The sequence below is a fragment of the Pseudomonas sp. W5-01 genome, from assembly GCF_046540435.1.
Classification (GTDB): Bacteria; Pseudomonadota; Gammaproteobacteria; order Pseudomonadales; family Pseudomonadaceae; genus Aquipseudomonas; species Aquipseudomonas graminis_B.
Window position 1 is genome coordinate 173,015 of sequence record NZ_JAXCIP010000006.1, and the last position, 57,671, is coordinate 230,685.

Sequence of the window (57,671 nt, forward strand, 5' to 3'; positions counted from 1 at the left end):
TGCCCGTACAACGCCCAACAAAGCACCTTCACTTGGTACGCTTGACGTAGACTATTTCATTGAGTCAAGAGATATGCTGCTCATCCACAGGATGCCACTCAAATCAGATGAAAGTGAGGCGTTGGCAAAGGTTCTCTATAAATCCTACAGTGACATCAGAAAGATTCAACACCCCTACGACGGAGACCAGCTTTTAATCTCCAGAAAAAAGGAAATCCACACTTCCTTTCGAGATGGCATGCGACCATTCGTCAAAGAAGCAATCGCGTCTCCACACTTTATAAAAGAACATGACAAGGCGGTAAAATACATCTCTCTTGAGAGAGAATCGAGTTCTAGGAACTGGGACATTCGTCACAACAGAGACCGAGTTGACCTAAAAAGTTTTCGGTTTCTATACATGAAGACCAGCAAGGATGACTTCACCCTCCAGGACAACCTAAGAGACCTTAAAAATGGCACCCCAAATCGAAGAAATTCCTATTTCTCTGACTTAGAGGTCCGTAAAGGTCTCCAGCCAGACTTGGCAGCAAACCTAAAAGACCTTAACAAGGCATTAGGATCCAACATTGAGCTTTGCTATTATTCGGAAAACGACAAATACGGATACAATGAGTATTCTGAGAAATACTTTTTTACAACACTGGAATCAAACGGCTTCGTGACCGCGACCGCAGACGTTGAAAATCAAAAGATTTTAACCATCGAGGCTTCCTATCCAAAATCAATCATCAAACTTGAAGGCGACAAAAAGCTACAGGTAAAAGCGTTCAAGAAAGAGATACGCATAGGTGACCTGACCTACACCGTAAGCGGTTCCCTGCCTGAAACCGATTGTACAATAAATAAAAGCATCACGATTCCATTGGAGATTTCGGGCGAAGGTTTGGAAGCGCCCCACATAGGATATGTCGTCTATGTCGCTGACAATGTTGTCTACTCGCCTGAAAGACCCGTTTCTATTACACCCAGCAGCAGCGGCACATGGACTTACGACCTTGTAGTCGAAAAATCCCAATACCTCTTCGAAAAAAGTTTTTCGATTATTTTTTTGTCCCCTGGTAACTTCACAAGGGAGACGTTCCCTGTCGAAGCGCTTATTAAGCCAGAGTATTGTGGTGAAATTCAGCTAATACTGTACGCCCAAGGACCAAAAGACAGTGAATTCAAAGTATTAAGCGATCAGAAGCTGAACGCCAATGGTCAGGCATCCTTTACGACTCAATACACGTGGAGCAACCCTGGCTTACACTTCTTCATCCTGTGTGAAGCGGGCAATCCCGAGAATAACGCAGGCGCGGCGTATGACGTCAGGTATACAGGCAAGGACGAGAGCTGGGAGATATCCATCGCAGAAAGCGTTGGACAGGCTCAGTATCTCGACTTACGCGCTGCGGCCAATGAAGGGATAACTCTGAAGTCCAACACCATCCGCCTCAATACGTTGTTTGGGAAGCAATTGCTGTCCAGAGCGGCACGCAACATCGAGCGGGCGCTCGGGTGGGAGGCGCAGCTCATCAAGGAGCCGGCTATTGATTCAGAATCTGAGAGGCCTCCGGTAGATTTTCACGGCGCAAACGGTGCCTACTTTCGCGAACTGTTCCTGCACCTTCCGTATTTGGTAGCAACGCGACTCAGCGAACAGCAGCAGTTCGACGAGGCCGAGGAATGGTATACCCGGTATCTGTTTGACCCCTATGGAACAGAGGGTGATCAAAACAATTCCCTGTCGTTCTGGAAAACTCGTCCTCTGGTGGAAGTCGGTAGTGGGCGCTCTGAACTGCAAAAAACAGTCGATCCAATAGCGCGGGCATTCACGTTGTCACGGTATTACCGGCAGGCTGTGTTCCTGTCGCTCGTCGACAACTGGCAGCGTCAAGGTGACCACTTTTATCGTCAGCTCACGCCCAGCAGTCTCAATCATGCATGGCTGAGTTATCAAAAAGCACTCAAGCTCATCGGTCCGCTGCCAGAGCGGGCGTCAGTATCGCGTTGGGTTGCTGATGCACTCAAGGATATACAGCGCTCTGCCTTTCGGACGCCCATTAACGAGCGGATCATCAATGCACGAAAAATGGTGGAGCAAAGACTCTTCAATCTTCGCCATGGGCTCACCATAGATGGCAAGATCTTGCCCGTCATGGACTGGCGAACCGAAGGTGCAGATGCTCTAGGCATCGCCCAGCGCAATGTCGACCATATGATGAGCACCTACAATAGCGATCGAGCTCCAGTCCCTGCGTTCCGTTTCAGGCAATTGGCGCCCATGGCCCGCGCGGCAGCACAGCAATTACAGAACATGGGCCGGTATTACATGAAGCTGGTAGAGGATGAGTCAAACACTGGCTTGGCTGTGCTGCTTAAAGAACAAGAAATCAAATTTTCCGAGTTCAGTGTCAAGCTTCAGCAGGAAGCGATCAATTCGGTTAAAGCCCAGAGTGCTGCACTGCTGCACTGCAGTACAGCAGGCAAATGGCGGAATATCGAAAAGGCTATTACACGAATTTAATTGATGTTGGTCGTTCGCAGATGGAAGAAGCAGCAACAGCACTTATGTGGACTGGCTCAATTCTCCAAGCCCAAATTGCCCCCTTCTCGGTGGGTGAAGGCATCGCCGATTCAGTGCCCTGTATATTTGGAATGGCAGTGGGCGGTCAAAAATACTCTGGGATGATAAGTGCAGTTATCTCCCTTTTTGATCACGCGAGCACCACTTGCTCATTCACTGGGGAGCAGCTGCTCACAGAAAGTGGCTACGAGCGCAGAGCCGCCGAATGGGCATTTGAGCAAAAGTTGGCGGAAATGGATACCCAACTGCTCGACTTGCAAATTAAAGAGGCCGACATCGAGCTAAAAGCGGCTGTTATCAGCCTTGACATGGCACAAGCTGACCGCGCAAATCTTATAGAGGCGCACGCTTACATGACCAGCGGGCTCGCGATCCTCCCCGTCTACAACTGGCTCGTCGCTCGCCAGGAACTGCTGTATGCCCCGGCCTACGACGCGGTGCTTTCGCTCTGCCTCAGCGCAGAGGCAGCCTGGCGTTACGAAATCGGCGACTACAAAAGTGCTTCTTTTATCAAGACAAGCGGCTGGAACGATACTTACAAGGGCTTGCTGGCCGGGGAATCATTGCTTGTCGACCTGCAGGAAATGGAGAATGCCTATCTGCAAAACAAGGAACGCCGCCTGACAATCAAGAAGACTATTGACATAAAGGGCGAGCAAAACGATATCGCATGGCTTGCAGCCATCAAAAATTTGGCCACCAGCCCACTTACTTTCGACTTGAAGCCGGCGGCCTTCGACAAAAACTATCCAGGCCACTACCTACGTCAGCTCCAGCACGTTTCAGTTTCGTTCGTCATGGCGCCGGGCAGCGGAGCGAATCTGGAAAACATCAGCGCCATTCTTACCCAAACCGACAGTACCACGCTGGTCGAACCCACAGACGAAGGCCTGGAGTACCTGTACAACGCTACTAAAGCACCCCCAAGCATTAAGCGGAATCTCCGCGCCCAGCAACAGATAGCACTGTCTACCGGCATGGCCGATGATGGTCTGGGGCTCGGTAAAGACGACTGGGTATATGAAATGATTTTCCACGATGGCCGTTACTTGCCATTTGAAGGAACAGGCGCGATCTCTCGATGGGAATTGAGTTTCCCTGATCCTGAATTCGCGAAATTATTGATAACGGCAGATCAAAAAACCGTGCTGGTAAAAAATATCCAGATTCATCTCGTTTATACAGCGCTGGATGGAGGCAAGGCATTCGCTGACAAAGTTAAAAAACGCATAGCGAATTAGTGTTCGCCTCTAGGCTAATTAAAGAATCGCCAACCGCAGAGTCAAAAAGCCCCCACTTTAATAGGTCTGGGGGCTTTTTTTAACGGATTCATTTGCACAGAGCGAAAGTTTAGCCATCCGCTCTTGAACGAAAACCACACGCAGCGCGTCTTTGATCAAGCGTCACAACGGGTCACACTTAAACTCATTCGCAATGACCTATATTCCAAATAGCAATAACACCTGGCAACCCATTGAAATACCACGACTTTAATCCACTGACACTTCGTCTGGGCTTAGTGTGGATGACCCCTCTTGCCTCTACGCTTGTTAATAACTGCGAACCCAGCAGCACCGCCAACGAAAACAGGAATTTGATCATGGATGACTACACCACCACCTCTGCGGTCTACGGAAAAATGTTCCCTGAACAAGTTGCCGATAGATGCTCATCCGATGCACTGGAAGCCAATAACGGTCCGTTCTCATATCTCCACACGCTATATCAGCAAGCGCTTAGCCTGGAAGCGAAAGGCGATGCTGCTACTCAGATTACACTCGGCGAACGACGTCCTGATATCGGGGAGCGAGTGCTTGATGAGGCCAGTCTGGAAACCCAGGTACCTTTACTTACCCTCGTAATTGAGGCCATGACTCGGCAAGCAAAGATCTACGTGGGAGACAAGAAAAATCTGGCGGAGCAAATCGCCGCTGCGCAGTACCCTGTCCAGCTACCTTTTCATCACCCGCTTGAGCAAATCAAGGCAGTACTGGGCGTTAAAAGATGCTCTCTATTCAATCTTTTGCAACAGACTGATTATGGCTATCCCAATTTTGCTTACGGGAACTTGAGAACCGCTCAATTGCGTAACATTATGCGCAAAGCCACTGGATTCAGTCCCACCCTACAAGCATTGTTGCTAGACGAAAGCGCGAGCAACGGCGCCGACTTCTTGCTCCAACGTTACGGTGTAAAAGGCGCCGCACAGGAAGCGCTGGAACAACTGAGCAGTGTCGAATTTCTTGCCCGGCAAACGGGGTTGAAACCCGAGGATGTGCTCGATTTGCTGGCCACATCTGGCGTTGCAGACGACGGCCAAGAAGCATTTACTACGGTCAAACAGTCGAATTCCTACTCGCCCGGCGGAAAAATCAACATTCCCATTGCGGGCCATATATTTGGCGCAACATTCATCAATAACGCAACAGCCCCTGCTCTTTCGCTACAGGACACATTGAGCGGAGCAGGCATCGCGTTGCGCGTCAAAGGTGCCAATGCAGATCACTTCGGGCGCATCCACAAAATCATCCACCTGCAACACGCGCTGAAAATACCCTTCGCTGAGGTCGATCTTCTGGTCATGGCCGCGTTGCGCTCAGAAGGCCAGAAAAAAGATTTTCACCTCACAGAAAACACGCTTAGAGCATTGGGTGTATTTCTACACCTTCGTGACGAATACCAGATTACTGCAGAACAGTTCGCAGCGCTGATTAACGAAGTGACGCCATACGCCGTGGGTGAAACCGAGCCATTCCTCGACCGGGTTCTCGATGGTCCTGGGGCGGGCAGGCTGGCGGACATCGACGCACCACTGGTGCTCAACGAAACCGAGTTTGAGCTGCCGGTGGAAGTAAGCGTGGAGAGAGGCGCCCCTAACGCAGTGATTGCAGAACTCTGTCGTGCGTTCTCAGTTGAAGAAAATATAGCCAACGCCTACCTGAGCCAGATAACCCGGACCTTGCGATTAAAGAAACCAGCACTGACGTTGGGATTCTTCTCGTCATTGTATCGACTTACCCGCTTGCCCCGGCTCCTGCGGTTGGACATGAATGAAGGGGCGAGCCTCATCGCATTGCTCAATACCGCCAATCCCCATGTGATGGCCCAATTGGCGGGTAAACCTATCATTGCAACCAATGACGACCAGCTCGACATTCTTGATGTCTTGGTGGGCTTGGCCAATCTGGAGACTTGGTTGCGTGAAAAACGCATATCCGCCGCCTCGCTCCTGACATGGCTCACTCCACACCCTGCAGATATACCCGCGAGCCTTAAAGCGTTTTACGGTCTTGATGCGCGGATCGAACGTTCCGCTCTGGATGCCATTCCCAAGATCAAATCGTCATTGGTGAATGAGTCGCAACTCTCACACGCGGCGGGCCCAGGAGTAACCGTTGCGTCCGGATCTTGGCTGGAAATGTTTTCCACGTACATCGATCGCCGAGGTCTGATTACTCCGTTCGTCCTTGATGCATCCGAGACCCTCGTCAGCAAGTTAACTGAATTGCTCGACGGCAAGATCACAAGCACAACCGGTCTTCTCATCCCCAAAGCCGACCAGCTCGATATTGCTGCCAATTTGGAATCGTTGATTCAAAACGCGGTTATCGCCCAAGACGATGTTGTTAAGCACATCCTCGGCACAGCATTTGGCAAATCTAACGAAGGCCTGACGCTCAAGCCTGAGCATGCTCTGCCATTGTTAAGCTGGGTCAACGTTTCACGTCATGATTTACTCGCTGGGATTCTGGAAGCTGAACCCAGTACAGCTGAAGGCAGCGCTGCCCCCAAGAAAGGTTTGGACGTCACTGTCTGGAGCAATCTCGCTCACCACGCTCAGGTGATCAAGCATCTCAAATTAAGCCCAGCAGGCTTGACTGCGCTCTTGGACAAACCCCAATGGTTTGCGCTGGAAAGCGCGACGCTCAACAGCAAAAAGGGCTCGAAGCCGCTCCCCGTCTTGAATCTCGACTTGTGCTACCAGCTGGGGCATTACCACGACTGGGTATTGAAGTGCGAAGAGAACGGCTTCGAAGAAAAGGATGCACTGAGCTTTTTTACCGACATCCCCAAACCCGACGATCCTAAAGCGGTGCTTGCCTCCGCCCGGCAATTGGGAAAACTGATGGGATGGCTACAAGGCGAAACATTTTCATTCATGTCTTCATTGAAAGACGTGAAACAGAATTTCGCACAAGAACAATCGATCAAGCCTGTCGTCACCTTCGATGACTTTATAAAGTTGCTCACCCCCGCTGAGAAAAAACTCTACGACCGCTGGGAAATAAGGGAGAAAGGGTCACTGGGCACGTTGCTCTTGATGTACATGCTGGAGAACAGGACGAGCGACGTAGGTTCGGAGGGCGACACTCAACGCGGAATATACGACAAATTCAAGCAGTTCATGGTCGACAACCCTGCGCCGCTCAAAGTGTTCGCGAGCCAATACCTGCCAGACGTAAAGCCTAATATGTGGGAAGAACTGGTGAAATACCAAACTAATCCTACACGCCTGACGCTCAAGTTACATTACCCCGAAACACTGGCGTCTGAAGAAGCCAAGGCCACCCCTGAATCAGCCGACTACAGCACAAGCTCCATAAGCGATATTGACTACGCACTCAGAACGCAACGACTGTGCAAACTTACAAACTTATCGTGCCGATCGGTGTTAGCGCTGTACTGGCTCGACAGCACCTCAACATTTGATGACTACCGAAGCAGCGCGAACCAACTCCTCGGGGTATGTGCGGAAGACGAGTTGATCCCGGTTCAGTCGCGTTTGCAAGAAACCTGGCGTGATGCGCTGGCCGGTTACCTGATAGGCCATTGGGCAAAGTCCAACGCAGCTGCCAAAACCAACATTCATTCGATGGATGACCTGTCCAGTTATTTCCTCACTGATATTTTAGTGAGCTCCGTCGTCCGCTCCAGTATTGCCATACAACACACTGCGAGCCTGCAGCATTACCTGCATAAGTTGTACGCACGGCTGGAACCAGGGTACCTGAACAGCACTATTCCGGAAGACCTATCGACCGCGTGGAGGCAGTTCGCTTCTGAATATGGGCTATGGAAAATCTGGCGAACCCAGATCAACCATCCAGAAAACTTGATTTACTACGCTAACAGACCAAATAAAACGGCGGCCTTTCAATCACTGGAGGTGGAGCTAAATCAAGGCAAGCTTGATCCTGCATTATTGCAAACAGCAATTACCAGCTATCTCACAAAGTTTGAGCAGACCAGCAATTTACAAATTGTTAGCGGCTACCTGGACGGTGTTGATCCTAAAAATGATACCTATCACTTTATCGGCAAAACCAACGCCTCCCCTCCTGAGTATTACTGGCGGTCCGTAGACATGGCGCTGCGCGATGACAAAGAACGTCTTAGCCCCTTGGCCTGGACGGAATGGGAGAAGATCGCGGTGACGCCCACAGGTCAGATCACTCAAAACCGCTATACCGTAGATAATGAAAAATACGCGTGTGACACGATCCGGCCGGTTATGATCGAAGGGCGCCCTTATGTCTTTTGGGTTGAGCGCGGGACGGTAGGGCTTCCCAGCTCCGATGAGAAAAACCAGACGCCCACCAAATTCAAGAAATTGAGCGTTCAATACATTTATAAGCAAAGCGATGGTTTTTGGTCGACACCCAATGAATGGATGAGTCTGGACGGTGCGAAAGATGGCAAACGGCTTGATGACCTGATTGACGACGAATCGAGCACAGCGAAAATCAAACCAAAAATCCCGAACCCATACCTTAAGGATGATACGTACCAACCTGGGCTTATTGCGCTGGTTAACATTGAAGGAGAGCGGGCTCGTGACCCATGGTTAACAGTAATGCTGTACAACTGCGCTCCGGACTCAAAATCTGATGCACCATACGGAGTAGCTGGCAGAGACTACTTTACTCAATCGCGGGATCTTTTACTTATAAATACAAAGATTCTAGACGACAGCAGCGCAGGCAAACTTAGCAAAACGATATACAACTCCTACAATGACATCACAAAAATTCAGCATCCCTACAACGGTGACGAAATTACGGTGACTTTTAAGGAGGCCATCCACGATACGTTAGCATATGACTTGGATAAATACGACGAATCGGTAGTCTCGTCGCCCCATAGACTTAACACGTACGACAAGGAAAGCATGACAGATGACGTCAAAAAAATTCTCAGCAAAGTGGATCAGCCAGCAAACAAAAAGCCCCCTAGCGACGTACCTCCGCTGCTGGTAAAAATTCCTTTCTGGTACTATGCGGCGACTGACCAGATCAATGCACCTTGGTATAAAAAAGCGGCTGAGACATTCAATTCATCCTACGGGTCGAAGGTAAAGTTTGTCGCCTATACCGATGATTCATATACGAGCACAGCCGCTAAAAATAGTTATGCATACAGCAACCTCAACGCTGTAGCGTCAATTGAGGCAACACTAATTGCGGACAAACTTAAAACATTAAACCTTAAAAATAGATACCTAAGAGTCATCGCAAACAGATCAGGTCTAATTATCAAGTCTGTCAAAATAAGAGTGAGAGTCATCACAAAACAGGAAGAAATCGAAGTAAACATGTGGGGCGACAATATAACAGCCGATAAAGGTGGAGCCTGCACCTTGAATTCTAGTGGTGCAGTTCCTTTCTACAAACTGGGTTTGAGCATGGGTTATTCAGTCAACATAGACGGGCAGAATCACGAGTTCATGTTTGTCGACACCATATTTACTATTAATAAACCCTCACTCTTACTTGAAGAAAGCTTCAGGATTACGGTATATGAAGATACACAGCATAGCAAAAAGTTCCTAGACTCCTTCCCAATACGTGATATCCAGTTCGATCCAGACTCGATCATGAATATCAGACTAAGACTCTACGCCAAAGCTCCCAACGCAACGTCGTTCACCAAATTATCCGAAGAAAACGTGATTGCTGATGGCAAATCTTCTATAAGCCATGATTATTCCTGGACAGAAGAGGGAGACTACGTATTCGCACTGTGTGAGGCAGGCAATCCCGGGAATAATGTTTTCGTCACCTACAAGGTGAGCGCTATCAGTAAAGATGAAACATGGGACATCTCAATCAAGCGCAACGAGCAACAGGCCCAATATCTCAACCTGAATAAAGTTGCCAATCATCCCCCCATATTTCCAACCAACGTCATTCGCCTCAACACGCTGTTCGGCAAGCAACTTGTTTCCAGAGCATCGCGTAGTGTAGAGCGGGCGTTGGAGTGGGACGCGCAGTTACTCAAAGAACCCACCATTGATCCCGACATTCGCAACCCTTCTGTTGATTTTCACGGCGCCAACGGCATCTATTTCCGGGAATTGTTCCTCCACTTGCCGAATCTTGTTGCGACACGCTTGAGCGAGCAGCAGCAATTTGACGAAGCAGAGCGCTGGTTCACCGAATATCTATTTGACCCGTTCCGCACGATCGTGGACGAAAAACAGCGTCCCCCTTTTTGGAACACCCGCCCACTGGCTGAGGTGGGATCGGGTACTTCAGAGTTGCAAAAGGTGGTGACCCCCACGACCAGAGCCTTCATTCTGTCGCGGTATAACCGGCAGGCGGTGTTTCTTTCGATGGTGGAAAACTGGCAGCGCCAGGGCGACCATTTTTACCGTCAACTTACCCCCAGCACGCTCAATCACGCCTGGCTCAGCTATCAAAAAGCGCTGAAGCTGGTCGGGCCGTTACCAGAGCGCACGGCCGTGTCGCGTTGGGAGCCTACCGCGCTGAGCACATTGAAGGGCTCGGCCTTCCGTACGCCTATCAATGAGCGTGTCATTGAAGCACGGAAAGTAATCGAGCATCGCCTGTTCAACTTGCGTCACGGCCTCACTATCGATGGAAAACTGCTGCCGGTGATGGATTGGCGCGCAGAAGGCGCAGATCCATCCGGGTTCGGGCAACGCGGAATTGGGCATCTCATCAGCACCTACAACAGCGACCGCATGCAGGTTCCGGCCTACCGGTTCAGGCAGTTGATTCCCATGGCCCGCGCCGCGGTGCAGCAACTTCAGGACATGGGCCGGCATTACATGAAACTGATGGAGGATGAGTTCAACACTACGCTTTCCGTATTGCTGAAACAGCAGGAAATCAGAATTTCCGATTTCACCCTCAAGCTCAAGCAGGAGTCGATCAGCTCGGTCAAAGCGAAAAAAAACACGTTGCTTTTGAGCAAGCAGGCGGCGGTGTTCAGAAGAGATCATTATGGCAAGCTTATCGATGTCGGGCGCTCCCCTATGGAGGAAGCTGCCACCGCACTGCAGTGGACGGCTGCCGCGCTTCAGAACTGTTCGATCCCCCCAAAGATTCTTGCAAGTCTTATCAAAGCAGCAGTACCGACCATCTACGGGATGGCGGTGGGGGGAAACGAGCCTTCCAAAACTATCGACACAGTATCCGACGCCGCCCAGATTGCCGGTAAGGCGACGCTATATGTTGCTGATAAATTGCTTGTTGAATCTGGCTACGAGCGCCGCGCGACCGGATGGCAGTTTGAACGCAAACAAGCCGAACTGGAAATCCAATCCATCGACCTCCAGCTTAAAGAAACCAACATTGAGCTCAACGCGGCAACTATCTCCCTCGATGAAGCCCGCGCCAACCGCATAAACCTCGAAGAAGCTTACGTCGCCATGACCACCGGCTTCACCATCATCCCTATCTACAACTGGCTCGTCGCTCGCCAGGAGTTGCTCTACGCCCCTGCCTATGACGCAGTTTTGTCGCTGTGCCTGAGCGCAGAAGCTGCCTGGCGTTATGAAATCGGGGATTACAAACGACCTGCTTTCGTTAAAACCACCGCTTGGATTGATTCGTACAAAGGCATGCTGGCGGGCGAATCGCTGCTGGTCGATTTGCAGGAGATGGAAAATGCCTACCTGCAGAGCAATGAGCGGCGGCTGACCATCAAGAAAACGATCAATATATGGGAGGCCAAGGGCCCAGATGAGATCAACAAGCTCAAGGCTGTACACAACACGCCTCTTACATGCCAGATAAAGTCCGCTGCCTTCGACAGTAATTACCCTGGCCACTATCTGCGCCAAATCAAACACGTGTCAGTTTCCTTTGTGATGGCTTCCGACGCGAGCGAGGCGATGAAGGAGGTCAGCGCGATTCTTACGCAAATTGACAGCACGACGTTGATCGACCCTACCGAGGAAGGAGCAAGCTACCTCTACGAAAAGGTCCTCAAGCCCCCCATCAGCGTGAAGCGGAATCTGCGGGCCCAGCAGCAGATTGCCCTGTCGTCAGGCGTCGCAGATGACGGATTGGGTTTTGGGCCAGGGGATTGGGTATATGAACTGATGTTCCACGATGGCCGGTATTTGCCATTCGAGGGCACCGGTGCGATATCGCGCTGGCAGCTGAGCTTTCCTGACGAGCAATTCGTCAAGTCATTGGTCAACGGGGATAAAGCGCTGGTTAAGAGCATCCAGCTTCATATGGTCTACACCGCAGTAGACGGCGGTAAAGACTTCACTGACAAGGTGAAAGCGCTGCGAGACAAGCCGTAACCGCAACAAGCGCCACGTCGGGGGTCATGATCATTTCATGGCCTTTGACGATTACCTGGATTCAGCCCATTTCCGTGGGCTGAATACGTATTAACCCCGCCGCGCCACCAATAAAAACGACGCCGCACTCGCCAACAACCCCGCACACCCCCGATTGAACAGCCGCTTGCCACTTGGCTTCGCAAACAGCCGACGCGCATGCACACCCATCCAGCAGTACAGCGCGATGGCGATACATTCCAGCACCAGAAACATCCCCCCCAGTTGTGCGAATTGAGTGGTGACCACGCCGGAACGATCCACAAACTGCGGCAGGAACGCCGTAAACAACAAAATGGCTTTGGGGTTGCCAATAGCGACCAGAAATTCCTGGCGCGCCAGCCTCGTCACTCCGGCCTGCGCGCCGGCTTCTACATCGTGCGCCTCGCATGGCGCTCGCCACAGTTGTAACGCCAGATAGAAGAGATACGCCGCCCCCACAATCTTGATCGTATGAAACAGCCACTCGGATGTATGCAGCACCGCTGTAAGCCCAACCGCTGCCAGCGCAATCATGATCGCGAATGCCAGCAACCGACCCAGCCCGCCAGTGCAGGCGCGGCCAAATCCATAACGTGAGGCATTGCTGATGGAGAGCAGGTTATTCGGGCCGGGCGCCATGTTCAGGGCGAAACAGGCGGGGATGAATACAGCAAGGGTCGACAGGTCCATGGCAGTGTCTCTTCCGGGTGCCGGGATGAAACATCATTTTGCACTCGTGACGAGCCAGCTCAAGACACAGCCGGGCGTGGAAATACGCCCTGGCTGTATCGGTGCGAGACAAACGCGGTAACCAAGGCGCGATGAAACGCCCATCGGGAAAACCTAGCCTTGCAGTCCCTCCCCCGGCAAGGACGCTCCGATGCTGCTCTCCCTTCGCGCACTGGTCCTCTGCGCACTGCCTCTTCTGGCCATCCATGCAAACGCGCAAACATGCCCCGACTGGCCACCGGCCAAAGCCCGAAGCGAGATCCTTTCGCTGCAAACCCAGATCACCCAATGGGACGACAGCTATCACCGCCAAGGTGTGTCTCTGGTGGCCGATGAGTTGTACGACCAATCCGTTCAGCGACTCGCCGATCTGCGCAGTTGTTTCGCCGCCACTTCGGCGTCGCCCTCCAATCCGCTGAAAACCGCGCGCGGTCCCGCTGCACATCCCATCCCGCACACCGGCCTGACCAAATTGCCGGGCGAGGCCGCCGTTCAGGCGTGGCTCAAAGACCGAAGCGATCTGTGGATTCAGCCAAAAGTGGACGGCGTGGCGGTCACGCTGGTGTATGTCGACGGGAAACTGGTGAGCGCTATCAGCCGGGGCGACGGGGTTTTCGGTCAGGACTGGACCGGACATGCCCACCAGATCGAGGCGATCCCTCGCCATCTCGCGTGGGAAAAGACCGTGATCCTTCAGGGCGAGTTGTATTGGAAGCTGACAGATCACGTTCAGGCGGACGCCGGCAGTCTGAACGCTCGCAGCAAAGTGGCCGGGCTGCTGGCGCGTCACGCGATCAGCGAACAGGAAGGCGCGAATATCGGGCTGTTCGTCTGGGACTGGCCAGAAGGTCCGTCGGACATGATCGAGCGATTGGCAGGGCTCAGGGCCATGGGTTTCGAGGACAGCGCGCGCTTCAGTGAGCCGTTGGAGGGTTTCACTCAGGCAAAGAACTGGCGAGAACACTGGTACCGTTCGCCGCTGCCGTTTGCCACCGATGGCGTGGTTATGCGGCAGGGCGAGCGCCCGTCAGCCGAGCGCTGGCAGGCGAAAGCGCCTTACTGGATCGCGGCGTGGAAGTACCCGTTTGCGCAGGCGCTGGCCGAGGTGCGCAAGGTTCATTTCAACGTTGGGCGCAGCGGCAAGATCACGCCCGTTCTGGATGTCGAACCGGTGCGCCTGGATGACCGCATGATCAATCGCATCAGCGTCGGTTCGTTGAAACGTTGGCAAGGCATGGACATCCGGCCTGGGGATCAGGTCGCCATCAGCCTGGCCGGGCTGACGATTCCGCGCCTGGATGAGGTGGTGTCGCGCAGCGTCGAGCGGGCGCCGCTGAGCGTTCCGCGCGCCGAGGATTATCATTCGCTGAGTTGCTGGCAGCCGATCGAGGGCTGCGAAAGCCAGTTCCGCGAACGGTTGAAATGGCTGGGCGGGAAGAAGGGGTTGGCGCTCAGCGGCGTAGGGCCGGGCACGTGGGATAAGTTGATTCAGGCAGGGCAATTAAAGGGTTTGTTGGGCTGGATGACCCTCGATGGTGCACAGCTTGCTAACATTCCCGGCATGGGCGAGCGCAGCAGCGCTAAACTGCTGGCAAGTTTTCAGGCTGCACGCGATAAGCCCTTTGTCGTGTGGCTCAAAGCCATCGGTTTACCGCCGGCCACGGGCGTTGATCTGGGTGATTCGTGGGCAGCGCTGGCCTCGCGAAGCGTCGTGGAATGGCAGGCTGAACCCGGCATTGGCTCGGGACGTGCGAAGCAGTTACATGCATTTTTTCAAGACCCGCAGGTGCAGGCCCTAAGCAGGCAGCTGAAGGACGAAGGCATCAACGGTTTTTAGTATTTTCAGGGCCGCATGATGGTGTAGAGCGTGCGGCTACGTGTATTCAAGGAGTATTCATGAAATTCCTGTCATCCCTTTTTGCATTCACCGCGTGCGGGTTTCTGGCCGCGCCCGTGTTTGCAGCCGAGCAGGCGCCGGAACCGTCCGGATGCGCCGCGAAGCGCCAGGACATCGCCACTCAGATTGAGAGCGCCAAAGCCGCCGGCAACACCGATCAACAGGCCGGGCTGCAAAAAGCCCTGAGCGAATTGAACGCCAACTGCACCGACATCGACCTGGTCAAGCAGCAGGAACAGAAGGTGCTGGATGCCAAGCGTGAAGTCAGCCGTCGCCAGGCGGACCTGAACAAGGCCATGAGCAAGGGCGATCCGGAGAAAATCGACAAGCGTAAAGACAAGCTGGCCGAGTCCCGCAAGGAACTGCAGGACGAGCAGGAAAAACTGGAGAAGGTGCAGCCCGACGAGGATGACGAGTAAGGTCGTCTGCGGGCCTGTGTCTTTTTGTGTGGGAGTGACCGAGGTGGCGCTCCACCTGGCTCGCGAGGCGGTATCAGACCCATCGGATATGCAGCGACGACACTGGCCTCTTCGGGAGCAAGCTCCCTCCCACAGTAGCGAGGTGCGCCAACTGACCGCGCAGCGTCAAAAGCGCTGAGCGATCAGACTGAGACGCCAAACAACGCAATCACCAGCCCAAGCCCGGCGATCCAGGCCAGCGAGCGCAACGTCGCGAGATCCGCCAGATAGAAGATGATGTAGAGCAGGCGGCTGGTCACGAACAGCACGGCGAGTACGTCGATCGTCACCAACTGCGCCACGCCGGCGACGTGGGCGATGATTACGCCAGCGGCAAACCCGGGAATCGCTTCAAAACTATTGAGCTGCGCATTGTGGGCGCGGCGCGGGAGACCTTCGAGGCGGTCGAGAAAGTCCCGGGGATCATGATTGTGCCGTGCACTGAATTTGCCGCTGCTGAACTTGGCAATGCCAGCGCACCCTATCGGCAACAGAATCACGATCAACACACACCAAAACGCGACGGTCATACCTGCATCCTTTTTTAGAATTTGAGCTTCATTAGAAAACGCCCATCTACAGCCTAAGAGCCACGGCCCGTCGAAAGGTTCTTACAGGCAACGAATGCAATCGTAGGACCGGCTTTAGCCGGGAAGGCGTCACCCATCACACCGCAAATTTGATGGCGCACACACCGGCCCCTTCCCGGCTGAAGCCAGTCCTACAGAGAACAACCCGCGTGCAGTTTGCTCGTCGTTACTGCCACCGCCATCCCGATTGGCTAAGATGCCAGCCACCCAGCCGACCGCGGCTGTATCTCGTTGCCCAGGAGCCTGCATGTCCAGCGAAGAAGACGCCACCCTCAGTGGCGCAGCGCCGATGATTCCCGATCAGCGCCGGGAGTTGATGCTGCGTCAGCTGCGCAAGCATCAAGTGCTGAGCGTGCATCAGCTCATGGACATGTTCGACTGCTCGCACATGACCGTCCGCCGTGACATCGCACTGCTTGAGCAAAGTGGCCGTGCCTATTCGGTGACCGGCGGGGTGCGCATCGCCAGCCAGGTTCACAGCGAGCCGAGTCATCAGTCCAAGGCAGTGGTCGAGCTGCCGCACAAACAGGCGATGGCCAAACTGGCGGCCAGCCTGCTGCACCCGGAGATGACCGTGTACCTGGACGCCGGCACCAGCACGCTGGAAATCGTCCCGTACATCGTCGCGCTGGCGGGCATGACCGTGGTCACCAACGACTTCGGCGTGGTCAATGCACTCGCTGACGCAGCCCACGTAGATGTGATTCATACCGGCGGCTTGCTGGACCACCCGAACCGATCCTGTGTCGGCGGGCTGGCAGCGGCGACGTTGCGGCAACTGGCAACCGATGTCGCGTTCATGTCCACCAGCTCATGGGATCTGCAGCGAGGCACGACCACGCCCTCCGCGCTCAAGGTTGAGGTCAAGCAAGCGGCGATGCAGTCGGCGTCGCGCACAGTGTTGCTGACGACCAGCACGAAATACGGCACGTTCGGCATGTACAAGGTCGCCGGTCTGGAGCAGTTCGACACGATCATCAGCGACGACCGCCTCGCCCACGGCGCAGCGGACAGCATTCGAGGGCTGGGGGTTGAATTGATGTTGGCGTCGGTGGACCAGCCACGCTAATTCAGCGCGCTTCTACAGTCGATGGTTGCCAGGCCTCAGTCTCGACTGGGGCTTTTTTGTGCCCGACAGCAGCAATGTTAATTTTTGTTAATTCAAAAAAGCTCTTCACATTATCCGATCATAGGTTCACTATCTTTAACAGATCAGAACAAACACCGTTCGAGTGCTGATGAACTTCGGCGCTCACCCGAGGAGAGATTCATGAATAACAAGAATGTCGGCGTCATTGGTCTGGGTGCGATGGGCCTGGGCATTGCGCGCTCCCTGCTGCGCAGCGGCTTCAACGTTCATGCCTGTGACGTGCGCGCGGCCGTGACCGAGCAATTCGCCAGCGAAGGCGGCGTTGCCTGTGAATCTCCTGCGAGCATAGCCGCTGCCTGCGACGTGATCATCACCGTCGTGGTCAATGCCGAGCAGACCGAAACCGTATTGTTCGGCGACAACGGCGCAGTCGCCGCCCTGCGCCCGGGCAGCCTGATCATCGGTTGCGCCACGGTCGCACCGACCTTCGCCATCGAACTGGGTCAGCGCCTCACCGAAAAAGGCCTGCTCTACCTCGACGCGCCGATCTCCGGCGGCGCGGCCAAGGCAGCTGCTGGCGAGATGACCATGATGACCTCCGGCCCGGCTGATTCCTACGCCAAGGCCGACGCGATCCTCAACGGCATGGCGGGCAAGGTGTATCGCCTGGGCGACGTTCATGGCCTGGGTTCGAAAGTCAAAATCATCAATCAGCTGCTGGCCGGCGTCCACATCGCCGCCAGCGCCGAAGCCATGGCCCTGGGCCTGCGCGAAGGCGTAGACGCGGACGCGCTGTACGAAGTGATCACCAACAGCGCCGGTAACTCGTGGATGTTTGAGAACCGCGTGCCGCACATCCTCAAGGCGGACTACACGCCGCTGTCGGCCGTGGACATCTTCGTCAAAGACCTGGGCCTGGTGCTGGATACCGCCCGCGCCAGCAAATTCCCGCTGCCGTTGTCGTCCACCGCCCACCAGATGTTCATGCAGGCCTCCACCGCTGGCTTTGGCCGCGAGGATGACTCTGCCGTGATCAAGATTTTCCCGGGCATCGAACTGCCGACCGCCAAGCCTGAAAACAACTGAGATGACGCAGATGAGCACCACGACTCCGCGCCCTCTGTTGGGCTGCATCGCCGATGACTTCACCGGCGCCACCGACCTGGCCAACATGCTGGTGCGGGGTGGAATGCGCACCGTGCAGAGCATTGGCATCCCGAGCGCCGAAAGCCTGGCTGAACTGGATGCCGACGCCATCGTCATCGCGCTGAAATCCCGCACCACGCCGGCTGCAGAAGCGGTTGAAGAATCCCTCGCCGCGCTGCAGTGGCTGCGTGATCGTGGCTGTGAGCAGATCTTCTTCAAGTACTGCTCGACGTTCGATTCCACCGCCAAAGGCAACATTGGCCAGGTCAGCGAAGCGCTGCTCAAGGCGCTGAACAGCGACTTCACCCTTGCCTGCCCGGCGTTCCCGGAGAACGGTCGCACGATTTTCCGCGGCCACCTGTTCGTGCAGGACCAACTGCTCAGCGAATGCGGCATGCAAAACCATCCGCTGACGCCGATGACCGACGCCAATCTGGTGCGCGTGCTGCAATCCCAGACCACGCAGAAAGTCGGCTTGCTGCGTTACGACAGCATCGCCAAAGGCGTCGACGGCGTGCGTGCGCGCATCAAAGAGCTGCGTGCAGAGGGCGTGGTCATGGCAGTTGCCGACGCGCTGTCGGACGCTGATTTGTACACGCTGGGCGAAGCCTGCGCCGACTTGCCGCTGCTCACCGGTGGCTCGGGTCTGGCGCTCGGTCTGCCGGGTAATTTCCGCAAAGCGGGCAAGCTGCGCGACATTGATGCGGCGAAGCTTGAGCACGTCGACGGCGGCGAAGTCGTATTGGCGGGCAGCGCATCGGTCGCCACCAACGGTCAGGTTGCCGCCTGGCTTGAGGCCAAACGGCCTGCCCTGCGCATCGATCCGTTGGCACTGGCTGACGGCAAACCGGTGGTGGCAGATTCTTTGGCGTTCGCCCGCGATGCCGGGCAAACCGTGTTGATCTACGCGACCAGCAGCCCGGAAGAAGTCAAAGCCGTGCAGCAAAAACTCGGCGTTGAACGTGCCGGCGCGCTGGTCGAAGACGCGCTGGGGCAGATCGCTCGCGGCCTGCTCGACGCGGGCGTGAAACGCTTTGTCGTCGCCGGTGGCGAAACCTCCGGTGCCGTGGTTCAGGCGCTGGGCGTGAGCTTGCTGAAGATCGGCGCGCAGATCGACCCGGGTGTTCCAGCGACCATCAGCAGCGGCGCGACGCCTCTGGCCCTGGCGCTGAAGTCAGGGAATTTCGGTGGCCGTGACTTTTTCGACAAAGCCCTCAAGCAGCTGGCAGGGAGTGCCCAATGAGCAACGTAACCAGCAGTTCAGTGAGCGCCGAAAACAAGCAGCGTGAAGAAATCTGCGCCATCGGCCGTCTGCTGTTCGGACGCGGCTACACCGTCGGCAGCGCGGGCAACATCAGCGCCCGCCTCGACGATGGCTGGCTGATCACGCCAACCGACGCATGCCTGGGGCGTCTCGATCCTGATGCCATCGCCAAGGTCAATCTGGCCGGCGAATGGGTTTCCGGGGACAAGCCGTCAAAGACTTTAGCCCTGCATCGTCAGGTCTACGACCGCAATCCCGGCGTCGGCGGCGTGGTGCACACCCACTCGACGCATCTGGTTGCGCTGACCCTGGCCGGCGTCTGGAAACCGGACGACATCCTCCCGCCCATCACGCCGTATCAGGTGATGAAGGTCGGGCACATTCCCTTGATTGCCTACGAGCGCCCCGGCTCGCCGAACGTCGCTGAACAAGTGGCGAAACTGGCGAACAGCGTGCGTGGCGTGATGCTCGAGCGACTCGGCCCGGTGATCTGGGAAAGCTCGGTCGCCAAGGCTTCTTATGCGCTGGAAGAGCTGGAGGAGACCGCACGCCTCTGGCTGATGAGCAACCCCAAACCTGAACCGCTGGACGCAGCCGCTTTGGAAGAACTGCGCCAGACGTTCGGCGTGAACTGGTAACCCCAACGGCGTTTTGATCGAAAACCGGCCCTCCGGTTTTCGGCGGACCGGCCTCGCCGGAAAACAATAACAACGGGACACAACATGACTCCTCTATTCCTCATGATCGTCGCCGGAGCGGGCATTGCGCTGTTGCTGCTTCTGGTCCTGAAATACAAATTCCAACCGTTCGTGGCGCTGATGCTGGTCAGCATTATCGTGGCGCTGGTGGCCGGGGTTAAACCCAGCGATCTGGTGGCGACCATCGAAGGCGGCATGGGCAAAACCCTCGGTCACATCGCGATCATCATTGCCCTTGGCGCCATGATCGGCCGCATCATCGAACTGTCCGGCGGCGCCGAGGCGCTGGCCAAGACGCTGATCAACCGCTTCGGCAACCGGCGCACGCCGCTGGCGCTGACTGTCGCGGGGTTCATGGTCGGTATTCCGGTGTTCTTCGAAGTGGGCGTGATCATCCTCATGCCGCTGGCCTACGGGGTTGCCCGTGCCGCACGTAAACCGCTGCTGGTTTACGCGCTGCCGATGTGCGCAGCGCTGCTGTCGGTGCACGCCTTCCTGCCGCCGCACCCGGGCGCCGTCGCAGCAGCCGGCCAGCTGGGTGCGGACCTGGGTCGCGTGTTGATGTTCGGGCTGCCGATGGTGGGCATTCTGTGCCTGATCGGTTACCTGATTGCCGGGCGCATGACCCGCAAGGTCTACCCGATGACCGACGATATTCGCAGCGAAGTGTATGGCTCTCACGTCACCAACGAAGACTTGGTGGCATGGGCGAACAACGATTATTCGCGGGTGTCTGAAGCGACCCACACCAAAGAACTGGGCCTTGAAGAAAACGCCAGCAGCCTGGCGGCACGCCTGCCAAAGGCGCCGGCGCCGGGTGCAGGCATCATCATCGCGCTGATTCTGCTGCCGATCATTCTGATCCTGCTCGGCACGCTGGCGACCACGATGTTGCCGGCCGACTCAATGCTGCGCAGCGTGCTCACCGTCCTGGGCGCGCCGCTGGTGGCATTGCTGATCGACACACTCCTGTGCGCCTGGCTGCTGGGTTCGCGCCGTGGCTGGAGCCGCAGTCAGGTGTCCGATGTCGTGGGTTCGGCATTGCCCGGCGTGGCGATGGTGATCCTGATTGCGGGCGCTGGCGGCGTGTTCGGCAAGGTGCTGGTGGATACCGGTATCGGCGCAGTGGTGTCCGAAGCGCTGCGCAACACCGGGCTGCCGGTTCTCGCGCTGGGCTTCCTGCTGACGCTGCTGTTGCGCGCCGTGCAGGGCTCGACCACAGTGGCGCTGGTCACCACGGCCGGCATTCTCAGCCCGCTGATCGCCACGCTGAACCTGAGCGCCAACCACATGGCCCTGCTCTGTCTGGCCATGGGCGGTGGCGGTCTGGCGATGTCGCACATCAACGACGCCGGTTACTGGATGTTCACCAAACTGGCGGGCCTGAACGTTGCCGACGGCCTGCGCACCTGGACCTTCCTGGTGACCATTCTGGGCACCCTCGGGTTCTTGATGACGCTGCTGCTCTGGCCTTTCGTCTAACGGCTTCAACTAGGAGATAACCATGCCTCGCTTCGCTGCCAACCTCAGCATGATGTATCCGCAACACGACTTTCTGGCGCGTTTCTCGGCTGCAGCGAGTGACGGCTTCAAGGGCGTCGAATACCTGTTTCCGTACGACTTCAAAGCCGAGGAGATCAAGCTGCGCCTGGACGACTTCGGCCTGACCCAGGCGCTGTTCAACGCCCCGCCCGGCGACTTCTCCAAAGGCGAGCGCGGCATTGCTTCCTTGCCTGGCCGGGAGGGTGAATTCCGCGACGGCTTCCAGAAAGCGCTGGATTACGCAGCGGTTCTGGGTAACGACCGCATTCACGTCATGGCCGGCCTGCTGCCCAGTGAAGACTTGCGCCAGAAGCATCACGCGGTGTACCTGGAAAACCTGAGCTTCGCCGCACAACAAGCGGCCAAGGTCGGGCTGACGGTGTTGATCGAGCCGATCAACACCCGCGACATTCCGGGCTTCTTCCTGAACCGTCAGGATCAAGGCCAGGCTGTGCTTAAAGAAGTCGGCGCCGACAATCTGCGGGTGCAGTTCGACTGCTATCACTGCCAGATCGTCGAGGGCGACGTCACCAGCAAGCTGCGCCGCGACTTCGCCGGTATCGGCCACATCCAGATCGCCGGCGTGCCGGACCGCCATGAGCCGAGCGTGGGGGAAGTGAATTACCCGTGGCTGTTCGAAGAAATCGACCGCCTGGGCTACACCGGCTGGGTCGGCTGCGAATACCGTCCGAAAGGCGATACCAGCGAAGGACTGCAGTGGCTGCGGGATTGGCAGGCGCGTCATCCGGAGTGAGCCGAGATCCGACAAACACCGCCACCTGCGTCCACCCTCTGCCCCATCACTCGTTGATCACATCTTCCTTGAACTGATCCTTCACGTAGGTGATTTCGGTCTTGCCGTGTGGCGCCGGCAGGCCGTCTTCGCCCAGATTCACGAAGACCATTTTCTCAACCGTGAGAATGCTCTTGCGGGTGATCTTGTTGCGGACCTGGCACGTTAGCGTGATGGATGTGCGGCCGAATTCGGTCGCGGTAATCCCCAGCTCGATGATGTCGCCCTGACGCGAGGCGCTGACGAAGTTGATCTCGGAAATGTACTTGGTCACAACGCGCTGATTACCCAACTGCACAATGGCGTAGATGGCCGCCTCTTCGTCGATCCAGCGCAGGAGACTGCCGCCGAACAACGTGCCATTGGGGTTGAGGTCTTCAGGTTTTACCCATTTGCGGGTGTGAAAGTTCATGGAGGCTCCGGGGTGTTTGCGAGACGGTGGGGGATGTGCCCCAGCTTCAAGCTTCAAGCCTGAAGCTGCAAGTTAAAAGCAGGCCCGCTGTTGTTTACCGCTTGCCGCTTGCAGCTTGCCACTTGCAGCTCAAAGAAAGATAATCGCCACCGCTTCAAAAAACGGTCATCACACCTTGTTACCGTTTTCCCGCCACCTGTCCGAGGGGCGCTGCAGCAGGTCAGACCTGTCAGGCTCGGAGAGGGCGTTGTTTGATCAGGCCTCCCGCCGGTCAAGCTTTAAACGCACAACGGCGCCCATTCGCACCCTACGAATGGAGACTCTTTATGAGTGCTGTACTGACGCCCAACGATTTCAACGACTACAAAGTCGCCGACATGTCCCTGGCTGCCTGGGGCCGTCGCGAAACCATTATCGCCGAATCCGAAATGCCAGCCCTGATGGGCCTGCGTCGCAAGTACGCTGGCGATCAACCGCTCAAGGGCGCGAAGATTCTCGGCTGCATCCACATGACCATTCAGACTGCCGTGCTGATCGAAACCCTGGTTGCCCTGGGTGCCGAAGTACGCTGGTCGTCCTGCAACATCTTCTCGACTCAGGATCAGGCCGCTGCCGCTATCGCTGCTGCCGGCATTCCGGTCTTCGCATGGAAAGGCGAAACCGAAGCCGAGTACGAGTGGTGCCTGGAGCAGACCATCCTCAAGGACGGTCAGCCATGGGATGCCAACATGATCCTCGACGACGGCGGCGACCTCACCGAGCTGCTGCACAAGAAATACCCGGCCATCCTCGACCGCGTCCATGGCGTGACCGAAGAGACCACCACGGGCGTTCACCGCCTGCTGGACATGCTGGCCAAGGGCGAACTGAAGATCCCTGCGATCAACGTCAACGACTCGGTCACCAAGAGCAAGAACGACAACAAGTACGGCTGCCGTCACAGCCTGAACGACGCCATCAAGCGCGGCACCGACCACCTGCTGTCCGGCAAGCAAGCGCTGGTCATCGGCTACGGTGACGTGGGCAAGGGTTCGGCTCAGTCGCTGCGTCAGGAAGGCATGATCGTCAAGGTCACCGAAGTCGACCCGATCTGCGCCATGCAAGCGTGCATGGACGGTTTCGAACTGGTTTCGCCTTTCATCGACGGCGAGAACGACGGCACCGAAGCGAGCATCGACAAAGCACTGCTGGGCAAGATCGACCTGATCGTCACCACCACCGGTAACGTCAACGTCTGCGACGCCAACATGCTCAAGGCGCTGAAAAAACGCGCAGTGGTCTGCAACATCGGTCACTTCGACAACGAAATCGACACCGCTTTCATGCGCAAGAACTGGGCATGGGAAGAAGTGAAGCCGCAAGTGCACAAGATTCACCGCACCGGCACTGGCGCGTTCGATCCTCAGAACGACGACTACCTGATCCTGCTGGCCGAAGGCCGTCTGGTGAACCTGGGCAACGCCACCGGTCACCCGAGCCGCATCATGGACGGCTCGTTTGCCAACCAGGTGCTGGCGCAGATCTTCCTGTTCGGCCAGAAGTACGCTGACCTGAGCCCTGCCCAGAAAGCCGAGCGTCTGACCGTTGAAGTGTTGCCGAAGAAGCTGGACGAAGAAGTGGCCCTGGAAATGGTCCGTGGCTTCGGCGGCGTCGTGACCAAGCTGACCAAGACCCAGGCCGACTACATCGGCGTGACCGTCGAAGGTCCGTTCAAGCCGCACGCTTATCGCTACTAAGCAATAAGCGGCAAGCTTCAAGCGGCAAGTAAAGGCATCACCATTGTCATGACTTGCCGCGTCAGGCTTTAAATCGTCCAAGCATTTAGCAGCACCAGGTGACAAGCCTTGATCTGCAGGATACGGCGCACGGCCACTCTTGCAGCTTATGGCTTGTAGCTTGCCGCTGGAGACTCGCTCCATGAGCCAAGACCGTAGCTACAGCTTCGAATTCTTCCCGACGAAGACCGACGCTGGTCATGAAAAACTGCTTGCCACGGCGCGTACGCTGGCCAGCTACAACCCCAGTTTCTTCTCCTGCACTTACGGTGCCGGGGGTTCCACGCGTGACCGCACGATCAACACCGTGCTGCAGCTGGAAAAAGAAGTGCACATTCCCGCCGCTCCGCACTTGTCGTGCGTCGGTGACAGCAAGGCCGACCTGCGCAGCTTGCTGACGCAGTACCGGGAAGCCGGTATCAAACGCATCGTTGCCCTGCGCGGTGACCTGCCTTCCGGCATGGGCATGGCCAGTGGTGAGTTGCGTTATGCCAATGACCTGGTGAGCTTCATCCGTGAAGAAACCGGCGATCATTTCCACATTGAAGTCGCGGCCTACCCCGAGATGCACCCCCAGGCGCGCAACTTCGAAGACGATCTGAAAAACTTCGTGCGCAAGGCCAACGCCGGCGCCAACAGTGCGATCACCCAGTACTTCTTCAACGCCGACAGCTACTTCCACTTCGTCGAGCGCGTGCAGAAGCTGGGCGTGGATATTCCGATCGTGCCGGGCATCATGCCGATCACCAACTACAGCAAACTGGCGCGCTTTTCGGACGCGTGCGGTGCGGAGATCCCGCGCTGGGTTCGCAAGCAGCTGGAAGCGTACGGCGATGATACGGCCAGCATTCAAGCGTTTGGCGAGCATGTCATCACTGAAATGTGCGAACGACTGCTGCACGGCGGCGCCCCCGGCCTGCATTTCTACACGCTGAATCAGGCCGAACCGAGCCTGGCGGTCTGGAACAATCTGAAGCTCTCTGCGTGATAACGGTTTCAATCCAGTCGGATTGAAACTTCGCTGGCTTCACTGGCAGGCTTCTTCACCCCGAAGCCTGCCAGTCCCGTCGTTGAGCCCTGCCTTCTGCTTTTGTTGAGAATCATCACTTCTATTTAGTTAGCTTGCGTCGTAATCTCGCGCGCATGCCGCCCATCTTTCCCCTATCCGTTGCTGTCCTCCTGGCCTGCCTGAGCTTCAGCGCGCTGGGCGAGAAATTGCGGATCGTCACCGAACCCTGGTCACCCTATGTCATCGTGGACGGCAACCACGCCTCCGGGCTTGATTACGACACCACGGCGATTGTGTTCGAACGCCTGGGCATCGACGTCGAGTGGCAGTTTCTCCCCTGGAAGCGCTGTCTGATGATGCTCAGTGAAGGCGAGGCCGACGGTGTTCTCGATATAAACAAGGACGAGGCGCGCGCTGATCTGTTGTATCCGGACGAACCGTTGTCGAGCATCGACTGGGTGCTGTTTCAGGCCAATGCCAGACCCCATGCCTTCAATAGCATGGAGGACTTGCGCGGGCTGACCATCGGCGTCTCTCCGGGCTATCGATACATCCCGGCGTTCGACAACTCGACGGCGTTCATCCGAGAGCCTGCGCCGAGCCATGAAGCGAACTTCGGCAAACTGATTCGCGGCCGCATCGATCTGATGGTGACCGATCGCCTGCTGGGCCGGCAGATGATCGAGCGGCTCAAGCTCCAAGGCCAGGTCAGTCAGCTGCCGACCGTGCTCAATCACCGGGGGCAGTACCTGGCGCTGCGCCGCAATGCCGGCATGGACCTGCTGGCCCAGCGGTTCAGTGCAGAACTGAAGCGTTTCAAGCGTGAGCCCGCGTACGCGAAACTGGTGGAGCGGTACACCGGCGAAACGCCGACGACACTCCCTGCAGAATCGGAGGAAAAGGTCGATAAAACCGTTGAGCAGCAGGAAAGCAGCGCGTTGTGATTGCTCTGTTATACTCCGGCGTCCCCGCCAGGCTTGCGCCCGGGTGCACGGTCTCACAGAAGACTTCTCGAACACGTCAGCAGCGCACTTTTTAGCGCCCCTGCCCGAGTTGAACTTACAGACCTCCACAGGACCGGACGCCATTGCACCTTCCAAGGACTGTGCGATGACCGCAGCAGGGTCGAGCGCATTCACGTTACGTGCAGAACCTTTAGTCTGCGCCTGGAAGATCATCCCTATTTGGGCCTCTATGGCCCCAACTCAAGACAGGATTACTCATGTCCTTTGCTTCCCTCGGTCTCTCCGAGGCTTTAGTCAGCGCCATCGAGGCTGCTGGCTACACCCAGCCTACCCCAGTGCAACAGCGGGCCATTCCCGCCGTGTTGCAAGGCCGCGATCTGATGGTCGCCGCCCAGACAGGTACTGGTAAAACCGGTGGTTTCGCCCTCCCTATCCTGGAGCGGTTGTTTCCCAACGGTCATCCGGACAAATCCCAGCGTCACGGCCCGCGCCAACCGCGTGTTCTGGTCCTGACCCCTACTCGTGAACTGGCCGCTCAAGTCCACGACAGCTTCAAGATCTACGCCAAGAACCTCAAGTTCGTCAGTACCTGCATCTTCGGCGGTGTCGGCATGAACCCGCAGGTCCAGGCCATGGCGCGCGGCGTTGACGTACTGGTTGCCTGCCCGGGTCGTTTGCTCGATCTGGCCGGTCAGGGCAGCGTCGATCTGTCCCACGTTGAAATCCTTGTCCTGGACGAAGCCGACCGCATGCTCGACATGGGCTTCGTTCACGACGTGAAGAAAGTCCTTGCACGCCTGCCGTCCAAGCGTCAGAACCTGCTGTTCTCGGCAACGTTCTCCCAAGACATCACCGCGCTGGCCGGCAAACTGCTGCACAACCCGGAACGCATCGAAGTCACGCCGCCGAACACCACGGTCGAGCGTATCGAGCAGCGTGTGTTCCGCCTGCCGGCCAACCACAAACGCTCGCTCCTGGCGCACCTGATCACTCAAGGCGCGTGGGAACAGGTGCTGGTGTTTACCCGCACCAAGCACGGCGCCAACCGCCTGGCCGAGTACCTGGATAAGCACGGCCTCAGCGCTGTGGCGATCCACGGCAACAAGAGCCAGAACGCACGCACCAAAGCGCTGGCCGACTTCAAGGCCGGCACCGTTCGCATCATGGTCGCCACCGACATCGCTGCCCGTGGTCTGGACATCGACCAGTTGCCCCACGTGGTCAACTTCGAACTGCCTAACGTCGACGAAGACTACGTGCACCGCATCGGTCGTACCGGTCGCGCAGGCCGTAGCGGCGAGGCGATCTCGCTGGTTGCGCCGGACGAAGAGAAGCTGCTGAAAAGCATCGAGCGCATGACCAAGCAGAAGATTGCCGACGGCGATCTGATGGGCTTCGACATCACGGCCGTCGAAGCCGAGAAGCCGGAAGTCCGCGAGCGTCCGGATGTGCGTAACCCGCGCAATGCCCGTGGCCCGCGTGGCGACGGCCCAAACGGCGGCGGCGGTGGCGGCGGTCGCAAGGACAAAGGCAAAGACAAGGGCAAGGAAAAGCCGGCAACGGCCGCGGCAGCACCTTCGGGCGAGCGCCCGGCACGTCCGGCGCGCCCTCAAAAGCCGCGTCAGGGCACCCCGTCGAGCGAGTCACGTCAGTCGCAGCCAGCGGCTGCGGGTGCTAATCGCGCACCTGACGAGTTCCTGGATGACGAAGTGGATAACTTCGGCAATCGCGCCGACTACGTCAGCCCGTACCAGAACAAGAACCAGAGCCGCGGCCGTCGCCCGGGCGCTCCTGCCACGGGCGCCGCACCGGCACCTCGCGGTCAGGCGCCAGGCCGTAGCGGTCCGCGCAGTGGTTCGGCCACTGGCGGCTCCGCCAGCACCGACGCCGCCGGCGCACCGGCCAAACGCAGCGGTCCTCGCAACGGTTCCGGCCGTGACGGTCAGGCTCGTCGCGAAGACCAGCCTCGTGCTCGTCGTCCGGCGCGCGAAGACCAGCCAGCGCGTCAGGAGCCAGCGGTACGCGGGCCTCGCGACGGTCAGCCAGCACCGAAGATCATGCACAAAGAGTCCAAGGGCGATCGTTTCCCTTCGGCTGAACAACTTGATCAGTTGCCAAGCCGCCCACGCGGTGAAAAACCAGCCCTGCTGACCCGCAACCGCGAAGGTTAAGCAGCGCCGGTTGTTACGCAGCCAATAAAACGCCCCGACTGGTTCGGGGCGTTTTTGTTTGCGTGATTCAAGCAATGCCACACACAAAAACGCCGACCCAAAGGTCGGCGCTTCATCACCACGAAAACTCGTCTTACTTGGCTTTGACGCCTTCGAACGAGATGTCCAGCTCCAGGGTGTCGGACTGTGGACCCAGGTCCATCATCTTGCCGAAATCAGAACGCTTGATCGAAGTAGTGCCCTCGAAGCCGGCACGGTAGCCGCCCCATGGATCCTTGCCTTCACCCAGGAAGGTAGTCTTGACGGTGACCGGCTTGGTCACGCCGTGCAGGGTCAGGTCGCCGATCACGTCAGCCGTGGTCTTACCGTCAGCATTCTTGCCGATGTTGGTGACCTTGGTGGAAACAAACTTGGCGTCAGGATAGGTCGCGACGTCGAGGAAGTCCTTGCTGCTGATGTGCTTGTCACGTTCAGCGTGGTTGGTGAAGACGCTCGCGGTCTTCAAGTCGATGCTGATCTTGCTGTCTTCAGGCTTGGCGGCGTCGAAGCTGAATGTGCCGTTCCAGTCCTTGAACGTGCCGTAGATGAAGCTGTAGCCCAGGTGGCTGATCTTGAAGTTGATGAAGGCGTGTTGGCCTTCCTTGTCGATCGTGTAATCAGCGGCCATTGCCTGACCGGCCGTCAGCAGCGCGGTACCCAGGGCCAGTGCAGCAAGTGTCTTTTTCAACATACGTCGTCTTCCTTTCTAGTTGAATTGAGTATCAGGCCTTGCGGCCAAGCATACGTACAAGGGTGGCATCACGATCAACGAAGTGATGCTTCAAAGCGGCCAGCCCGTGGAGTCCTGCAAAAATCACCAGGGTCCAGGCCAGGTACAAGTGCACGGTGCCTGCGACGTCTGCCTGGTCGGGCAGTCCGCTGATCAAGGCAGGCACTTCGAACAATCCAAACACCGGAATCCCGACACCGTCTGCGGTGGAAATCAGGTAACCGGCGAACATCACCAAAAACAGGTCCAGGTACAGAAACGCATGGCCCAGTTTCGCAGCCGTTTTCACAAACCGGCTGTGGGTGGCAGGCGCTGCTGGCGGCGGGCTGACGAAGCGCCAGATCACCCGGATCAGCATGAACAGGAACAGCGTGATGCCGATGCTCTTGTGCAGGTCAGGGCCGGCCTTACGCCACGTGTCGTAATAGCCCAGCCCTACCATCCACAACCCTAGCGCAAACATGCCGAACACCGTCAGCGCGACACCCCAATGCAAAACGATGCTGACCCAGCCATAGCGAGAAGATGAGTTGCGTAACTGCATGCTGAATATCCTGTGAGGGCCGAGGAGAGACTAGCGCTTTACCTATCGAAAGAAAGCGCAAAATGTTGCTTTGAAGAATCAGGAAATCCGATTGAAATCTCCTGACATATTTTCGTCCGAATGAGATTAAGCCAGCGTTACGTTTTATCCAGGCGAAAAAAAGGCGCGGTATCAAGCCGCGCCTTTGCTTTCAGCCGTTACCGATCAGTTTTTGCTGTCGGTCGCCGGTGCTGCCGGAGCCGCTGCCGGAGCCGCCGGAGTGGCCGGTGCTGCCTTGTCACCCGTGGCCTTGGCCGGCGCTTTTTTCGCAGCGTCGGTTTTGGCAGGGGCTTTGTGGATGGCTGCCGGTTTGGCCGGAGCCTTTTTGACGGGCTCCTTCTTCGCCGGTTCTTTCTTGGCCGGGGCCTTTTTCGCAGGCTCCACGACCGCAGGCTTGGACGGTTCAACCACTGGAGCTGGCGGCGGCGTTACCGGGGCAGGCGCTGGAGCCGGGGTCGGAGCAGGCGCTGGGGCTTTCTCGGCCGGTTTCGGCTCAGGCTTGGAACCGCCGAACATGTTCGAGAAGAAGCCGCCAATGCCGCCGCTGCTTTCCTTGGTCGGTTCAGGGGCCTTCGGAGGCGGCGCTTTGACCGGCTCGTACGACTTGCCTTCAGACAGGCCCTGCACCTGAATGGCCGCGCGCTGACCTGAACGCAATGCGCCTTCCAGGGTGCCTGGGTACAAAGTGTCGGTGTGTTCGCCGGCAAAGGCTACGCGCTGCAGTGGTCGTTCCCACAAGCGCCAGTATTTGCTGATCTGGCCCGGGCCGAAGGCCAGGTATGCACCGCCGCTGGACGGGTCAATGCTGGAGCGACGCAGTTCATAACCGGTGAACGCGCCGCGGGCCTGTGGATAGAACGCCTGCATGCGGATCAGCACTTGATCCACCAGTTGCTTGTCGCCGAACGCCTGCATGATGCGGGCGTTGTCGCCGGCCAGGTTAATCACGACGTTGGCGCCGCCTTTCAAAGCAGGCTCGACCCACAACATGCCGAGGCCGGTGTTGCTATAGATCTCGCCGGACATGCGCGCCTTGCTGTCCCAGACCGGGGTCTTGAACTTGAGCATGATCTGGTCATGCCAGCCGTAGTTGGTGCTCTTTATCGCGCCCAGACGCTGGGCGTCCAGTGCAGGGGTCATCTGGATCTTGCTCAGTGCGCGCAACGGCACGGCCAACACGACATATTCGGCTTCGTAGCCCAGCGAACCGACCTTGACGGTCACGCCGTCCTTGTCCTGGTTGATGGCCGACACCGGCGAATTGGTCTTGATGACTTTCAGCTGTTTGACGAACTCCTCGGCCAGCACGGCGCTACCACCCGGCAGGCGAGCGGCGCGGCGGTCGCGGTCGTCGACGTTGCGATTGACCCGTGTTTGCTGTGCGAGGTACAGCAGCGACAGACGCGAAGGTTCGTCGTAGCGCGTACGAATCTGCTGATTGATCAGTTGGCGCGCGGTCGTTGGCAGGCTCAGACGGTCCAGCCAGTTGGAGACGGTGATCTGGTCCAGCGCAAACAGGGTGCTGTTGGCCGCCGGGTTGTCGGGGTCGGTGATCGAACGGGCCAGGTCATCCACCGCTGCTTCGTAGCGCTTGATGGCTTCGGCGGTCGCCGGCTGTTTGGTCGCCAGGTCGGCGCCAGTGAAGTACTCGCCTTCGATCAGGTAGCTCGGGGTCCGCACAAATTCCGGCGCGGGCACCGCCTTGATCTTGAAGCGATCAATGTACTGATTCAGCACCGGCTGGGCCTTGGCGTTGCCGATCCACTCGCTGCCGGCCAGACCGGAGCGGCCGCCGACGGTGGGTTTGGCTTCCAGCAAGGTGACTTGCCAGCCTTTGCTCTGCAGCTCGTAAGCCGTCGTGAGTCCCGCCAGACCACCGCCGACGACGATCACCGTATGCGGTTTATCCACGGCAAGCGCTGAAGCGCTGACCATCCCAACCATCACCAGCGCACAGGCGCGCAGCCAACCAGAAAGCATTCAGCGAACTCCGGAGAAAAACGGGGGGAATTGTCGGATTTTGTTGTCCGATTTTTCGAAGAGCGCGAAGGATACGCGAGCCGGGAAACGCCCGCCAGCAATGTCCGTCAGGCTCGAAAGCGGCGCTCGCGGCGATTTAAACAACACGCTAAAGGTTGTCCCGCTGGCATCCATTGCATAGGCTTGCGCGATTGTTTGCCCTCGCGCCATGCGAGCCGCTATGTGGAGAAGAGTAATGGGCCTTAACGACCAGTGGATGCAGCGCGACCTGAAGGTCCTTTGGCACCCCTGCACCCAGATGAAAGACCACGAAAAACTGCCGCTGATTCCGATCAAGCGCGGCGAAGGGGTCTGGCTGGAGGACTTCGAAGGCAAGCGCTACCTCGACGCGGTCAGCTCCTGGTGGGTCAACGTATTCGGCCACGCCAACCCGCGCATCAATCAGCGCATCAAGGATCAGGTCGATCAGCTGGAGCACGTGATCCTGGCAGGCTTCAGCCATCAGCCGGTCATCGAGCTGTCCGAGCGTCTGGTGGCGATGACGCCCGAAGGCCTGACGCGCTGCTTCTACGCCGACAACGGTTCGTCCTGCATCGAAGTCGCGCTGAAGATGAGCTTTCATTACTGGCTCAATCGCGGCAAGCCGGACAAGAAGCGCTTCGTCACCCTGACCAATAGCTACCACGGCGAAACCATGGCCGCGATGGCGGTCGGTGACGTGCCGCTGTTCACCGAGACCTACAAAGCGCTGCTGATGGACACCATCAAGGTGCCAAGCCCGGACTGCTACCACCGGCCTGAAGGCGTGAGCTGGGAAGAGCACACCCGGACGATGTTCGCGGTGATGGAGCAAACCCTCGCCGAGCATCACGACAGCGTCGCGGCGGTGATCATCGAGCCGCTGATTCAAGGCGCGGGCGGCATGCGCATGTACGACCCGATTTACCTCAAGCTACTGCGCGAGGCCTGCGACCGGTATGGCGTGCACCTGATTCATGACGAGATCGCCGTGGGCTTCGGCCGCACCGGGACCATGTTTGCCTGCGAGCAGGCCGGCATCCGCCCGGACTTCCTGTGCCTGTCCAAGGCGCTGACCGGCGGCTATCTGCCGCTGGCGGCGTGCATCACCACCGATGATGTGTACGACGCGTTTTACGACGATTACCCGACGCTGCGCGCGTTTCTGCACTCCCACAGTTACACCGGCAACCCGCTGGCGTGCGCGGCGGCGTTGGCGACGCTGGATATTTTCGAGCAGGACAACGTCATCGAAAACAACAAGGCGCTGGCCCAGCGCATGAAGACCGCGACGGCGCATCTGGTCGATCACCCGAACGTCGCTGAAGTGCGGCAGACCGGGATGGCGATTGCCATCGAGATGGTGCAGGACAAGGCCACTAAAACGCCGTATCCATGGCAGGAACGGCGCGGGCTCAAGGTGTTCGAGCACGCGCTGACCCGAGGTGCTTTGCTGCGTCCGCTGGGCAGCGTGGTGTACTTCCTGCCGCCCTACGTAATCACACCGGAGCAGATCGACTTCCTCGCCGATGTAGCGACCGAAGGGATCGACATCGCGACGCGCAGCAGCGTGAGTGTGGCGGTGAGAGAGAACTTCCATCCGGATTTTCGTGATCCAGGCTAGCAGGCCGTTACACCCATTCTCCAGGCGCTGCATTCAACACAATCTTTAGAGACACAACCATGAGACTGTCCCGCTTTTTCGTCGATGCCACCCTCAGCGTCGGGGAGCACGAACTGCCAGAGGCCCAGGCCCATTACATCAGCCGCGTGTTGCGCATGTCCGAAGGCGACGCGGTGCAGCTGTTCGATGGTTCTGGCCATGAGTTTCGCGCCACGCTGGCGGAAGTCGGAAAAAAGCAGGTGCGGGTGCAGGTGAGCGAACGCTTTGCCGGTCAGCCGGAGTCGCCCTTGCAGATCCATCTTGGCCAGGGCCTCTCCCGGGGTGAGCGGATGGATTGGGCGATTCAGAAAGCCACCGAACTGGGCGTGACGCAGATTACCCCGATCATCAGCGAGCGCTGCGAAGTGCGTCTCAAAGATGAGCGTGCGGAGAAGCGTCAGGCCCATTGGCAGCAGATCGCGATCAGCGCCTGCGAACAGTGCGGGCGCTCGGTGGTGCCGGTGATTCATGGGCCGGTGACTCTGGCCGAGTGGCTCAAGCAGACGGAAGCGGACTTGAAGCTGGTGCTGCACCCGGTCGCGGCGCCGCTGACCAGCCATGAAAAGCCCGGCAGTCTGGCCTTTTTGATTGGTCCTGAAGGTGGGCTGAACGACGCCGAAGTGGCCCAGGCACAGGACGCCGGTTTCCACGCCGCCCGCCTCGGCCCCCGCGTGCTGCGCACCGAAACCGCGCCAGTGGTGGCGCTGAGCATCGCGCAACAGTTGTGGGGGGATTTGTAGGACCGGCTTCAGCCGGGAAGGCGTCAGTCGTCACGCCGCAAGATTGATGGTGCGCACGCCGGCCCCTTCCCGGCTGAAGCCAGTCCTACAAGGGTCGCGTACATCCGCCAGTGATTTAGTCCTCACTGCGGCAATTCCGACGCTCGACGCCGGGCTTTCGCAGGCTGCGGCCGGGCGCAGGGCAGAAACTCTCCGCGCCCCGGTTCACCCAACGAACTGCCGTCCCAGACCCGCTCCCCTCTGGCGAACGTCATCGCCGGCCATGCACTCAAGCGCGTCCCCTCGTACGGGGTGTAATCGACGTTGTGGTGCAGCATTTCATTGGTTAGCTCGATGTCCAGGTCCTCATCCCAGATCACCAGATCCGCATCCGAGCCAATGGCGATGCTGCCCTTGCGCGGATACAACCCGTACAGCCGCGCCGCACTAGTGGCCGTCAGCGCGACAAACGCCTGCGGGCTGATTCGCCCCTTGCGCACGCCTTCCGACCAGAGCAGCGCCATGCGCGTCTCGACGCCCGGAATGCCATTGGCCACTTCGGAAAACGGCGCCGTCTCGCCGTGGGCACGCTTGCCGTCCGGGCCGCCGTAGCGAAACGGCGCGTGATCCGATGAGAACACTTCGAACGAGCCATTCTGCAGGCCGTCCCAGACCACTTGCTGATTACCGGCGTCTCTCGGCGGCGGACTGCAGATGCATTTCGCGCCTTCGAAGCTGTCATCGCAGCCCAGCGATTCCGCAGTCAGAAACAGGTACTGCGGACAGGTTTCGCCGTAGACCTTCAAGCCGTGGCTCTGCGCCCAGCGGATCTGCTCGATGGCCTCGCGCCCCGACACGTGCACGATGAGAATCGGCACATCCACCAGCTCGGCCAGCGCAATGGCCCGGTGGGTGGCTTCGCGCTCGACCAGCATCGGCCGCGACGTGGCGTGATAACGCGGCGCGCTGAGACCGGCGGCGAGCAGGCGCTCGGTCAACCAAGCGATGCAGTCGCTGTTTTCCGCGTGCAGCATCACCATCGCGCCTTCGGCCCGCGCCACCGACAGGGTTTCCAGAATCTCCCGGTCGTTGAGCTTCAACGCGTCATAGGTCATGTAGATCTTGAAGGAGGTGTAGCCCTCGGCAATCAGCTCGGGCAACTCGCGGCGCAGCACGTCTTCGGTAGGGTCGGTGACGATGAGGTGAAACGCGTAATCGATCAGCGCCCGACCGTCCGCACGCCGATGGTAATCCTCCACCGCCGCCCGCAAGCTTTGTCCCTTCTGCTGGCAGGCAAAGGGAATCACTGTTGTAGTCCCGCCACACGCCGCCGAGCGAGTGCCGCTCTCGAAGTCATCGGCCATGACCGAGCCATCGCCGGTCGGCTGATCCAGATGCACATGGCTGTCGATCCCGCCCGGCGTAACGGTCCGCCCTCGCGCATCAACTTCCTGCGCCGCACCTTGCAGGCCCAGGCCCAGCGCGACGATTCGACCGTCGCGCACGCCGATGTCGCACAGGAAACCGTCCGCCGCCGTCACCACATTGGCGTTGCGGATGATCAAATCAAAAGCCTGCATGTCGTTCACTCCCTCAGGCGCGGGTCAGCCAGGCCTTGGCGATCTCTTCGCGGGTGGTGAACCAGACGCCTTCGCGGGCCTGGGCGTACTCGATGAAATGCTTGATCGCGCGGACACGACCCGGACGTCCGACCATGCGCGGGTGCAGCCCGATGGACATCATTCGCAGGCCGTCGGCGGACTCTTCGTACAGCACATCGAAGCTTTCCTTCATGTACTCGAGGAAATCGGACGCCTGAGACAAGCCCGGCGAGTTCCAGTAGCGGAAGTCGTTGACGTCGCTGGTGTACGGCACCACCAGATGTTGCTTGCCCTCGACGTCGACGAAATACGGCACGTCATCGTTGTAGGCGTCTGAGTCATAGAGAAACCCGCCCTCTTCCGCCACCAGCCGACGCGTATGAACGCTGGCGCCGTAGCGGCAATACCAGCCCACCGGACGCTTGCCGCAGGTGCGTTCGAACGACTCGATCGCCAGGCGAATGTGCTCGCGCTCTTCGGCCTCGGTCAGGCGGAAGACCTCCTCCCAGCGATAACCGTGACTGCAGATTTCATGGCCCAGCTCGACAGCCGCTTTGGCGACATCCGGGTTCTGCTCGAAGGCCACCGCACAGGCATGAAAGGTCGCCGGGACGTTGGCCTGTTGCAGGATGTCGAGGATCCGCCAGATGCCGACGCGAGCGCCGTATTCGTACATCGACTCCATCGCCAGATTGCGCACGCCGTCGGGAAATTGATAGCTGCCCCATTCGGTCATGCTCTCCTGGTCAGGATCGCCCATGGCCAGGGAGCGCTCCGAGCCTTCTTCGTAATTGATGACAAAGTTGACCGCCAGCCGCGCGCCGTTGGGCCAGGTGCCTTGGGGGCGCTGCCGGCCGTAGCCGACCAGATCTCGAATGGGTGATGCCATAAAAGCCTACTCCTGCAACGTTCGAACAGTCGGCAGACCGCCAAGCCAGGGCTCAGCAGTCGATGGTTTTCAATGCATCATGGTCGGGGCCATCGAGGTTCTGGCCGGTGCGAAAGGCCAGGCCCATGGCCAGGGTCTGCGCAATGCAGAACGCAGCGGTCAGGGAACGAAAGCCCAGCAGCTCGGCGTCGTTGACCTCGATTATCACCGACGCGGTTTGTCCGATGGGGCTGAGAATGCTGTCAGTGATCGCCACGATGGGCGTCCCCGCAGCGACGGCTTGCTGGCAAGCGTCGATGGTTTCCTGCGCGTACGGCGGAAAACTCACCGCCACCAGCACATCATCGCCGTGCAGCGCACCGACCTGTTCGCGCAGGCTGCCGCCCAGACCGCTGATGTGTACGGCACGACGACCGACACGGCTGAGTGCATAACTCAGGTAGGACGCCATGGGAAACGAGCGACGCATGCCGACCACGAAGGTGGTGCGCGCCTGCTCCAACAGCTCGATGGCGCGCTCGATGGCCTCGACTTGCTCGCCTTCGGCCAAGTGCTCCAGCGAGACGATATTCGCGCGGCTGAATGCCGAAAGCATGGCGCCCACATCGGTGGGGTCATCGAGCAACTGCTCGCCGCGATAGTGCCGGATGCGCTCTTTAAAGCTGCCCTGCCCGGCCTGCTGCAACGGCTGCTTGAACAGACGCTGCAGGTCGCTGAACCCGCCGAAGCCCAGCGCCTGGGCCAGCCGAATGAACGCGGAGGACGGGATGCCGGAGATTTTCGCCAGCGCCGCGACCGTGTTCAGCGCCACATCGTGGGGGTGCTCGTTCAGGTAATGCGCCGCGTCACGCTGCCGCGCGGTCAGGCGTTCCTGATGTTCGACGATGGCGGCACGCAGCTCGGCCAGGGTTTGGGGTACAGGCATAAAAAGGCTCGATAAAAGTCAGGATGGACGCAGTTCTGTGATCGCCTGGGCCAGATGCTCCACCAGACGATTCAGCTCATCGACGCTGTTGTAGTGGGCAATCGACACACGAACCACGCCGCCGTAAGGGGTCAGGCCCAACTGTTCGATCAGGCGACGCGCATAGAAGTCACCAAAGCGGATGCCCATGCGGTGATTGTCCACCCGACGCACGATGGCTTCCGACTGAATGCCCTCCACCACGAAGCTGATGGTTGGCACGCGATCACCATCGGTCACACGGGGTTTTCCGATGATTCGTACACCCGGCGTCTCCCGCAGAAACGCCAGCAGCGTTTCGGCCAACAGGTCTTCCTGGACTTCAAAGGCATCGAACGCCGCCTGCATCAGCTGGCGTTCGCTGCCGCTGGCGCCGAGGCGTTGGCCGATGTCGATCAGGTAATCGCTGATGCCGATGCAGCCGTAGGACAGCTCGTAGTTCAAGTTGCCGGGCTGAAGCTTGTAGGGAATGACCTCCTGGCCGATGAAAAAGTGGTTCAGGCTCGGCAGCTCCAGCAACGCCTCGCGTTTGCCCCACAGCACGGCGAAGTGCGGGCCGAAGGTCTTGTAGAAACTGAACACGTAATAATCGGCGCCGCTGGCCTGCACATCGACCAGCCGATGGGGCGCGTAGGCCACGGCATCGACGCACACCTTGCCGCCGACCGCGTGCACCCTGCGCGCCACTTCGGCGACCGGGTTGACGCTGCCGAGGATGTTCGACGCGTGGGTCATGGCCAGGTAGCGAGTCTTGTCGCTGAGCAGCGCATCCAGATCAGCCAATTCCAGGTCCATGCTCTGGACGTCGACGGCCCAGACGCGCAAGGTCGCGCCGCGGTCTTCGCACAGCCTTACCCACGGCCCGATGTTGGCTTCGTGGTCGCAGTTGGTGACGATGATTTCGTCACCGGGATTGATCGACGGGGCGATGGCGCGGCAGAGGATTTGCAGCAAATGGGTGGTCGAGCCGCCCATCACGCACTCTTCCGGGTAGCGCGCGTTGATCAGTTGCGCGACCGATTCCCGCGCCTTCATCACACGTGCGCCAGCGTCTACCGACTCACTGTAGGACGCGCCCAACTGGACGGCGCTATTAAGCAAGTAATCGGTGATGCGCTCGGCGACCGGCTTGAGCACGGCCGAGCCGCCGGCGTTGTCCAGGTAGGCATAGCCGCTGCCGAGGGCGGGAAACTGGCTGCGTACGTAATCGATGTCCAAGGCATTCAAGGGATGAGCTCCAGAGTCTGATCAGTGATGCAGGATGGCCTGCAAAAACGCGCGGGTTCTCGGCTCTTGCGGGGCCGTGAAGAAATCGTGCGGGTTGTTCTGTTCGATGATTCGGCCGTTCTCCATGAAGATCACCCGGTCGGCGACCTTGCGCGCAAAGCCCATTTCGTGGGTCACGACGACCATGGTCACGCCCGAGCGGGCGAGGTTCTGCATGACGTCCAGCACTTCGCCGACCATCTCCGGGTCGAGCGCCGACGTGGGCTCGTCGAACAGGATCACCCGTGGTTCCATGGCCATGGTCCGGGCGATGGCCACGCGCTGCTGCTGGCCGCCGGACAGCTGGCTCGGGTATTTCGCCGCGTGGGCGCCCATGCCAACTTTCTCCAGCAGCAGGCGCGCACGTTCATTGGCGTCACGCCGAGACATGCCGCGCACCCGGACCGGCGCCAGGGCCACATTGGCGAGCACGGTGAGGTGCGGGTACAGATTGAAATTCTGAAAAACCATGCCGACTTCGCAACGAATGCCCGCCAGTTTCGGGCCCGTTTCAACACGTTGGCTGCCGACGCGGATGTCGCCCTGCTGGTATTCCTCCAGCAGATTGATGCATCGAATCAGTGTGGATTTCCCGGAGCCTGACGGCCCGAGGATAACCACGACTTCGCCTTGATCGACGGTCAGGTTGATGTCGATCAGGGCCTGGAACGGCCCGTAAAACTTGGCCACGCCTTCCATTTCAATGACGGTGCTCATGCGCTTTTCCTCCCGGCGCCGTTACGCCGCTCGATCCAGCTCACCAGTTGCACCAGCGGCAGAAGCAGCAACAGGTACATGACCGCCGCGCCCACCAGTGGTGTGGGGTTGGCTGACAATGCTTGCGCCTGAGTGGCTTGTTTAAGCAGATCAGGCATCGCCACGACCGACGCCAGCGCGGTGTCTTTCATGACGTTGATGCAGTTGCTGGTCATCGGCGGCATGACGATGCGCATGGCCTGGGGCAGGATGATGTCGCGCATGGTGTTGAAAAAGCTCATGCCCTGGGACGCCGAGGCTTCGAACTGACCGCGCGGAATGGCTTCGATGCCGGAGCGGAAAATCTCCGCCGAGTACGCGCAGGACACCAGTGACAGCGCCGCCGTGGCCGCCGCGAACGACGACAGGCGAATGCCCACAAACGGCAGCGCGTAATAGATCAGCACCAACAGCACCAGCAATGGAATCGAGCGCAGCACGTCGATGTACACCCGCGCCAGAAACCGCACCGGCGCGTACCCGTACAAACGCAGCATCGCCAGCACCAGCCCGCCCACCAGGCCGAGAATGATGCTGACCACGCCAAGCATCACCGTCACGCCCAGGCCGCGGAGCATCAGTGGCAGCGCATCGACGAACACGCTCCAGTTGAAGAACGTTTCTAACAACTCCATTGCGATTCCTTGGTGGCGAGCAGTGACGGGCGGGGCCGTGAGCGGTCAGGGGTTACTTGAGCACATCGACCACTTTGACGGTGCTGGACTCCGGATCAGCGTCGGCACCGAACCACTTCTTGTGCAGGTCGGCGATCACGCCTTCTTTCTTCATCGTGCTGATGATGTCGTTGACCTGACCGGCCGATGCCCAGCCCTTGGCGTGCATCAACGAGTACTTCTCACCGGTAGGAATTTTCGCGACGACTTTGTATTGCGGCTTGTCTTTGATGTAGTACAGGACCGCCGGGATATCGCTTATATAGCCGTCCATGCGGCCAGACGCGAGATCGAGCATCGCAGGCGACAGCCCTTCGTAGCGTGAGACTTCCTTGAATCTGTATTCGGCCTGATGGGCGTTGACCCACATGTCGCCGGTGGAGCCGGTGTCGACGCCGACCACTTTGCCGTCCATGTCTTGCAGGCCGTTGATGCCGGATTTGGCGAGCACGGACAGGGATTGGTCGCTGTCGTAATACGGCTGGGCGAAGCCGACCGATTCAAGGCGCTTGGGCGTGATGGTGATCGAGGAAATGGCGATGTCAGCGCGTTTGGACTGCACGGCGCTGAACAGGCCGTTAAACGGGATGTTGACGAATTCCACGGTCTTGCCGGCGCGCTTGGCGACTTCCTTCACCACGTCGACTTCGAAGCCGACGATCTCGCCTTTGGCGTCCTGAAACTCCCACGGCACGTTGCCCACGTTGGCGCCGACGGTCCAGTCAGCGGCCCAGGTGGATGCGGAAAAGGCGGTTGCCACGGCCATGCTCAAGAGTACTTTCACATTCATGTCTTGCTCCCCGATTGATCAGTCAGTTCAAGAAGGCCGCCTTACCACAAGAGGGGGCGTTTCGAGGATCAGACTAGGATGACGAATCAAATAATTCAACAAATAAAATAAATGAATTAAATGCTTCAATCGGGTGCGGAAGTTATCCGCATTGGTGCAGAAGGGAAAGCGCGCAAGGCTGTGGGGTGTACAGAAAGTGATCAGTGATTTGAAGGACGCCATGCACCGAAGCAGCGCATGGATCGCCCAACTACGTACGCTGCGTAAGATCCGAATGTGCAGGAGCTGGGTCAGCGATGCCCAGCCTCACAACACGTAACGCATGATCGCGACAAAGTGCAGCAGGCTGCCGGCGATGACGAACAGGTGCCAGACCCCATGGAAGTGTCGGACCTTGGTGTCGAACGCGAAGAAAATGATCCCTACGGTGTAGAACACGCCCCCCAGCGCCAGACAGACGAATCCGGCCATGCCCAGCGCGGCGATCAGCGGCTTGACCGCGACCAGCACAATCCAGCCCATGACCGCGTAAATGACGATGGACATCACGCGGGCTTCGGAGCGGGGCTTGATCTCCTGCAGAATCCCGATGATCGCCAGCGCCCAGACGATGCCGAACAACGTCCAGCCCCACGCCCCGTGCAGCGTCACCAGACAAAACGGCGTGTAGCTGCCGGCGATGAGCAAATAGATGGAAAAGTGATCGACCTTTTGCATGATCACTTTCGCCCGACCGCGAACGCTGTGATAAACCGTCGACGCGCTGTACAGCATCACCAGGGCCACACCGTAGACCGCCACGCTGATGATCTTCCAGATGTCTCCGGCCATCGTCGCGACAACCAGCATCCAGACCGCACCGATCGTCGCCAGAATCGCGCCCACCAAGTGGGTCCAGGCGTTGAATTTTTCTCCGTAGTACATCCGCACACTACCTCTCTAAGTTGCACGACACGCGTCAAGGGTCCTGCTTCTGAACCGCAATGACAACGAATTGTGTCGTGTTATCGAGAATTTAATGCAGCCAGCCGCCGATCTCTTCGGCACAATCGGGCGCTCTCAAAACAAGAACCCGGCGCGGGCCCACACGATGCAGATCGACGAAGAGCTCACCCTCAAGAAGCTGGAAATCTTCCTGGCGTTCATGCGCACCGGCAATCTGGCTCGGGCGGCGGCCGAGTTGCAGACAAGCACGGTCAGCGTGCATCGGGCGATTCACTCGCTGGAAAGCGCGTTGCGGTGTCCGCTGTTCAAGCACGAGGGTCGCAACCTCACACCGCTCGAAGGCGCATATGTGCTGGAGGAGCGTGCGCAGAAGCTGGTGCAGGACGTGCTCGGCACCATCGAACAGACCCGGCAGGCGGCCGGGTTTTCGGCGGCGCGGTTCAAGCTGGGGGCGCTGTATTCACTGACGGTCAAAACCGTGCCGCAGCTGATCATGGGCCTGAAGATCCGCCGCAGCGAACTTAATATCGACCTGATTCTGGGCTCGAACATCGACCTTTTCTACAAGCTGAAGAACATGGAAGTGGATGCGATTCTGGTGTCGCTGAACGAATCCGTGAGTGATCCGGACTGCGAGCATTTGCCGCTGTTCTCAGACGATATCTTCCTCGCGGCCCCGGTGGATTCACCCTTCGCTCAGCAAAGCGAAGTGAACCTGGGCGATCTGCGCGAAGCGACGTTCATTACGCTGACCCAGGGCTTTGCCACCCACCGCGACGGCGCCCGGGTGTTTGAACAGGCCGGGTTTGAACCGAAAATCGCCATGCAGGTGAACGACATCTTCACGCTGCTGAGCATGGTCAGCTCGGGTGTGGGCTACGCGCTGCTGCCGGGGAGGATTGCGGCCGTGTATGAAAACCGTGTGCGGCTGATCCCATTGCAACAGCGCTATCGCATGCAGCAGCACATCGGACTGGTCTTCCTCAAAGCCCGCGAACGCGACCCGAACCTGCTGGCGTTGCTGGCGGAATGCCGGATGTACTCGAACCGGCTGGCCCAGGCCTGATCCCGGCTTCAGCTCGATCCAATCTCCACTGTGGGTGTGAGCTTGGTCTGGGCCGCATCGGGGCGAAGAGGCCGGGGCGTGCAGCCAATTTCTCTGCAGGCTGAATGCAGCCTTCGCGAGCAAGCTCGCTCCCACAGGATCTCGGTCAATTTGATATCTCGGGCGAGTCGTAGGACTTGTGGGGGTGAGCTTGCTCACGAAGAGGCCGGGGCGTTCAGCACTTTCTCTGCAGGCTGAATGCAAGCCTTCGCGAGCAAGCTCGCTACCACAGAATCTCGGTCAATTTGATACCTCGGGCGAGTCGTAGGACTTGTGGGAGTGAGCTTGCTCACGAAGAGGCCAGGACATTCAGCTGCTTTCTCTGCAAGGTGAATGTAAGCCTTCGCGAGCAAGCTCGCTCCCATGATTCCGACGCTCGCAGGTAGATCTGCAATCAGGCGCGCAGCGGCAGCATGTTGCTGAACACCGCGCATCCCAAAGCCTCAGCCCAGAATCCCGCGGACGATGAAGTACAGCAGCGACGGCCCCAGCAGACAGCCGAGCCCGGTGTGGAAGGTCGCCGTCAGCGCGCCGTAAGGCACCAGCCGTCGATCCGTCGCCGCGAGCCCGGCTGTCACGCCGCTCACGGTGCCGGCCAGACCGCCGAAGACCATCGCGGAGCGCGGGTTATCCAGCCCCATCCAGCGCGCGGCCATCGGGGTGCCGACCATCACCAGAATGGCTTTGATCAGACCGGTCGCGATCGACAGCGCCATCACGTCCGAAGTCGCGCCCAGCGCCGCACCGGTCACCGGCCCGACGATGTAGGTCACTGCGCCCGCGCCAATGGTGGTGATGCTCACGGCGTCGCGATAACCGAACGCGTAGGCCACGCAGCAACCGACGATGAACGGCAGCAACGTGCCGAGCAGCAGCGAGAACGCGCCGACCCAGCCAGCCTTTTTCGCTTCGGTCGCCTGCACTTCGAAGGCCGTGGCGACGATGGCGAAATCACGCAGCATCGACCCGCCCATCAGGCCGATTCCGGAGAACAGCGCCAGGTCCGCCAGCCCTTTCTGGCCGCCGGTCATCGTGCCGCCCACCCACGCTAGGACCAGGCCGATGACGATCGCAATGGCCGAACCATGAATGCGCCCGAACGTCAGTCGCTTGGACAGCACCACCGAAATCCACATCACCACGCCCACGACGGCGAACGCGGTGACCAGGCCCTGACTGATCAGGTCTTTCTGAATGAGCTCCCACATATCAGCGGCCTCCTGCTGGGGAAACAGTCGGCGCGATCACCGGGAGCGGATTCGCCAGTTCGTCCTCTTTGGGCAGCGGCTCGCCCTTATTGATGCGGCTAATGACGGCAATCGTGCAGCCGCAGACCACCACCGACACCACCGCCGCGATGACCGCGATCGGCCCGCCCTTGAGCGCCGTAACGACATTTTGCTGAGCGGCCATGGCCACGACCACCGGGATGTACATAGCGCCCCAGAAGCCGACGCCCATTTCGCAGCCTTCGCTCATGCCGCCGCGCTTTTGCATGAACAGTCGTGCGCAGATCAACAGGATCATCGCGATCCCGACGCCGCCCACGTTGGATTTCACGCCCAGCAGCACGCCAAGCAGATCACCGAGAATCACCCCCGCGAGGGTGCAGATTGCGAGTAACGCCACGCCATAAATCACCATTGTTCTAATCCTCAAATTGCATCGTCGAAGTTGTTGTTTTTGTGTTCCTTCGAAAGCAGCAGTCGGTTTATGAGTGGCGGCGTTCCTCCTCTCGCGACAGCGCGCTGAGCGTGTCCAGCCGGGCGCCCTGGAAAGCGACGGCCGATCCTTGTTCGAAGACGCGGCGTGCCAGACCGGTAAGCACGGTACCCGGCGGCAGTTCGATGTGCAGGCGCGCGCCGCGCTCGTACGCGGTTTGCACCGTGCTGCGCCAGTCGATGACACGGCACATGTTGAACGCCAGATCGTCGCGCACCTTGTCCGCGCTGAGCATCGGCCGCGCGGTGCTGCCGCTGAGGTATTTCAGCGTCGGTGCTTTCACCGCTACCCGGGAAAACGCTTCGGCGAGAACGTTTGCAGGTTTAGCCAGCAGCTCGCAATGGGAGGGCACGCTGACCGCCAGCCGTTTGGCTGCCGCAGCGCCCTGCTCTTTGGCGAGCGCGGCGACCGCCGCCATGGCGTCGTCTTGCCCGGCAATGACAAACTGGCTATCGGCGTTGATGTTGGCCAGGTAGACCGGCGCCTCAACACTGTGAATGTGAGCGATCAGGCCTTCGACCGTGGGTTGGTCGAGCCCGATCAGCGCGGTCATGCCGTAGCCCTGTGGATAAGCGCTTTGCATCAGCTCGCCCCGCAGCGCCACCAGACGCACGGCATCCGAAAAATCCAGAGCGCCCGCGATGACGGCGGCGGGATAAGCGCCGATGGACAAACCCGCAACCATGTCAGGGGCGTTTTCATCCGCCATCAACACGCGCGCACAGGCGACGCCGGCGATCAACAAACACAGCTGAACGGCTCGCGTCGATTGCAGCGCGGGGGCGGTGTCCAGCGTCAGGACGTCCTCGTTCAACGCAGCGCTCGCTTCTGACAGGCACTGTTCAACCAAAGGATGCTCCGGCAGCCCGTGGAGCATGCCCGGCTGTTGCGCGCCCTGGCCGGGAAACGCCCAGAAGCTGCTCATGCCGCAACCGCCTGCGCCAGCCACGGGTTATCCACAAGCCGCGCGCCGTCTTCGGCTTTGAGCAGCACCTGGCGTGACGGTCCTGCCCATTCGCGCAGCGCTACGGCACCAACCGGGGTTTGAAGCTGAAGGTCGATGCGGCACACCGCGCTGGCAAGCTGTTCGACCAAACGAGCGGCGTGCTGGCGATCAAAGAAATCCGGGGTGCGCAGAATGAGATCGAGATCGCTCTCCGCGTGCAGCACCGGCACGCCACTCGCCAGCTCAAAACCGGCGCCACCCGCCACGCCCCATGGCAGGCCGAGCGCATGCATCACGGGACGGATCTGCTGCAAGGCGCGCAACGCCGGCCAATCAGCGTCAGGCGTCATGACGATCAACTCTTCAGGCCGCACGCGCCGCTGCACATCGTCGAGCTTCATGTGGGTGGCGTAGCGCTGATCCCGGGACTGACCTCTCACGCCCACCGCTACCAGTCCTGCCCCGACACGAGCGCGGCGCACTACCACCGGATGACCCAGGCCGATGGCCTCGAACGCCCACGCCGGTGCGTCGATCGGCAACGCAGCCGTCGGCAAACCCCACAACAAATCGTGGGGCAGCACCGGCTGGAAAGTACTCATTACCACTGCGCCCGCAACAGCTCGCGCACTTTCGACGACGCCGCACGGTTCGGCGCGCCCAGGCGTGTACTCAGGTCATTGGCCCCGGCCAGGGTGTCTTTAATCGCTGCAATCAGACAGTCCTGAACCAGGGTGAGATCCGACGCCGTTGGCTGCTCAATCTCACTGACCGACAGGGTTTCCCAGAGCAAACCGAGGCTGGCGTAGCTGTCGATGTCGTAGGCCATCGGCGGCACGCTCGCGGCGAGTTTTTCCAGTTCTTCGACGCTGCGCAGCGTCACCCGCGCCGCAGAAGCCTTGCCCATGGCGTGAACCATAACGCCGGGGTCGCGCAGGGCAATCAGCCGATTGGCCTGATAACCGTGGGCGAGAAACGCGCCGGACATCGCCTTGCCCACCAGCAGCCCGATCACCGGATGCCCGGCCAGTCGGGGCCGCGCATAGGCGTCAACGGCACCGGCCAGCGCCTGGTGAATGCCCAACGCTTCCTCGCGGCGGCCATAGGCCTGACTCGGCACGTCGATGATCGCAATCAGCGTGCGCTTGTTGTCGCTGTCCCGATCCAGCTCGATGGCGCCTTCCACCGCCTGGGCAAGACCCCAGCCTTCCAGCAATCCGACTTCGCCGTTTTGTGCGCGGGGAAAGCGGTTGGCAGGATCAGCAACCACCGCCAGGAATCGCGCAGGACGATCACCCAGCGTACCGTCAGCCGCTTTGACCGATGCCGGCAGCCCCGCCACTTCAGCGGCGTTCGCGGCCAGCGCGTTGAACCAGTTCAATCCACGATGGGAGTAAGCACTCATGACCGGTCTCCTTGATAGGCAGTGCGCACGGCAGCGGGCTCTATCTGCCGGGCCGTGTCCACTTGGGCCAGACGTTCGAGGAAAAACGCGTAACGACTGCTGCGTTCCTGCTCGGGCTTGCCCTTGTGCAACAACGCCTGCACCTGTTGCTGAATGGCGCTGATGTCGTCGGCGACAAAGGCGTCCACCAGACCGCTGGCAAAACGTTGCTCGCCCCCGGTCAGGCTCCAGATGAAGGGCCGGTCGCGGGAATCGTATTCTTCGATGCCGGCTTCCTGCTCGATGACTTGCGGACCGTTCAGGCCCAGACGGGCTTCCTGGGTGACGACCAGATAACTGCACAAACCCGCCGCAATCGACATGCCGCCAAAGCAGCCGACGCTGCCCGCCACTACGCCGATCACCGGCTGATAGCGACGCAGGTCAACAATGGCGGCGTGAATGTCGGCAATGGCCGCCAGCCCGAGGTTGGCTTCCTGCAAGCGCACGCCCCCGGTTTCCAGCAGCAGAACGGCTGCGGTGGGGATGCCCTTGCGATTGTCTTCGGCGGCCAGTTCCAGCGCGCCGGCCATTTTCGCGCCGCCGACTTCGCCCATGCTGCCGCCTTGAAAGCCGCCTTCGATGGCGCAGATCACCACCGGCTTGCCCTCAATCGTGCCTTTGGCGATTACCACGCCATCGTCGGCCTGGGGCACGACGCCCTGCTTGGCCAGCCAAGGGGAAACCAGACGCTCGAAGGGATCGATCAGCTCACGAAAACTGCCGTTGTCCAGCAGTGCGCGGGCGCGTTGCCGGGCGCCGAGCTCGACGAAGCTGTGCTGCTGCAGAAGCCGCGTGCTGTCAGTCATGGCCGACCTCCTCGAAACCTTGCTCCAGGCGCAGCCGAACCACGCCCGGCGTGGCGCCGAAATCATGGATGTCGATGCTCATGGCCGGTGGCGTCTGGCCGTCGAACATGCGCTGAAAGAGATTTTCCCAGCGCGCCGAACTGCCGTTGACCGACGTCAGCACCTGAATGGTCAACTTGCCCGGGGTCCCCGGCTCCAGCAGCACTTCCAGATCACCCGAACCGACGCAACCCACCAGCGCGCGACCCAATGGCGGCTGCCCGGCAGGGAATTCAAAAGACAGGGTTTCCATGATCAGACGTTCCTCGTTGCATCGCCGAGCCCAGGCTCCAGGCGATCAATAAACAGGCAAGCGGCGAGCAGATCGGCAGCGCCGCCGGGAGAGGCGTTCAGGCTCAGCAGTTGTTGATCCAGCTGATTCAGCGCGCGACGGCCGCTGAGGGTCGCGCTGCCGCCGGCGTCCAGTACCTGCTGCGCACCGTGTTGCATGGCGTGCAGGCCTGCTTCACCGGCGCGATACAGCACGCAGGTATCGGACAGCGTGGTCATGATCGCCAACAGTGCATCGAGTCGCGCGTTCTGCTCGCCATGCCCGGCGGCGCGGCTGCGGAGGAGTTGCGGCAAACCGGTTTGGGTGACGGCAGGGAAACCCGCTTGCGCTTGCTCCCGGGCGCCCGTTGCGCCGTATTTCTGCGCAACGGCCTGGCCATGGCTCTGACTCTCGCCCTGATGACGATCGTCGATCAATGCCAGATGGCCCGCGCGTTGGCACAGCCCTTCCGGAGAGAGATCATCGGGGTCCAGCGCGGCAGCGGTGACCAGCAAACCCAATGCCCAGATCGCGCCACGGTGGGTGTTCACCCCATTGGTGGTGCGCATCATCGCGGCTTCACCCTCGCGACCGAGGCGGCCGATGGTTTCCCGCAGTGCCGGGTTGAGCTCGCCGATGGCGATGGCGGCGTCGGCCATTTGCTTGAACGCGGGCCACAGCGACAGCGCTGATGCGTGCATCAAGCCCAGGTGCAGATCTGTGTGAGCGCCACTGCTGCGACGATCGACCAGCGCCGGTTTTGGCGACAGGTCGGCTTCGTCGATCAGTGCATCCACGGCCAGATCAGCCAGGCGCTCAGCCAGCGAGGCCGAACCGGGCGCTGCATCGAAGGCATCGAAAGCTACGTTGAGTGCGCGCATCACCAACTCCTGAATTTCGCAGGCGGGTTGTACAAACCACCGGACCACTCCACCAGCTCGGCGACGCTCTTGGCCGCCAGCAGTTCGCGGCTGGCATCGGTGCGACGAATGCCAAAATCCTCAGGCAGCGCAATCAGCCCTTCACGGCGCATGCGGGCGGTGTCTTTCGGGTTGTGGCGCAGGCCGATGGAGGTCACCCCCGCCACGGCGGCGATCATGGCCTGACGCTCTTCAAGCGTTCGTGCCTTGTACAGATAGGCGATGCCTTCTTCGGTCAACAGATGGGTGACGTCGTCGCCGTAGATCATGATCGGCGCCAGGGGCATGCCGCTCTTTTTCGCGACTTCGACAGCGTCCAGCGTCTCGACGAAAGTGGGTTTGCCGCCCTCCTGGAAAGTCTCGACCATTTGCACGACGAGCTTCTTGCCGCGTTCAAGATAGGCGTCCGGCCCGTCACCGCTCTGCTGGCGCATGTCCAGCCAGGCGGGCGTGGCGTGACGCCGGCCGCGCGGGTCGTGACCCATGTTCGGCGCGCCACCGAAGCCGGCGAGGCGCCCGCGCGTAACGGTGGAGGAATGGCCGTCGCCGTCGACTTGCAGCGTGGCGCCAATGAACAGGTCAACCGCGTACTGCCCGGCCAGCTGGCACATCATCCGGTTGGAGCGCATGGAGCCATCGTGGCCGGTGAAGAACACGTCGGGCCGTGCGGCAATGTAGTTTTCCATGCCCAGCTCGGTGCCGAAGCAATGCACGCTTTCGACCCAGCCGCTTTCGATGGCGGGGATCAGCGTCGGGTGCGGGTTAAGCGTCCAGTTGCGGCAGATCTTGCCCTTCAGGCCCAGGGATTCACCGTAGGTCGGCAGGATCAACTCGATGGCTGCGGTGTTGAAGCCGATGCCGTGGTTGAGGGACTGGACGTTGTGTTTCTCGTAGATCCCGCGAATCGCCATCATCGCCATCAGCACGTGCACCGGCTTGATGTGACGCGGGTCGCGGGTGAACAGCGGCTCGATGTAGAACGGCTTGTCGGCAACAACCACGAAATCGACCCATGACGCCGGGATGTCCACGCGCGGCAGGTCGCTGACGTCGTCCACCAACTGGTTGACCTGCACGATGACGATACCGTCGCTGAAGGCGGCCGGTTCGATCAGGGCGGGGGTGTCTTCGGTGCTGGCGCCGGTGTAAATATTGCCGGCGCGGTCAGCCATGAAACCGGCCGAGAGCACGACGTTGGGAATCAGGTCAACCAGCAGGCGGGAATACAGCTCGATGTACGTATGAATCGCACCAATTTCCAGCAGGCCGTCTTCCAGCAACTGGCTGATGCGCAGGCTTTGGGTGCCGGCGAAAGAGAAGTCCAGCTTACGGGCGATGCCGCGTTCGAACAGGTCCAGGTGCTCGGCCCGACCCACGCTGGGCATGATCATGTGCAGGTCGTGGAGCTTGGCGGGATCGGCCTTGACCAGTGAGCGCGAAAGGAAATCCGCCTGCTTCTGGTTATTGCCCTCCAGCACCACGCGATCGCCCGGCGCAATCAGCGCCTCAAGCGCCGCGACAATCTTGTCGGTCGGCAGTACAACGCCATCGGCAAAGGAACGCACCAGGTCGAGCCGTCGCAGTTTCTCAGTGCGACGACGCGACCAGCGCGGGTCAAGTTTCGTTGTTGTGGTCATGCTGACTCCACGAGTTCGCTGTCGTGGGGCAGATTAGGAGGGGTTCAGGTGCGGCATCAATCAAGCAACTGGCGGGATCGTTACGCTGAGAGTAATGATCAGTCGGGCCAGTTGATCTGATACCGAGTGCTGCGCCCGCCACCTGGCAGCTTAAGCAGGCAGCCTTTCGCCAGCAGGTCTGCAAGATGCCGGGTGGCGGTGGCTTTACTGACTTTGGCGACGGCCTGGTATTGGCCGGCGCTGATGCCGTCGGCAAAACCCGAGTCCGGCTTCTCCGCCAGCAGGTCGCCATTCATCAATCGGTTGAGCACTTTGATTTGCTCCGCAGACAGGCCGTCATCCCGATGGGCTTGCCAGAACCTCGCCTTCGCCAACACGCGCTCGATACGCTGCATGGCCTGCTCCAGGGTGTGGAGCAAGGTCTGTAGAAACCAGACGAGCCACTCCGTGATGTTCAGGCCACCGCGCTGGGTTGCTTCCAGAATCCGGTAATAATCCTGACGCCGGGCAAGGATGCTGGCGGACATGGCGTAAAAGCGTATGGCCTGGTGTTCGCCCTGGGCCATGGCCAAGTCAGTGATCGCGCGGGTCAAACGTCCGTTGCCATCGTCGAACGGGTGCAGCGTCACGAACCAGAAATGCGCGATGCCCGCGCGGATCAGTGGGTCAAGGGTAGGATCGGCATGGCTGCTGTTGAACCAGTAGAAAAAGTCATCGAGCTTTTGCTCCAGGCCTTCGCGTCCAGGCGCCTCAAAATGCACCACGGGCCGGTCGATGCGACCGGACACGACCTGCATGGGCTCAGGCCCTCTGAGCGTTCCGACCTGAATGGGGCGTGCCGTCAGCGCGCTAGTGTCGGGAAACAACAAGCGATGCCAGTGCATTAGCCGTTCAGACGTCAGCGGCCCATCGTGTTGTTGAGTGGCGTCCAGCATCAGCTCCGCAAGACCTTCGCTTCGGGCAGTCACCCGTTCATCGCTGGCGAGCCCGAGCCGCTTGGCCAGCGAAGAACGCACCGACTCCACATTGAGTTGCTCATCCTCAATGGCCGATGAGGTGATGACGTTCTGCAGCACAGCGTCCAGTTCGCGCTCGACCTTCGCGTCGGCGCCTGACGCGCCCATCATCCCCAATAACTGCCCCTGCGCCTGGTTGCAGGCCCGCAACAGCGGCGCCAATGGCTCCACATCCCAGGAAAAGGACGGCCATTGGGGGTGTTGCCAAATCCACTTTGCTGACTGTTTCACCGGACGCCTCGGAGGAGTGTGAGCCGATTAGCGATCATATTCGGCTCACTGTATGAGCCGAATATGCTGTTTATTCGGCTCGGCGTCTAGGAGGAATTTGAGAGGAAAGCGATATATATGTACCGCAGTCGACCCTTTTTGACTGATTAAACTGTCTGCTTCACAAATTTGAAGTCTGATCCCGATGCCGCGACCGCCTGAATTGCCTTTTCCGACCCAGACTCCTACCTTTGAGAGCGACATATATGCCTTTCAAGCGCCCGGAGATCTCATGTCATCGACTGTCCTGTCATTTCAAGCCGATGAAGAAACAGTACAAACACTTGACCAGTTGGCCGGCGCCACTGGGCGTGATCGGCAATATCACCTTCAGCAAGCACTGAGCCGCTACCTCGAGGCCGAGATGCGCCAGATGCACGCTATCTCTGACGGCATAGCGGACGCCGATGCAGGGAACCTCACCGACATTGAATCTGTGAAAGCGAAACACTTCAGCCTGATCTGAGCCGGCTTCCGCTGGCAACTCCTGAATCCTTCGGACAGACACAAGTTGAGCATGCAGGAGATCAAATTGTGGGAGCGAGCTTGCTCGCGAAGAGGCCAGGACGGTCGCTAAATCTCCAGCAGCTGAAATGCAGTCTTCGTGAGCAAGCTCACTCCCACAAGGGCTGTGTTGGGCATGCAACCTGCGGCGGGTGACATGCAGTCCTGGAAGCGAGCTTGCTCTGGGCCGCATACGGACGAAAGGGTCGGTACATCCACCAAATTTTCAGCGGCTGAAAAGCAGTCTTCGCGAGCAAGCTCACTCCTACAGGGGCTGTGTCCGGCATGCAACCTGCGGCGCTTGAGAGCCGGGGAATCGCTTACAAGCTCGGTGTCATCTGCACCAACCCCGCCTCAACCAACCACTCCTCCAGCGCCACAAGGTCCGGGATCTTCGCCACGGTCTCGCCCACTTGCACCGCGGCCAGCTCCAGCTCGGCCAGCGGCACGTCGACATAACTGAGCTGGCTGTCGAGCTTGCACGAGCGAGGAATGCCTTGGGTCAGCAGGGCGATGAATTTGAGGTCGGGCCGGCCGCCGAGGGCGTTGAGCACGACGATGCGGGCGCGGCCTCCGACCCGGGCGCGGCTGCCGCAGGCGGCCTCGAAGCTGAGCAGCGGCAGGCTGCGGTGGCGCCAATTGATCGGGCCCAAGTACCACTGGGGTGCGGCGGGGTCGGCGACGCTGTCCTGATAGTCGATCAGTTCGGCGACCGCCACGTTGGGCAGCAGCAGGTGCCGGTCATTCAAAGGGATGAGCAACCCGGTCAGGCTGGTGAGCCGCGCCGTTTGCGTCGTCGTGTCAGACATGGGCGTGGCTCCAGTGGGCGATGCTTTCCAGCAGTGCGGCTTCCTGATACGGCTTGCTCATGTATTCGTTCACGCCCAGTGCCATGGCGTGGTCGCGGTGCTTCTGCCCTGATCGCGACGTAATCATGATGATCGGCAGGTGCTTCAAGGCGTCGTCTCCGCGAATCTTGCTGACCACCTCGAAGCCGTCCATGCGCGGCATTTCAATGTCCAGCAGCATGATGTCCGGGGTGTGCTCCTGCAGCAGCGCCATGGCATCGACGCCATCTTTGGCCGTCAGCACGTTCATGCCGTTGCGCTCCAGCAAGCGGCCGGTGACCTTGCGCACCGTTACCGAATCATCCACCACCATCACCAGCAACGGCCGCGCCTGTTCGGGTTCGACATGGCGCACCGGCGCATGCCCCGCGACGTGCAGCGCCAGCAGCTTGGCGTGAAAGCGCCGGATGTGCGCAAACAGGTCGAGAATCAGCACCACGCGGCCGTCCCCGAGAATGGTCGCGCCGGCAATGCCGGGTATCGACGAAAACTGAGGACCCAGGTTTTTCACCACGATTTCCCGCGAGCCGGCCAGCGCATCCACCTGCACCGCGACCCACTGATCGTGTACGTGGACCAAAAGCACCGGCAGCGGCTGGGTCTGTGTCTGGCCACTCAGTTTCGGCGGATGACCGTTATTGAGCAGTTCGCCCAGATAACGCAATTCGTAACTCCGTCCGCTGTACTCGTAGCGCGGCGGCACCGAGTGATAACAGGTCTCCAGCTCGCTCGGCATCACGCGCACGATGCCCTCGATACTGTTCAGCGGCACGGCGTACTGCTCCTCGCCGCTTTGCACCATCAGCGCCCGATTGACCGACACCGAGAACGGCAAGCGGACGCGGAAACGCGCGCCCTCTCCCGCCCTGGAATCAATGACCATCGAACCGCCAAGGTCCTTGACCTCGGCGTGCACCACGTCCATGCCGACGCCGCGCCCGGAAATCTGGGTGATGGTCTCGACGGTGGAAAAGCCCGCGCGCAGGATGAACTGCAGAATGTCGTGCTCGCTCAGCTCGGCGTCGGGACTGATCATGCCGCGCTTGATCGCCTTGCGCCGCACGGCCTCGAAGTCGACACCGGCGCCGTCGTCGCGCATCTCGATGACGATGTCACCACCTTCGTGGGCAAGACTCAGCGTGATATGCCCCCACTCGGATTTACCGGCGGCCAGGCGTTCCTCGACGCTCTCCAGACCATGGTCGACGGCGTTGCGCAGCATGTGCTCCAAGGGCGCAACCATGCGTTCAAGGACGTTGCGATCCATCTCGCCCTCGGCGTTGATGACGTCGAACTTGACCTTCTTGTTCAGCTCGCCCGATACCTGACGGACAATTCGGCGCAGGCGCGGCACCATGCGTTCGAACGGCACCATGCGCGTGCGCATCAGGCTTTCCTGCAGTTCGGTGTTCACCCGTGCCTGTTGCAGCAGCAGGGTTTCGGCCTCATGGGCGCGGGTGTCGAGGGTTTCCTTAAGGTCCATCAGGTCGGACGCGGACTCGAACAGCGCGCGGGACAACTGCTGCAGCTGCGAATGACGGTCCATTTCCAGCGGGTCGAATGCTTCATATCCGTGCCGATCGGTGTGATGGTCACGGCTGAGAATACGGCCTTGGGTCTCGATGTCGAGTCGGCGCAGCTGATCGCGCATCCGCTCGATGGTGGTTTCCATTTCGACCAGGGTGATCTGCGCGTCGCTGACCTGCTGCTCGACACGGCCCCGGAATATCGAGGTCTCCCCGGCCAGATTCGCCAGGTCTTCCAGCTGCTCGGCCGGGACCTTGATCATCTCCGGTCCGGTACGCTCGCCATCAGCCTCGGCCTGTGCCGCCGCCGGATCAACAGCGGGCGCTGGCAGCGGAGCCGGCACCTCCTGAGGTTTTTCGACGGGCTCGCGGGCGGCTCCGGACGAGGTGTAGTGACCGATGCTCTCGATCAGCAGCGCCGGATTGGGCAACGGCTCATAACCCCGAACGGCATCAACCATGTCGGCGAGCATGTCGTGGCCGCTTTGCAGCAGGCCGTTGAGCAGCGCGCTGTTTTTCAACGCGCCGGTCGACAATCCCTCGTACAGCGACTCCAGCTCATGGGCCAGATCGCCAATTGGCGCGATTTCTACCATCCGCGCGCCGCCCTTGAGCGTGTGCAGATCGCGCAGCAGGTTCTCGACTTCCTGCGCGTTCTGAGGGTCGGCCTGCCAACGTACCAATGCCGCACTGCTGCTCTCGATGATGTCGTCGGCTTCTTCGAGGAAGATCTCCAGCAGTTCCGGATCGCGCTCGTCCAGCGAGTGAATCATTGCGCTGACGTTGCGCGTCTCGCCGTCATTGGGCAGCAGGTAGCAGTTGCGCTGACGAAACTCGCGAATCTTCTCGATCAGGGGCGCGGGACTGGTCAGCGCCGAACGGTGCTGCAGCTGCTCAAGCATCAGCGACAGGTGATCGTGGCTGTGTACCAGCAAGTCGGCCAGTTGCGGCGAATAACCGCAACGTCGGTCGAGCAGGCCTTCGTAGAGCGATTCCAGTTCATGACCGAGGTCGCCCACCGGGCCGATTTCGGCCATGCGCGCGCCCCCTTTGAGGGTGTGCAGGTCACGCTGCAACGATGACAGCGGCAGCGGGTTTTCCGGGTCGTCGAGCCAGCGCTGCAGCGCAGGGCCGGCGATGTCGAGAATATCCACCGCCTCCTCGAGGAAGATCTCGACGATTTCCTGATCGAAATCATCCCGGGCAGGCTGGGCGGGTTGAGCGAGATGCTCGGTGACCTCCTCCATGTTCGTGATGCTTGTCGCCCCACCGCGATCACGTTTGATAACGCCTATTGCGCCGGGGTCCAGCGCTTCGGCGAGCAGACCGCGCAAGGCGCCCACGCGCTCGGGGCACGGCTGGACTTCCTGTCCGGCGGCGACCTGATCGAGCATGTTGATCAGCGCTTCGTGGGCCTTTTCGGCTTCGTCGAAAAACCGCTCGCTGACCGCAAGGCTGCTCTCCTCTACGGCGCCATACAGGTCGAGCAGTGCTTCGCAGAGCTCATCGACCTGGGGCAGGTCGGCTACGTGCGCGCCGTGGCCGAGCATGGTCAGTTCGTCGAGCAGCGCATTCAGCTCCTGGCGATGGCCAGGGTGCTGGCGCCAGTCTTTGAGCAAATTGTCAGCGTCCAGCAGGATGTCCATGCCTTCGGCCAGAAAGCTCGCAATCAGCTGCGGATTGCGCCGCGTGCGCAGGCCATTGCTGTCGTCGCTCAAAGCATCGGCCAGGCGCGCGTCGAGCAACTCATGGGCTTGTTGAATCAGCGCGGCGGCGCCTTCGATGGGCATCAGCGGGTCGACATTCAACTGGGACAGGCCTTGATGGAACAAAGGCTCAGCCGCCCGCAGCAGGTCGATTTCGCCCTGGCTGACCGCGATCAGATTGGTCTTGAACTCGCGCACCAACTGATCCAGCGGGCTCGCCAGCTCGGCGATCGGCAAAACGCCCGCCATGTAAGCGCTGCCTTTGAGGGTGTGCAGCGCGCGCAGCAGATCATCACTGAACAGCGGCGCATCATGGTCCTGCGCAGCGTCGAGGTAGCGAGCCATGGTGTTCAGGTGGGTGTGGGCTTCCTGTCGGAAAATCTCCAGCAACTGCGGATCAAAACCCTCTTCATCCTCCAGCCGCTGCGCAGGCTCGACGTCGCCCGCATCGCCCTGGGCCAGCGCGTGGGCCTGGGCCGCCAGTTGGTCGACATCGTCGCGCTGGCGCTGAACATCCTCGGCGAAATCGCGAATCACGTCCGGCAGTAAGGCCTGCACGTCTGTGAGCAACTGCTGCACGCGTGGGTCCGGCTCGACGCTGCG

At 59.5% G+C, this 57,671-nt stretch carries 45 protein-coding genes and 1 riboswitch (2 of these 46 running past the window's edge); of the genes, 19 read left to right on the forward strand and 26 right to left on the reverse strand.

The features are described 5' to 3' along the window. The 3 genes from SLW75_RS20035 to SLW75_RS20045 form a co-directional block, all read left to right on the forward strand. Window positions 1-2,509 carry the end of a Tc toxin subunit A gene (locus tag SLW75_RS20035; protein ID WP_410935263.1) on the forward strand. The gene continues 4,214 nt to the left of window position 1, outside the view, so the window shows 2,509 of its 6,723 coding nt (coding positions 4,215-6,723); its start codon lies off the left edge, out of view; the stop codon is at window positions 2,507-2,509. After that, complete coding sequence (locus tag SLW75_RS20040) at window positions 2,473-3,810, forward strand: hypothetical protein (protein WP_410935264.1); 1,338 nt, start codon at window positions 2,473-2,475, stop codon at window positions 3,808-3,810. The genes SLW75_RS20035 and SLW75_RS20040 overlap by 37 nt, the downstream gene beginning before the upstream one ends. A gap of 359 nt (window positions 3,811-4,169) precedes the next feature. Further along, on the forward strand, window positions 4,170-12,128 hold the full coding sequence (locus SLW75_RS20045; RefSeq protein WP_410935265.1) for a Tc toxin subunit A: 7,959 nt from the start codon (window positions 4,170-4,172) through the stop codon (window positions 12,126-12,128). A gap of 90 nt (window positions 12,129-12,218) precedes the next feature. Here SLW75_RS20045 and SLW75_RS20050 read toward each other — a convergent pair whose 3' ends face one another. Further along, window positions 12,219-12,839 (reverse strand): LysE family translocator, encoded by a 621-nt coding sequence (locus SLW75_RS20050; protein WP_410935266.1) that lies wholly within the window; start codon window positions 12,837-12,839, stop codon window positions 12,219-12,221. A 190-nt stretch (window positions 12,840-13,029) separates the two neighbouring features. Here SLW75_RS20050 and ligB point away from each other — a divergent pair, with 190 nt between their 5' ends. Together ligB and SLW75_RS20060 are read left to right on the forward strand one after the other, a co-directional pair. Beyond that, complete coding sequence (gene ligB, locus SLW75_RS20055; protein ID WP_410935267.1) at window positions 13,030-14,715, forward strand: NAD-dependent DNA ligase LigB; 1,686 nt, start codon at window positions 13,030-13,032, stop codon at window positions 14,713-14,715. A 59-nt stretch (window positions 14,716-14,774) separates the two neighbouring features. Continuing rightward, entirely contained in the window at window positions 14,775-15,194 is a 420-nt protein-coding gene (locus SLW75_RS20060) for a DUF1090 domain-containing protein (protein ID WP_410935268.1), read from the forward strand. Window positions 15,195-15,376: 182 nt separating this feature from the next. Here SLW75_RS20060 and SLW75_RS20065 read toward each other — a convergent pair whose 3' ends face one another. Further along, window positions 15,377-15,763, reverse strand: coding sequence for an MAPEG family protein (locus SLW75_RS20065; RefSeq protein ID WP_065991229.1), 387 nt, complete (start codon window positions 15,761-15,763; stop codon window positions 15,377-15,379). Between the two features lie 307 nt (window positions 15,764-16,070). Between SLW75_RS20065 and SLW75_RS20070 the strand changes: the two genes are divergently transcribed. From SLW75_RS20070 to otnI, 6 genes are all read left to right on the forward strand, one after another. Further along, window positions 16,071-16,892: a DeoR/GlpR family DNA-binding transcription regulator gene (locus SLW75_RS20070; protein ID WP_192135051.1), complete on the forward strand. Its 822-nt coding sequence runs from the start codon at window positions 16,071-16,073 to the stop codon at window positions 16,890-16,892. Window positions 16,893-16,976: 84 nt separating this feature from the next. Next, window positions 16,977-17,999 carry an L-threonate dehydrogenase gene (gene ltnD / locus SLW75_RS20075; RefSeq protein ID WP_410935269.1) on the forward strand — a complete coding sequence of 341 codons (1,023 nt, stop codon included), beginning with the start codon at window positions 16,977-16,979 and terminating at the stop codon, window positions 17,997-17,999. A 10-nt stretch (window positions 18,000-18,009) separates the two neighbouring features. After that, window positions 18,010-19,302: a 3-oxo-tetronate kinase gene (otnK, locus tag SLW75_RS20080; RefSeq protein WP_410935270.1), complete on the forward strand. Its 1,293-nt coding sequence runs from the start codon at window positions 18,010-18,012 to the stop codon at window positions 19,300-19,302. Then, complete coding sequence (locus SLW75_RS20085; RefSeq protein WP_410935271.1) at window positions 19,299-19,961, forward strand: aldolase; 663 nt, start codon at window positions 19,299-19,301, stop codon at window positions 19,959-19,961. Before otnK ends, SLW75_RS20085 begins: the two co-directional genes overlap by 4 nt. 84 nt (window positions 19,962-20,045) lie before the next feature. Continuing rightward, entirely contained in the window at window positions 20,046-21,503 is a 1,458-nt protein-coding gene (locus SLW75_RS20090; RefSeq protein ID WP_192135056.1) for an SLC13 family permease, read from the forward strand. A 22-nt stretch (window positions 21,504-21,525) separates the two neighbouring features. Beyond that, the gene (gene otnI, locus SLW75_RS20095; protein WP_410935272.1) at window positions 21,526-22,317 is read left to right on the forward strand and encodes a hydroxypyruvate isomerase family protein; all 792 of its coding nucleotides are present in this window, start codon (window positions 21,526-21,528) and stop codon (window positions 22,315-22,317) included. Between the two features lie 46 nt (window positions 22,318-22,363). On the opposite strand, the gene SLW75_RS20100 is transcribed toward otnI, so the two are convergent. After that, on the reverse strand, window positions 22,364-22,768 hold the full coding sequence (locus SLW75_RS20100) for an acyl-CoA thioesterase (RefSeq protein ID WP_133775566.1): 405 nt from the start codon (window positions 22,766-22,768) through the stop codon (window positions 22,364-22,366). Window positions 22,769-22,964: 196 nt separating this feature from the next. Further along, a riboswitch (S-adenosyl-L-homocysteine riboswitch) is annotated at window positions 22,965-23,073 on the forward strand. A 21-nt stretch (window positions 23,074-23,094) separates the two neighbouring features. On the opposite strand from SLW75_RS20100, the gene ahcY reads away from it, so the two are divergent. From ahcY to SLW75_RS20120, 4 genes are all read left to right on the forward strand, one after another. Next, on the forward strand, window positions 23,095-24,504 hold the full coding sequence (gene ahcY, locus SLW75_RS20105) for an adenosylhomocysteinase (RefSeq protein WP_192135060.1): 1,410 nt from the start codon (window positions 23,095-23,097) through the stop codon (window positions 24,502-24,504). Between the two features lie 181 nt (window positions 24,505-24,685). Continuing rightward, on the forward strand, window positions 24,686-25,531 hold the full coding sequence (gene metF, locus SLW75_RS20110) for a methylenetetrahydrofolate reductase [NAD(P)H] (RefSeq protein WP_296308877.1): 846 nt from the start codon (window positions 24,686-24,688) through the stop codon (window positions 25,529-25,531). 155 nt (window positions 25,532-25,686) lie between these two features. After that, window positions 25,687-26,496 carry a substrate-binding periplasmic protein gene (locus SLW75_RS20115; protein ID WP_410935358.1) on the forward strand — a complete coding sequence of 270 codons (810 nt, stop codon included), beginning with the start codon at window positions 25,687-25,689 and terminating at the stop codon, window positions 26,494-26,496. A gap of 278 nt (window positions 26,497-26,774) precedes the next feature. Further along, window positions 26,775-28,688, forward strand: coding sequence for a DEAD/DEAH box helicase (locus tag SLW75_RS20120; protein ID WP_065991219.1), 1,914 nt, complete (start codon window positions 26,775-26,777; stop codon window positions 28,686-28,688). A gap of 133 nt (window positions 28,689-28,821) precedes the next feature. On the opposite strand, the gene SLW75_RS20125 is transcribed toward SLW75_RS20120, so the two are convergent. The 3 genes from SLW75_RS20125 to SLW75_RS20135 all read right to left on the reverse strand — a co-directional run bounded on the left by SLW75_RS20125 (window position 28,822) and on the right by SLW75_RS20135 (window position 32,020). Continuing rightward, window positions 28,822-29,418 carry a YceI family protein gene (locus SLW75_RS20125; protein WP_065991218.1) on the reverse strand — a complete coding sequence of 199 codons (597 nt, stop codon included), beginning with the start codon at window positions 29,416-29,418 and terminating at the stop codon, window positions 28,822-28,824. A 31-nt stretch (window positions 29,419-29,449) separates the two neighbouring features. After that, window positions 29,450-30,001 carry a cytochrome b gene (locus SLW75_RS20130; RefSeq protein WP_065991217.1) on the reverse strand — a complete coding sequence of 184 codons (552 nt, stop codon included), beginning with the start codon at window positions 29,999-30,001 and terminating at the stop codon, window positions 29,450-29,452. A 204-nt stretch (window positions 30,002-30,205) separates the two neighbouring features. Then, window positions 30,206-32,020: an FAD-dependent oxidoreductase gene (locus SLW75_RS20135; RefSeq protein ID WP_369319202.1), complete on the reverse strand. Its 1,815-nt coding sequence runs from the start codon at window positions 32,018-32,020 to the stop codon at window positions 30,206-30,208. Window positions 32,021-32,255: 235 nt separating this feature from the next. Here SLW75_RS20135 and SLW75_RS20140 point away from each other — a divergent pair, with 235 nt between their 5' ends. Further along, window positions 32,256-33,662, forward strand: a complete 1,407-nt coding sequence (locus SLW75_RS20140) for an aspartate aminotransferase family protein (RefSeq protein WP_410935273.1) — start codon at window positions 32,256-32,258, stop codon at window positions 33,660-33,662. A gap of 59 nt (window positions 33,663-33,721) precedes the next feature. Further along, window positions 33,722-34,441 carry a 16S rRNA (uracil(1498)-N(3))-methyltransferase gene (locus SLW75_RS20145; protein ID WP_410935274.1) on the forward strand — a complete coding sequence of 240 codons (720 nt, stop codon included), beginning with the start codon at window positions 33,722-33,724 and terminating at the stop codon, window positions 34,439-34,441. A gap of 122 nt (window positions 34,442-34,563) precedes the next feature. Here SLW75_RS20145 and hydA read toward each other — a convergent pair whose 3' ends face one another. The 8 genes from hydA to trhA all read right to left on the reverse strand — a co-directional run bounded on the left by hydA (window position 34,564) and on the right by trhA (window position 42,284). Then, a complete protein-coding gene (hydA, locus tag SLW75_RS20150) occupies window positions 34,564-36,000 on the reverse strand; it encodes a dihydropyrimidinase (RefSeq protein WP_410935275.1) in 1,437 nt (478 codons plus the stop codon). Between the two features lie 13 nt (window positions 36,001-36,013). Further along, complete coding sequence (locus SLW75_RS20155) at window positions 36,014-36,910, reverse strand: allantoinase PuuE (RefSeq protein ID WP_065991211.1); 897 nt, start codon at window positions 36,908-36,910, stop codon at window positions 36,014-36,016. Between the two features lie 52 nt (window positions 36,911-36,962). Beyond that, the gene (locus SLW75_RS20160; RefSeq protein ID WP_410935276.1) at window positions 36,963-37,835 is read right to left on the reverse strand and encodes a MurR/RpiR family transcriptional regulator; all 873 of its coding nucleotides are present in this window, start codon (window positions 37,833-37,835) and stop codon (window positions 36,963-36,965) included. 18 nt (window positions 37,836-37,853) lie between these two features. Beyond that, window positions 37,854-39,101: a cysteine desulfurase-like protein gene (locus tag SLW75_RS20165; protein ID WP_410935277.1), complete on the reverse strand. Its 1,248-nt coding sequence runs from the start codon at window positions 39,099-39,101 to the stop codon at window positions 37,854-37,856. Between the two features lie 21 nt (window positions 39,102-39,122). Further along, window positions 39,123-39,857: an amino acid ABC transporter ATP-binding protein gene (locus tag SLW75_RS20170; protein ID WP_410935278.1), complete on the reverse strand. Its 735-nt coding sequence runs from the start codon at window positions 39,855-39,857 to the stop codon at window positions 39,123-39,125. Further along, the gene (locus SLW75_RS20175; protein ID WP_065991207.1) at window positions 39,854-40,531 is read right to left on the reverse strand and encodes an amino acid ABC transporter permease; all 678 of its coding nucleotides are present in this window, start codon (window positions 40,529-40,531) and stop codon (window positions 39,854-39,856) included. The genes SLW75_RS20170 and SLW75_RS20175 overlap by 4 nt, the downstream gene beginning before the upstream one ends. A 52-nt stretch (window positions 40,532-40,583) precedes the next feature. Then, on the reverse strand, window positions 40,584-41,360 hold the full coding sequence (locus tag SLW75_RS20180) for a transporter substrate-binding domain-containing protein (protein ID WP_410935279.1): 777 nt from the start codon (window positions 41,358-41,360) through the stop codon (window positions 40,584-40,586). A 306-nt stretch (window positions 41,361-41,666) separates the two neighbouring features. After that, complete coding sequence (gene trhA / locus SLW75_RS20185; protein WP_192135498.1) at window positions 41,667-42,284, reverse strand: PAQR family membrane homeostasis protein TrhA; 618 nt, start codon at window positions 42,282-42,284, stop codon at window positions 41,667-41,669. A 166-nt stretch (window positions 42,285-42,450) separates the two neighbouring features. On the opposite strand from trhA, the gene SLW75_RS20190 reads away from it, so the two are divergent. Beyond that, complete coding sequence (locus tag SLW75_RS20190) at window positions 42,451-43,371, forward strand: LysR substrate-binding domain-containing protein (RefSeq protein WP_065991377.1); 921 nt, start codon at window positions 42,451-42,453, stop codon at window positions 43,369-43,371. A gap of 482 nt (window positions 43,372-43,853) precedes the next feature. On the opposite strand, the gene madM is transcribed toward SLW75_RS20190, so the two are convergent. The 10 genes from madM to SLW75_RS20240 all read right to left on the reverse strand — a co-directional run bounded on the left by madM (window position 43,854) and on the right by SLW75_RS20240 (window position 52,445). Beyond that, on the reverse strand, window positions 43,854-44,618 hold the full coding sequence (madM, locus tag SLW75_RS20195; protein ID WP_037018905.1) for a malonate transporter subunit MadM: 765 nt from the start codon (window positions 44,616-44,618) through the stop codon (window positions 43,854-43,856). Window position 44,619: 1 nt separating this feature from the next. After that, on the reverse strand, window positions 44,620-45,054 hold the full coding sequence (gene madL, locus SLW75_RS20200; RefSeq protein ID WP_065991198.1) for a malonate transporter subunit MadL: 435 nt from the start codon (window positions 45,052-45,054) through the stop codon (window positions 44,620-44,622). Between the two features lie 67 nt (window positions 45,055-45,121). Next, window positions 45,122-46,057 carry a malonate decarboxylase subunit epsilon gene (gene mdcH / locus SLW75_RS20205; RefSeq protein ID WP_410935280.1) on the reverse strand — a complete coding sequence of 312 codons (936 nt, stop codon included), beginning with the start codon at window positions 46,055-46,057 and terminating at the stop codon, window positions 45,122-45,124. Beyond that, on the reverse strand, window positions 46,054-46,686 hold the full coding sequence (locus tag SLW75_RS20210; protein WP_410935281.1) for a malonate decarboxylase holo-ACP synthase: 633 nt from the start codon (window positions 46,684-46,686) through the stop codon (window positions 46,054-46,056). Before SLW75_RS20210 ends, mdcH begins: the two co-directional genes overlap by 4 nt. Then, a complete protein-coding gene (mdcE, locus tag SLW75_RS20215; protein ID WP_410935282.1) occupies window positions 46,680-47,483 on the reverse strand; it encodes a biotin-independent malonate decarboxylase subunit gamma in 804 nt (267 codons plus the stop codon). The genes SLW75_RS20210 and mdcE overlap by 7 nt, the downstream gene beginning before the upstream one ends. Continuing rightward, window positions 47,480-48,331, reverse strand: a complete 852-nt coding sequence (locus SLW75_RS20220) for a biotin-independent malonate decarboxylase subunit beta (protein WP_410930369.1) — start codon at window positions 48,329-48,331, stop codon at window positions 47,480-47,482. Before SLW75_RS20220 ends, mdcE begins: the two co-directional genes overlap by 4 nt. After that, window positions 48,324-48,623: a malonate decarboxylase subunit delta gene (locus SLW75_RS20225; RefSeq protein WP_410935283.1), complete on the reverse strand. Its 300-nt coding sequence runs from the start codon at window positions 48,621-48,623 to the stop codon at window positions 48,324-48,326. Before SLW75_RS20225 ends, SLW75_RS20220 begins: the two co-directional genes overlap by 8 nt. A 2-nt stretch (window positions 48,624-48,625) precedes the next feature. After that, window positions 48,626-49,522: a triphosphoribosyl-dephospho-CoA synthase gene (locus SLW75_RS20230; RefSeq protein ID WP_410935284.1), complete on the reverse strand. Its 897-nt coding sequence runs from the start codon at window positions 49,520-49,522 to the stop codon at window positions 48,626-48,628. After that, window positions 49,522-51,198, reverse strand: coding sequence for a malonate decarboxylase subunit alpha (mdcA, locus tag SLW75_RS20235; RefSeq protein WP_410935285.1), 1,677 nt, complete (start codon window positions 51,196-51,198; stop codon window positions 49,522-49,524). The genes SLW75_RS20230 and mdcA overlap by 1 nt, the downstream gene beginning before the upstream one ends. 98 nt (window positions 51,199-51,296) lie before the next feature. Beyond that, window positions 51,297-52,445: a Fic family protein gene (locus SLW75_RS20240; RefSeq protein ID WP_410935286.1), complete on the reverse strand. Its 1,149-nt coding sequence runs from the start codon at window positions 52,443-52,445 to the stop codon at window positions 51,297-51,299. Window positions 52,446-52,716: 271 nt separating this feature from the next. Between SLW75_RS20240 and SLW75_RS20245 the strand changes: the two genes are divergently transcribed. Next, window positions 52,717-52,950 (forward strand): CopG family ribbon-helix-helix protein, encoded by a 234-nt coding sequence (locus tag SLW75_RS20245; protein WP_410930365.1) that lies wholly within the window; start codon window positions 52,717-52,719, stop codon window positions 52,948-52,950. A gap of 358 nt (window positions 52,951-53,308) precedes the next feature. On the opposite strand, the gene SLW75_RS20250 is transcribed toward SLW75_RS20245, so the two are convergent. Both SLW75_RS20250 and SLW75_RS20255 read right to left on the reverse strand, forming a co-directional pair. Further along, window positions 53,309-53,797 (reverse strand): chemotaxis protein CheW, encoded by a 489-nt coding sequence (locus SLW75_RS20250; protein ID WP_410935287.1) that lies wholly within the window; start codon window positions 53,795-53,797, stop codon window positions 53,309-53,311. Beyond that, a protein-coding gene (locus tag SLW75_RS20255; protein ID WP_410935288.1) for an Hpt domain-containing protein crosses the window boundary here: on the reverse strand, window positions 53,790-57,671 show its 3' portion. Its footprint extends 2,100 nt past the window's final position; 3,882 of the gene's 5,982 nt are visible here — the last part of the coding sequence; the start codon falls outside the window, past its right edge; it ends in the stop codon at window positions 53,790-53,792. The genes SLW75_RS20250 and SLW75_RS20255 overlap by 8 nt, the downstream gene beginning before the upstream one ends.

Coding starts and splice junctions, on each gene's coding strand:
- mdcA (WP_410935285.1), bottom strand. CDS start 51,198: ATGACCACAACAACGAAACTTGACCCGCGCTGGTCGCGTCGTCGCACT.
- SLW75_RS20130 (WP_065991217.1), bottom strand. CDS start 30,001: ATGCAGTTACGCAACTCATCTTCTCGCTATGGCTGGGTCAGCATCGTT.
- SLW75_RS20050 (WP_410935266.1), bottom strand. CDS start 12,839: ATGGACCTGTCGACCCTTGCTGTATTCATCCCCGCCTGTTTCGCCCTG.
- SLW75_RS20060 (WP_410935268.1), top strand. CDS start 14,775: ATGAAATTCCTGTCATCCCTTTTTGCATTCACCGCGTGCGGGTTTCTG.
- SLW75_RS20085 (WP_410935271.1), top strand. CDS start 19,299: ATGAGCAACGTAACCAGCAGTTCAGTGAGCGCCGAAAACAAGCAGCGT.
- mdcE (WP_410935282.1), bottom strand. CDS start 47,483: ATGAGTGCTTACTCCCATCGTGGATTGAACTGGTTCAACGCGCTGGCC.
- SLW75_RS20175 (WP_065991207.1), bottom strand. CDS start 40,531: ATGGAGTTGTTAGAAACGTTCTTCAACTGGAGCGTGTTCGTCGATGCG.
- SLW75_RS20155 (WP_065991211.1), bottom strand. CDS start 36,910: ATGGCATCACCCATTCGAGATCTGGTCGGCTACGGCCGGCAGCGCCCC.
- madL (WP_065991198.1), bottom strand. CDS start 45,054: ATGGTGATTTATGGCGTGGCGTTACTCGCAATCTGCACCCTCGCGGGG.
- SLW75_RS20100 (WP_133775566.1), bottom strand. CDS start 22,768: ATGAACTTTCACACCCGCAAATGGGTAAAACCTGAAGACCTCAACCCC.
- SLW75_RS20170 (WP_410935278.1), bottom strand. CDS start 39,857: ATGAGCACCGTCATTGAAATGGAAGGCGTGGCCAAGTTTTACGGGCCG.
- SLW75_RS20190 (WP_065991377.1), top strand. CDS start 42,451: ATGCAGATCGACGAAGAGCTCACCCTCAAGAAGCTGGAAATCTTCCTG.
- SLW75_RS20145 (WP_410935274.1), top strand. CDS start 33,722: ATGAGACTGTCCCGCTTTTTCGTCGATGCCACCCTCAGCGTCGGGGAG.
- SLW75_RS20135 (WP_369319202.1), bottom strand. CDS start 32,020: ATGCTTTCTGGTTGGCTGCGCGCCTGTGCGCTGGTGATGGTTGGGATG.
- SLW75_RS20120 (WP_065991219.1), top strand. CDS start 26,775: ATGTCCTTTGCTTCCCTCGGTCTCTCCGAGGCTTTAGTCAGCGCCATC.
- SLW75_RS20245 (WP_410930365.1), top strand. CDS start 52,717: ATGTCATCGACTGTCCTGTCATTTCAAGCCGATGAAGAAACAGTACAA.
- hydA (WP_410935275.1), bottom strand. CDS start 36,000: ATGCAGGCTTTTGATTTGATCATCCGCAACGCCAATGTGGTGACGGCG.
- ahcY (WP_192135060.1), top strand. CDS start 23,095: ATGAGTGCTGTACTGACGCCCAACGATTTCAACGACTACAAAGTCGCC.
- ligB (WP_410935267.1), top strand. CDS start 13,030: ATGCTGCTCTCCCTTCGCGCACTGGTCCTCTGCGCACTGCCTCTTCTG.
- SLW75_RS20125 (WP_065991218.1), bottom strand. CDS start 29,418: ATGTTGAAAAAGACACTTGCTGCACTGGCCCTGGGTACCGCGCTGCTG.
- otnI (WP_410935272.1), top strand. CDS start 21,526: ATGCCTCGCTTCGCTGCCAACCTCAGCATGATGTATCCGCAACACGAC.
- SLW75_RS20160 (WP_410935276.1), bottom strand. CDS start 37,835: ATGCCTGTACCCCAAACCCTGGCCGAGCTGCGTGCCGCCATCGTCGAA.
- SLW75_RS20230 (WP_410935284.1), bottom strand. CDS start 49,522: ATGCGCGCACTCAACGTAGCTTTCGATGCCTTCGATGCAGCGCCCGGT.
- SLW75_RS20250 (WP_410935287.1), bottom strand. CDS start 53,797: ATGTCTGACACGACGACGCAAACGGCGCGGCTCACCAGCCTGACCGGG.
- SLW75_RS20140 (WP_410935273.1), top strand. CDS start 32,256: ATGGGCCTTAACGACCAGTGGATGCAGCGCGACCTGAAGGTCCTTTGG.
- SLW75_RS20070 (WP_192135051.1), top strand. CDS start 16,071: ATGTCCAGCGAAGAAGACGCCACCCTCAGTGGCGCAGCGCCGATGATT.
- SLW75_RS20065 (WP_065991229.1), bottom strand. CDS start 15,763: ATGACCGTCGCGTTTTGGTGTGTGTTGATCGTGATTCTGTTGCCGATA.
- SLW75_RS20220 (WP_410930369.1), bottom strand. CDS start 48,331: ATGACTGACAGCACGCGGCTTCTGCAGCAGCACAGCTTCGTCGAGCTC.
- SLW75_RS20045 (WP_410935265.1), top strand. CDS start 4,170: ATGGATGACTACACCACCACCTCTGCGGTCTACGGAAAAATGTTCCCT.
- madM (WP_037018905.1), bottom strand. CDS start 44,618: ATGTGGGAGCTCATTCAGAAAGACCTGATCAGTCAGGGCCTGGTCACC.
- mdcH (WP_410935280.1), bottom strand. CDS start 46,057: ATGAGCAGCTTCTGGGCGTTTCCCGGCCAGGGCGCGCAACAGCCGGGC.
- trhA (WP_192135498.1), bottom strand. CDS start 42,284: ATGTACTACGGAGAAAAATTCAACGCCTGGACCCACTTGGTGGGCGCG.
- SLW75_RS20115 (WP_410935358.1), top strand. CDS start 25,687: ATGCCGCCCATCTTTCCCCTATCCGTTGCTGTCCTCCTGGCCTGCCTG.
- SLW75_RS20090 (WP_192135056.1), top strand. CDS start 20,046: ATGACTCCTCTATTCCTCATGATCGTCGCCGGAGCGGGCATTGCGCTG.
- otnK (WP_410935270.1), top strand. CDS start 18,010: ATGAGCACCACGACTCCGCGCCCTCTGTTGGGCTGCATCGCCGATGAC.
- SLW75_RS20225 (WP_410935283.1), bottom strand. CDS start 48,623: ATGGAAACCCTGTCTTTTGAATTCCCTGCCGGGCAGCCGCCATTGGGT.
- SLW75_RS20040 (WP_410935264.1), top strand. CDS start 2,473: ATGGCGGAATATCGAAAAGGCTATTACACGAATTTAATTGATGTTGGT.
- SLW75_RS20180 (WP_410935279.1), bottom strand. CDS start 41,360: ATGAATGTGAAAGTACTCTTGAGCATGGCCGTGGCAACCGCCTTTTCC.
- metF (WP_296308877.1), top strand. CDS start 24,686: ATGAGCCAAGACCGTAGCTACAGCTTCGAATTCTTCCCGACGAAGACC.